Origin of the sequence: Candidatus Kaelpia imicola, assembly GCA_030765505.1 — a bacterium.
Taxonomy (GTDB): domain Bacteria; phylum Omnitrophota; class Gorgyraeia; order Kaelpiales; family Kaelpiaceae; genus Kaelpia; species Kaelpia imicola.
Map to the genome: position 1 here is coordinate 57,672 of JAVCCL010000020.1, position 47,700 is coordinate 105,371.

43 protein-coding genes and 3 tRNA genes are annotated in these 47,700 nt (G+C 36.9%); 43 read left to right on the plus strand and 3 right to left on the minus strand.

Annotated features, from left to right (window positions below; translation table 11 throughout):
• The first annotated feature begins 22 nt into the window (after positions 1–22).
• The 4 genes from P9L98_03580 (at position 23) to P9L98_03595 (ending at position 1,466) form a co-directional block, all read left to right on the plus strand.
• Positions 23–110, plus strand: a tRNA-Ser gene (locus tag P9L98_03580).
• A 59-nt stretch (positions 111–169) separates the two neighbouring features.
• Complete coding sequence (locus tag P9L98_03585) at positions 170–991, plus strand: sulfide-dependent adenosine diphosphate thiazole synthase (GenBank protein MDP8216384.1); 822 nt, start codon at positions 170–172, stop codon at positions 989–991.
• 197 nt (positions 992–1,188) lie between these two features.
• Positions 1,189–1,261, plus strand: a tRNA-Phe gene (locus tag P9L98_03590).
• 132 nt (positions 1,262–1,393) lie between these two features.
• Positions 1,394–1,466, plus strand: a tRNA-Thr gene (locus P9L98_03595).
• 21 nt (positions 1,467–1,487) lie between these two features.
• Here the strand turns inward: P9L98_03595 and P9L98_03600 are convergent.
• Positions 1,488–1,973 carry a hypothetical protein gene (locus P9L98_03600; protein MDP8216385.1) on the minus strand — a complete coding sequence of 162 codons (486 nt, stop codon included), beginning with the start codon at positions 1,971–1,973 and terminating at the stop codon, positions 1,488–1,490.
• A gap of 66 nt (positions 1,974–2,039) precedes the next feature.
• Between P9L98_03600 and hisH the strand changes: the two genes are divergently transcribed.
• Both hisH and hisF read left to right on the plus strand, forming a co-directional pair.
• On the plus strand, positions 2,040–2,687 hold the full coding sequence (gene hisH, locus P9L98_03605; protein MDP8216386.1) for an imidazole glycerol phosphate synthase subunit HisH: 648 nt from the start codon (positions 2,040–2,042) through the stop codon (positions 2,685–2,687).
• Position 2,688: 1 nt separating this feature from the next.
• Positions 2,689–3,450, plus strand: a complete 762-nt coding sequence (gene hisF, locus P9L98_03610; protein MDP8216387.1) for an imidazole glycerol phosphate synthase subunit HisF — start codon at positions 2,689–2,691, stop codon at positions 3,448–3,450.
• On the opposite strand, the gene lpxB is transcribed toward hisF, so the two are convergent.
• Positions 3,443–4,561 (minus strand): lipid-A-disaccharide synthase, encoded by a 1,119-nt coding sequence (gene lpxB, locus P9L98_03615; GenBank protein MDP8216388.1) that lies wholly within the window; start codon positions 4,559–4,561, stop codon positions 3,443–3,445. The genes hisF and lpxB overlap by 8 nt on opposite strands.
• A gap of 2 nt (positions 4,562–4,563) precedes the next feature.
• On the minus strand, positions 4,564–5,481 hold the full coding sequence (locus P9L98_03620; GenBank protein MDP8216389.1) for a Gfo/Idh/MocA family oxidoreductase: 918 nt from the start codon (positions 5,479–5,481) through the stop codon (positions 4,564–4,566).
• A 106-nt stretch (positions 5,482–5,587) separates the two neighbouring features.
• Here P9L98_03620 and P9L98_03625 point away from each other — a divergent pair, with 106 nt between their 5' ends.
• The 37 genes from P9L98_03625 (at position 5,588) to trpE (ending at position 47,686) form a co-directional block, all read left to right on the plus strand.
• Positions 5,588–6,352, plus strand: a complete 765-nt coding sequence (locus P9L98_03625) for a thermonuclease family protein (GenBank protein MDP8216390.1) — start codon at positions 5,588–5,590, stop codon at positions 6,350–6,352.
• Complete coding sequence (gene trxB, locus P9L98_03630) at positions 6,349–7,275, plus strand: thioredoxin-disulfide reductase (GenBank protein MDP8216391.1); 927 nt, start codon at positions 6,349–6,351, stop codon at positions 7,273–7,275. The genes P9L98_03625 and trxB overlap by 4 nt, the downstream gene beginning before the upstream one ends.
• Positions 7,276–7,296: 21 nt before the next feature.
• On the plus strand, positions 7,297–7,611 hold the full coding sequence (trxA, locus tag P9L98_03635) for a thioredoxin (protein MDP8216392.1): 315 nt from the start codon (positions 7,297–7,299) through the stop codon (positions 7,609–7,611).
• A 416-nt stretch (positions 7,612–8,027) separates the two neighbouring features.
• On the plus strand, positions 8,028–8,465 hold the full coding sequence (gene mraZ, locus P9L98_03640; protein MDP8216393.1) for a division/cell wall cluster transcriptional repressor MraZ: 438 nt from the start codon (positions 8,028–8,030) through the stop codon (positions 8,463–8,465).
• 23 nt (positions 8,466–8,488) lie between these two features.
• Positions 8,489–9,430 (plus strand): 16S rRNA (cytosine(1402)-N(4))-methyltransferase RsmH, encoded by a 942-nt coding sequence (gene rsmH, locus P9L98_03645; GenBank protein MDP8216394.1) that lies wholly within the window; start codon positions 8,489–8,491, stop codon positions 9,428–9,430.
• 56 nt (positions 9,431–9,486) lie between these two features.
• Positions 9,487–9,777, plus strand: a complete 291-nt coding sequence (locus P9L98_03650) for a hypothetical protein (protein MDP8216395.1) — start codon at positions 9,487–9,489, stop codon at positions 9,775–9,777.
• Between the two features lie 155 nt (positions 9,778–9,932).
• Positions 9,933–11,513, plus strand: a complete 1,581-nt coding sequence (locus P9L98_03655) for a penicillin-binding protein 2 (GenBank protein ID MDP8216396.1) — start codon at positions 9,933–9,935, stop codon at positions 11,511–11,513.
• Positions 11,482–12,972 carry a UDP-N-acetylmuramoyl-L-alanyl-D-glutamate--2,6-diaminopimelate ligase gene (locus P9L98_03660; protein ID MDP8216397.1) on the plus strand — a complete coding sequence of 497 codons (1,491 nt, stop codon included), beginning with the start codon at positions 11,482–11,484 and terminating at the stop codon, positions 12,970–12,972. Before P9L98_03655 ends, P9L98_03660 begins: the two co-directional genes overlap by 32 nt.
• Positions 12,965–14,365 carry a UDP-N-acetylmuramoyl-tripeptide--D-alanyl-D-alanine ligase gene (gene murF, locus P9L98_03665; protein MDP8216398.1) on the plus strand — a complete coding sequence of 467 codons (1,401 nt, stop codon included), beginning with the start codon at positions 12,965–12,967 and terminating at the stop codon, positions 14,363–14,365. Before P9L98_03660 ends, murF begins: the two co-directional genes overlap by 8 nt.
• 170 nt (positions 14,366–14,535) lie before the next feature.
• The gene (gene mraY / locus P9L98_03670) at positions 14,536–15,453 is read left to right on the plus strand and encodes a phospho-N-acetylmuramoyl-pentapeptide-transferase (protein MDP8216399.1); all 918 of its coding nucleotides are present in this window, start codon (positions 14,536–14,538) and stop codon (positions 15,451–15,453) included.
• Positions 15,450–16,712, plus strand: a complete 1,263-nt coding sequence (gene murD / locus P9L98_03675; GenBank protein ID MDP8216400.1) for a UDP-N-acetylmuramoyl-L-alanine--D-glutamate ligase — start codon at positions 15,450–15,452, stop codon at positions 16,710–16,712. The genes mraY and murD overlap by 4 nt, the downstream gene beginning before the upstream one ends.
• Positions 16,700–17,791 carry a putative lipid II flippase FtsW gene (gene ftsW, locus P9L98_03680; protein MDP8216401.1) on the plus strand — a complete coding sequence of 364 codons (1,092 nt, stop codon included), beginning with the start codon at positions 16,700–16,702 and terminating at the stop codon, positions 17,789–17,791. The genes murD and ftsW overlap by 13 nt, the downstream gene beginning before the upstream one ends.
• Positions 17,792–17,834: 43 nt before the next feature.
• Positions 17,835–18,875: a UDP-N-acetylglucosamine--N-acetylmuramyl-(pentapeptide) pyrophosphoryl-undecaprenol N-acetylglucosamine transferase gene (locus tag P9L98_03685; protein MDP8216402.1), complete on the plus strand. Its 1,041-nt coding sequence runs from the start codon at positions 17,835–17,837 to the stop codon at positions 18,873–18,875.
• Positions 18,872–20,230 carry a UDP-N-acetylmuramate--L-alanine ligase gene (gene murC, locus P9L98_03690; GenBank protein MDP8216403.1) on the plus strand — a complete coding sequence of 453 codons (1,359 nt, stop codon included), beginning with the start codon at positions 18,872–18,874 and terminating at the stop codon, positions 20,228–20,230. Before P9L98_03685 ends, murC begins: the two co-directional genes overlap by 4 nt.
• On the plus strand, positions 20,223–21,062 hold the full coding sequence (gene murB / locus P9L98_03695; GenBank protein ID MDP8216404.1) for a UDP-N-acetylmuramate dehydrogenase: 840 nt from the start codon (positions 20,223–20,225) through the stop codon (positions 21,060–21,062). Before murC ends, murB begins: the two co-directional genes overlap by 8 nt.
• On the plus strand, positions 21,056–22,018 hold the full coding sequence (locus P9L98_03700; GenBank protein ID MDP8216405.1) for a D-alanine--D-alanine ligase: 963 nt from the start codon (positions 21,056–21,058) through the stop codon (positions 22,016–22,018). The genes murB and P9L98_03700 overlap by 7 nt, the downstream gene beginning before the upstream one ends.
• The gene (locus tag P9L98_03705; protein ID MDP8216406.1) at positions 22,003–22,761 is read left to right on the plus strand and encodes a cell division protein FtsQ/DivIB; all 759 of its coding nucleotides are present in this window, start codon (positions 22,003–22,005) and stop codon (positions 22,759–22,761) included. Before P9L98_03700 ends, P9L98_03705 begins: the two co-directional genes overlap by 16 nt.
• A 28-nt stretch (positions 22,762–22,789) precedes the next feature.
• Positions 22,790–23,968, plus strand: a complete 1,179-nt coding sequence (locus P9L98_03710; protein ID MDP8216407.1) for a hypothetical protein — start codon at positions 22,790–22,792, stop codon at positions 23,966–23,968.
• A gap of 3 nt (positions 23,969–23,971) precedes the next feature.
• The gene (locus tag P9L98_03715) at positions 23,972–25,081 is read left to right on the plus strand and encodes a glycosyltransferase family 4 protein (protein ID MDP8216408.1); all 1,110 of its coding nucleotides are present in this window, start codon (positions 23,972–23,974) and stop codon (positions 25,079–25,081) included.
• On the plus strand, positions 25,078–26,034 hold the full coding sequence (locus P9L98_03720; GenBank protein MDP8216409.1) for an MraY family glycosyltransferase: 957 nt from the start codon (positions 25,078–25,080) through the stop codon (positions 26,032–26,034). The genes P9L98_03715 and P9L98_03720 overlap by 4 nt, the downstream gene beginning before the upstream one ends.
• Positions 26,031–27,356, plus strand: a complete 1,326-nt coding sequence (locus P9L98_03725) for an FAD-dependent oxidoreductase (GenBank protein ID MDP8216410.1) — start codon at positions 26,031–26,033, stop codon at positions 27,354–27,356. The genes P9L98_03720 and P9L98_03725 overlap by 4 nt, the downstream gene beginning before the upstream one ends.
• 21 nt (positions 27,357–27,377) lie before the next feature.
• Positions 27,378–28,436, plus strand: a complete 1,059-nt coding sequence (locus tag P9L98_03730) for a radical SAM protein (GenBank protein MDP8216411.1) — start codon at positions 27,378–27,380, stop codon at positions 28,434–28,436.
• Positions 28,437–28,449: 13 nt separating this feature from the next.
• On the plus strand, positions 28,450–28,986 hold the full coding sequence (locus tag P9L98_03735; GenBank protein MDP8216412.1) for a hypothetical protein: 537 nt from the start codon (positions 28,450–28,452) through the stop codon (positions 28,984–28,986).
• 51 nt (positions 28,987–29,037) lie between these two features.
• Entirely contained in the window at positions 29,038–29,982 is a 945-nt protein-coding gene (locus P9L98_03740; GenBank protein ID MDP8216413.1) for a MoxR family ATPase, read from the plus strand.
• Entirely contained in the window at positions 29,957–31,252 is a 1,296-nt protein-coding gene (locus tag P9L98_03745) for a DUF58 domain-containing protein (protein MDP8216414.1), read from the plus strand. Before P9L98_03740 ends, P9L98_03745 begins: the two co-directional genes overlap by 26 nt.
• A 1-nt stretch (position 31,253) precedes the next feature.
• On the plus strand, positions 31,254–35,192 hold the full coding sequence (locus tag P9L98_03750; protein ID MDP8216415.1) for a transglutaminaseTgpA domain-containing protein: 3,939 nt from the start codon (positions 31,254–31,256) through the stop codon (positions 35,190–35,192).
• Between the two features lie 92 nt (positions 35,193–35,284).
• Positions 35,285–36,568: a homoserine dehydrogenase gene (locus tag P9L98_03755; protein ID MDP8216416.1), complete on the plus strand. Its 1,284-nt coding sequence runs from the start codon at positions 35,285–35,287 to the stop codon at positions 36,566–36,568.
• Complete coding sequence (thrC, locus tag P9L98_03760; protein MDP8216417.1) at positions 36,565–37,626, plus strand: threonine synthase; 1,062 nt, start codon at positions 36,565–36,567, stop codon at positions 37,624–37,626. Before P9L98_03755 ends, thrC begins: the two co-directional genes overlap by 4 nt.
• Before the next feature lie 46 nt (positions 37,627–37,672).
• Complete coding sequence (gene recA, locus P9L98_03765; GenBank protein MDP8216418.1) at positions 37,673–38,695, plus strand: recombinase RecA; 1,023 nt, start codon at positions 37,673–37,675, stop codon at positions 38,693–38,695.
• A gap of 5 nt (positions 38,696–38,700) precedes the next feature.
• A complete protein-coding gene (locus P9L98_03770; GenBank protein ID MDP8216419.1) occupies positions 38,701–40,197 on the plus strand; it encodes a Do family serine endopeptidase in 1,497 nt (498 codons plus the stop codon).
• 1 nt (position 40,198) lies between these two features.
• Positions 40,199–40,651: a regulatory protein RecX gene (locus P9L98_03775; GenBank protein ID MDP8216420.1), complete on the plus strand. Its 453-nt coding sequence runs from the start codon at positions 40,199–40,201 to the stop codon at positions 40,649–40,651.
• A gap of 6 nt (positions 40,652–40,657) precedes the next feature.
• Positions 40,658–43,294 (plus strand): alanine--tRNA ligase, encoded by a 2,637-nt coding sequence (alaS, locus tag P9L98_03780; protein ID MDP8216421.1) that lies wholly within the window; start codon positions 40,658–40,660, stop codon positions 43,292–43,294.
• Complete coding sequence (hisD, locus tag P9L98_03785; GenBank protein ID MDP8216422.1) at positions 43,291–44,511, plus strand: histidinol dehydrogenase; 1,221 nt, start codon at positions 43,291–43,293, stop codon at positions 44,509–44,511. The genes alaS and hisD overlap by 4 nt, the downstream gene beginning before the upstream one ends.
• A complete protein-coding gene (hisB, locus tag P9L98_03790) occupies positions 44,508–45,119 on the plus strand; it encodes an imidazoleglycerol-phosphate dehydratase HisB (protein ID MDP8216423.1) in 612 nt (203 codons plus the stop codon). Before hisD ends, hisB begins: the two co-directional genes overlap by 4 nt.
• Positions 45,120–45,854 carry a 1-(5-phosphoribosyl)-5-[(5-phosphoribosylamino)methylideneamino]imidazole-4-carboxamide isomerase gene (hisA, locus tag P9L98_03795; protein MDP8216424.1) on the plus strand — a complete coding sequence of 245 codons (735 nt, stop codon included), beginning with the start codon at positions 45,120–45,122 and terminating at the stop codon, positions 45,852–45,854.
• Complete coding sequence (gene hisI / locus P9L98_03800) at positions 45,847–46,215, plus strand: phosphoribosyl-AMP cyclohydrolase (GenBank protein MDP8216425.1); 369 nt, start codon at positions 45,847–45,849, stop codon at positions 46,213–46,215. Before hisA ends, hisI begins: the two co-directional genes overlap by 8 nt.
• Positions 46,199–47,686 (plus strand): anthranilate synthase component I, encoded by a 1,488-nt coding sequence (trpE, locus tag P9L98_03805; GenBank protein ID MDP8216426.1) that lies wholly within the window; start codon positions 46,199–46,201, stop codon positions 47,684–47,686. Before hisI ends, trpE begins: the two co-directional genes overlap by 17 nt.
• The last annotated feature ends 14 nt before the right edge of the window (positions 47,687–47,700 follow it).

Here is a 47,700-nt window from a genome sequence, read left to right on the forward strand (position 1 = left end):
ATTTAACAATAGCTTTTAGTCCGGAGGCGTGGCAGAGCGGACTAATGCGGCGGTCTTGAAAACCGTTGTCCTTTACGGGACCAGGGGTTCAAATCCTCTCGCCTCCGCCATTTCTTGTATTGTGAATGTAATATATTACTGTTAGTGTATAACTTAGGAGGTTAAATCAATGGTTAAGTTTAGTAGCATATCTGAGGCAAAAATAAGTCGAGCTATAGTTAAGGAATTCAACGAATTTTTATCTAATTATATAGAGTCTGATGTCATTATAGTTGGCGGTGGTCCATCTGGATTAATGGCTGGCAAGAGGTTGGCTGAAAATGGTTTTAAAACTCTTTTAATAGAGGCTAACAATTATCTTGGAGGAGGATTCTGGATGGGTGGATTCTTCATGAATACTGTCACTTTCCGTGATCCTTCTCAGAGAATTTTAAAAGAGATTGGGGTTCCTTATAAAGAGGCAGAGGCTGGTCTATTTACTGTAGATGGGCCGCATGTTTGTTCACGCTTGATTGCCAGTGCTTGTGACGCTGGATTAAAAATATTAAATCTTGTCAGGTTTGATGATCTTGTATTAAAGAAGAATAACAAAGTTGGCGGTGTAGTTATAAACTGGGCCGCAGTAGAAAGTCTACCCAAGCAAGTACGTTGTATAGACCCTATTGCAATAGAGTCTAGGTTGGTAATAGATTCTACTGGTCATGATGCATGTGTAGCAAATCAATTGGCAAAACTTGGGTTATTAGAGATGAAAGGTGAAAAATCTATGTGGGTTGAGAAATCTGAGGATTTAATTGTTGAGCAGACCGGCGAAGTTCATCCGGGTTTGATTGTTACAGGTATGGCCGTAGCTTCAGTCTATGGTGTCCCCAGAATGGGGCCTACTTTTGGAGCTATGCTTTATTCTGGAATAAAAGGTGCTGATGAGGCTAAAAGAATTTTGAGTTCTTCTAGTCCTAATATATCGGATAGAGAAGAAATACTGAGCTAATATTCTAAATTTATTTTTATAAGTTTTGATATTTATGATTGAAAATGTTATTTCTATTTAAAAGTGAGAATTTTATTGCTCCAAGATGTCTATGCTTTATCTTAGCCGTTATCCGAAAAAATAGCCACCAGACTTATCTCTGGGCGAATTAAAATCCACTTGCCCAAATCCTCTTTTATGCTATAATTCAAATTTATGCCGAGATAGCTCAGTAGGTAGAGCGCAGGACTGAAAATCCTGGCGTCCCCAGTTCGATTCTGGGTCTCGGCATTTTTTATTTTTTACTCTTTTGTAAACCTCTCTTTATATAATTCAATAACCGTTTTCTTTCTAAAGCTATATAGTATTCAAATTCTTATTTTATAAGTGTTTTTATGTTATAATTCATAACTGTTAAATTATGCCGGGGTAGCTCAGTTGGTAGAGCAGGGCTTTCGTAAAGCTCAGGTCAAGGGTTCGAATCCCTTCTCCGGCTTTTTATTTAGGTTATTTTTGATTAATTTTTGCTTGGAGAGATAATCTCTGTTTTAGAAAGATAGTTCCAGCGCCAGGCTTCTTGGGCGATAGATTTAAGATGAGATATCGAGCCAGGTTGATATTCTATCTTCCAGTCTCTAATTGTCCCTTCTTCACTAAGTTCACCGATTGGAGTATATGGAGAGTTTAAAATATTGCGTAAGTTTTCGTCTTTGATATCAATTGTTAAATTACCTCTTTTTAATAAAGCAGAGCCAATATATTTACCCTGCTCTAGGCTGTCGGGTTCTAATTCCCAGAAATCTATCTTTATAATCCTATAATTATCAAATTTCTCTACTATTGAATGAAGATTTTTCTGTATCTCGATTTTATTTTCAGCTAAGCTTGCTAAAATATTAGCAACTTTGACCCGTTCAGCAGATATTAAGTCTATAAAATTAAGAAGAGCTATATATACTGCTAAAAGGAATGCTATCGACAATATGTTGAATTTTCGTACCATTTACTTTATATTAAATTCATTGTTTGTTCTTGTCAACTTAGATTTTATTTTATAATATCTTAAATCATGCAATATATTGTTGTAATTGACTATAATATGGGTAATCTACACAGCGTATCTAAGGCTTTAGAGAGAGTTGCTGAACCAGAAGGTTTTAGAGTTAAGGTAAGCAATGATAGGGGGGTTATATCTAGAGCTTCTGCGATTGTCTTTCCGGGTGTAGGTGCTTTTGGAAAAGGAATGGAGAATCTTAAAAGTTTTGGCTTAGCGGATGTTCTAAAAGAGAGAGTTAAAGAAAGAGTGCCTTTTCTTGGAATATGCTTAGGGCTTCAGCTTCTTTTTACAGAGAGCGAAGAGCACGGAAGCTTTAAAGGGCTTGATATTTTAGCTGGAGAGGTTATTGGATTCTCTAAAGGGGTTAAGGTTCCTCATATGGGATGGAATAGAGTGGAGCATATAGAGGAGGAGGAAATAAATAAAGGCTCGGGGTTGTTTAGAAATATTTTAGATAGAGATTATTTTTACTTTGTCCATTCCTATTTTGTCTTACCTGATGATAAAGATATTATTATTGCAAAAGTTGATTATGGAAACAGTATTGCTGCAGCTGTAAATAAAGATAATATCTATGGTGTTCAGTTTCATCCCGAGAAAAGCGGAGATTCCGGAATAGCTCTATTTTCAAACTTTGTTGAAATAGTTAAAGGAGGTTGAGATGCTTACGAAGAGAATAATACCCTGTCTTGATGTCAAAGACGGGCGGGTGGTTAAAGGTATCAACTTTGTTAATCTAAAAGACGCTGGAGACCCAGTAGAGCAGGCCAAAGTTTATAATAGTCAAGGTGCAGATGAATTAGTATTTCTTGATATTGCTGCCTCTTTTGAAAATAGAGGTCCTATGCTTGAGGTCATAACAAAAACAGCCGAACAGGTCTTTATCCCTTTGACGGTTGGAGGCGGAGTTAGAAGTATTGATGATATTAGAGAACTTCTTAGAGCCGGAGCCGATAAGGTCTCTATTAATACAGCAGCTGTTAAAGATCCAGGATTAGTTAAGGAGTCAGCCATTGAGTTTGGCAGCCAGTGTGTAGTTGTGGCTATAGATGCTAAAAAAGAGAAAGAGGGTAAATGGGAAGTCTATACCACCGGAGGAAGAACATCGTCTGGGCTGGATGCTATAGGATGGGCGAAGGAGATTGAAGAGTTGGGGGCAGGTGAAATTCTTTTAACCAGCATGGATAGAGACGGGACTAAAGACGGGTATGATTTAGAGTTGACTAAAAGAGTGGTGACTGCGGTTAATATTCCTGTTATTGCCTCAGGAGGTGCTGGTAGTCTTGAACATCTCTATCAGGCGTTTAATGATACAGATTGCGATGCCGTTCTTGCAGCTTCAATATTTCATTATGGTGAATATACAATCAAAGAGGCTAAAAAATATCTCGAAGAGAAGGGGATTTCAATAAGATCTAATTAGAGATACAATTCAATATTGAACTTACTGCCTTAACCACAGCTCCTTTATCTCCCAACTTGATCTTGAAGTCGTTAAGTTTTTCTTTTAAGCTAAAATAATAATCTTCGTTTAGTAATATCTTTTCAAGATGTTTTGTTAGATTTTTGGGTCTTAACTTGTATTGAATAAGTTCAGGCATTGCCTCTTCTTTTAATATTAAATTGACCATTCCAACATGCTTTACTCTAATCATTGGTTTAAGAATCAGATAGTTGATGAGCGATGTTTTGTATATTACAAGGAATGGATTACCTATAATCGCAGCTTCAAGAGTTGCGGTTCCTGAAGCTACTATCCCTAAATGGGAGTGGTATATTGCATTGTAGGTATCATCCGTGATTATTTTGAAAGAATTATTGATATCCTGGTCTAAATATTTTTTTAAGTGTTTTGAAATTAGCAGCAAAGTATCTAATTCGTATTTCTTTGAAATTTCAGCTATAGATTTTTTTATTACAGATATATGTTTTTTAAACTCATTCTCTCTTGAACCTGGCATAAGAAATATTCTTCTTCTATTTTTATCTAATTGATATTTTTCTAAAAATGCGTCTTCTGTTAATTTGGGTTTTATTATATCTAGAAAAGGATGGCCTATAAACTCAACTTCAACTCCGAATCTATTGTAGAATTTTTTCTCGAATTCAAAAAATACAAACATCTTGTCGACATATCTTTTTATAATTTCTACTCTCTTTTCTCCCCAGGCCCAGAGTTGAGGGCTGATGTAATATATTGTCTTTATATTGAGTTTCTTGACCTCCTTAACAAGTTTAAGATTGAACCCTGGGTAATCTATGAATATAACAGCCTCTGGTTGCTCCTCTTTGATTTTGGTTAATATCTCATGAAATAGTTTTTTAAAGAAAGAGATATGCTTAATAACATCAAAAAAACCGACTACCGCGCTGGATGCTAAGTCATAATATATATTTACTCCAGCAGAGCGCATCTTCTCTCCGCCTAATCCATAGAATTGAATCTCAGAGTCTCTATTCTTTATCTCATTAACTAAGAGGCTGCCGTGGAAATCCCCTGAGGGCTCACCTGCTACAATAAATATTTTCTTCATAATTAGCTGCGGGAGATTATTCGTTCTATTTTTAACGCTGTCTTTAAGGCTAGTCTTGCATCTTCTCCGGATACTTCTGGTTGATTTCTCTTTTTGACCGCATCCATAAAGCTCTTGATTTCAAGCTGTAAGGGTTGCTCTTTTTCTATCTCTATCTGTTTTTTTATGATCTCTCCATTAACCTTACGGTAGATGTTAACTTCTTGATGCCTGTAATCTAAAGATATGTAGCAGTTCTCTTTGAAAATTCTTATTTTGCGTAGACTATCATCGGATATGCGGGAGGATGTTATATTACAGACAGTCTTATTTTTAAAGGTTATCCTGGCGTTTGCTATATCAGGATGGTCGGTCACTACTTTTAGCCCTGTTGCTTCAATCTTCTTTATCTTAGAAGAAACAAACTGAAGAATTATATCAAGATCATGTATCATAAGATCAAGAACAACGCTAACATCCATCGATCTTTTACTGAAAGGACCTATCCTGTGGCATTCAATAAATTTAATCTCACCCGGAATATTCTCTATTGCAGTCAGCGCTTTATTAAATCTCTCTACATGACCAACCTGTAATATCCGTGATTTTTTTTTGGCGATTGCGATTAAGTTCTCTGCTTCTTTTAGTTTTATTGTAATAGGTTTTTCTACCAATACGTCTACTCCGTTACTCAGAAATTCTTTTGCTATTGAGTAGTGTGTCGAGGTGGGGGTGGCTATGCTTACTGCGTCTACTTTAAAGAGCCCATCTCTAAAATTGTCTGAATACTCAGCTTTCAATTCAGATGCTAGATTTTTTGCTCTTGCCTCTACAACATCAGAAAGGAATTTTACTTCTACGTCGGGAAGCTGGGAATATATCTTACTATGAAACGTCCCCAGATGTCCTATACCTATAATACCAACTCTTATTTTTTTCATCTAAAGAATTATAACCAACTTATGAAGAGCTGGTCAATCTGTTTATCTTTTCGGCAGCTTTTAATTCTCTTGTATTGGAATAGGTGGTTATTTTAAAATTATAAAGATGAAAAACATTTATCTTAAAAGCATTGTCATAATATCTACTCTCTTTGTTCTATTTCAATATTTTAATCAACGGATTAATTATCCTAGAGTAGCTCTTGTTGAAGAGGTTATAGATGGAGATACTATTTTGCTTGAGAGCGGGAGATTGCTCAGGCTTCTTGGCTTAAATACACCGGAGACCAAAATCAATATAGCCGGGGAATGGAAAGAGAAGAAGAGCATCTGGGGTGAGAGAGCCTATCTTTTCAGTGAGAACAGTCTCAAGAATAAGAATATCAGAATAGAGTATGACAGAGAGAAAAAGGATATATACGGAAGATTGCTAGGTTATGTTTTTTTAGAAGATAATTTTATAAATCAGGCTTTATTGAGCGAAGGGTTAGCTGTTATAGATATAAGGTACCCCAATTTTAAATACTTGGACCAGCTATCTTTGGTCTTTAAAGAGGCTAAAGAGCGCGGGAAGGGTCTTTGGTCCGATTTTAAAATAATAGGACCTAAAGATGTATCTGAATATGAAGGGGAGGTAATTGCTGTTGAAGGGAGAGTGATCGATGTTTATAATAGCGAGAAGCTTCTGTTCTTTCTTTTGCCTTCTGAGTTTAAATTTGTTATATTCAAAGAGGGTTCACCTTTTTTTAAAAATAAGGAATTAGTTGTTTTAAAAGGTGAGATCATAAGAGTATCCGGCATGGTTAAAAGATATAAGGGGTCTTATCAGATGGTAATACACCATCCTTACCAATTGGAGGTTTTAAGATGAGGGATGTTGCGGTTATTGGTTTAGGTCCTAGCGGTATGACAGCAGCTCTTTATCTCACTCGTTCTAAGTTGGATATTCTATGTTTTGAAAAGACATCTCCTGGCGGGCAGATTGTTATGACTGATAATATAGAGAACTATCCCGGTTTTCCTAAAGGTATATCCGGATATGAACTAGCTGAACTTTTCAAGAAACAACTTCAGATTTACCCCGTTGAAATAAAGAGCGAAGAGGTTATCGCTATTGAAAGAAAAGGTAATCTTATTATTAAAACTCTTTCTTCTGATTATGAGGTACTGAGTGTTATAGTTGCAGCAGGGGCCTATCCTAGAAGGTTAAGTATCAAGGGGGAGGATATCTTTACCGGTCGCGGTGTCTCATATTGTGCCACATGTGATGCTAATTTCTTTAAAGGTAAGAGAGTAGCTGTATTAGGCGGGGGTGACTCTGCTGTTGAGGAGGCTATATTTCTTTCCAAGTTTGTAGAGAAGTTATATCTCATACATCGCAGAGAGAGGTTGAGAGCTGTGGGCGTACTTCAGGATAAGATGGCAGCTCTTACTAATGTGGAGTTTGTTTTAGACAGTGTCATAGAAGAGATAGGCGGCGATTCTAAGGTAGGTTTTATTCAGATAAAGAATTTAAAGACCGCAAATAGTAAAAGAATAAATTTAGACGGTGTTTTTATCTTTGCAGGCTATACTCCAAATACCCAGTTTTTGAAAGAGTTTTTGCAATTAGATTCAGAAGGTTATATAATCGCTGTAGATAATTTCAAAACTTCGATAGAGGGAGTCTTTACTGCAGGCGATGTGAGGAGCGGTTCTCTTAAGCAGGTTATCTCTGCTTCCGGGGAAGGTGCTCATGCGGCGGTTAAAGTTTCAAAGTATTTAGATAAGATAAAAGGAGTCTCTTATGATTAAACATTTTAAAGGAGGATTAATATGCAAGAAGTAAATGCGGACAACTTTAAAAATGAAGTTTTAGAATCACCAGTTCCTGTTTTGGTCGATTTCTGGGCTCCCTGGTGTGGGCCCTGTAAAATGATCAGCCCTATACTTGATGAAGTGGCTGCTGATTTTGAAGGTAGGGTTAAATTTTCAAAACTCAATGTTGATGAGAATACTCAAGCAGCTGCTGATTATGGAATTATGAGTATACCGGCGTTAATTCTTTTTAAAGAGGGAAGACCGGCTGCCCAGATTGTAGGTGTTCAATCGAAAGAAGGAATAGCAAAATTCCTTAAAACCAATGCTTAAGGGATATCTCTTAAAAGTTTTTTCAAGATAGAACATGGTTCTACTATCTACATGACTTGCGCCTATATTCTCTTTATACAACCAACTGTTATATCTGGATTTCGGAGCTGTCATAGTTGCAGCTGCGATATCTTCTTTTCTTGCAACTCTCTTTGTGAGGTTCTTGCTAATCACTCGATAGCGATAGATCCTGCTATAGACAATATGTATTAATATAGGAATTTTCTGATAGATTGCACTTGGTGCCGATCTTATATTAGGATGTATCTTTCTTCTGCTCTCTCTTTTTCTATTTACGAGATTCTTTATCGATATAGTCCCTGATTTAAAAACCCCCTTCTTTAGTTTTCTCCTTGACAGGGTACCTTGTAGTTCATAGAATACACTTAGTGGCATAAAGTGGAGCAAAGTGGAATATGTTTTACGGAGAATATGAACACAATCTGGATGAAAAGGGTAGAGTGGTCTTGCCGGCCAAATTCAGGCAGTTAGCCAAGAAAAAAATAATTAAAAAGTTTTACCTTACGCGTGGTATGGAGAGGTGTCTCTTCCTTTTCTCCGAAAGTGAATGGAGGGGGCAGGAGGATAAGTTTAAAGCTCTCTCTATTATGAAAAAAGACGCCCGGAGTTTTAACAGAATATATTTCTCCGGAGCAACTGAGATAACACCTGATTCTCAGGGCAGGTTTTTAATACCGTCTTATCTTAAGAATTATTCTGGGATTAAGAGAGAACTTGTTGTTATAGGAGTCTCAAGCAGGATAGAGATATGGGCTAAGTCTAAGTGGGATGAATTCTGCAGAACAGAGCTTAAGAATTTTGAAGATATAGCCGAAGAGCTTATTGAGGAATGAATACTTTATTAAAAGAGGTAATTATGGATGAGAGAAACAGAACCGAGCATACCCCTGTCATGCTGAATGAGTCTATAGATTTCATGAATCTTAAAGCGGGTGATGTCGTAGTAGATTGTACGGTTGGTATGGGTGGACATTCAGAGAGAATACTGGAATCTATATTACCCGGAGGGAAGCTTATTGCAATAGATAGAGACTCTGAAAGCTTGAAGATGGCCCAGGAGAGGCTTTCTCGCTTTAAAGGCAGCTTCTATATTTTTAATGACAATTTTACAAATATAAAACAGATACTTCGTTCTTTAAATATAGAGAAGGTGGATGCTGTTTTGTTTGACCTGGGAATATCCTCTTACCAGCTTGAAGGCAATAGAGGGTTTAGTTTTAAAAGAGATGCATTTTTAGATATGCGCATGGATACCGGGAGTAAGTTGACCGCTTATGATATAGTCAACTACTATTCCGAAAGGGAGATTTCAAGGATTCTGAAAGTTTTTGGAGAAGAGAGGTATCATCAGCGTATTGCACATGGGATTATTTTAGCCAGAAAAGAGAAGGCGATAGAGACTACCAAAGAGCTTTCAGGGATAGTCTTAAAAGCAGTCCCGTATTCCTATGTAAATAGAAGGATTAACCCTGCTACACGGACTTTTCAAGCATTGCGTATAGCCGTTAATAGAGAACTGGAGAGCATTTTTACGGCAGTTAAAGATGCGATAGATCTTTTGCTTCCAGAGGGAAGGATAGTTGTAATAAGTTTCCATTCCCTAGAGGATAGAATCATAAAACGTACTTTCAGGGATTTTCAGAAAGATGGACATTTACAACCCCTTATCTCCAAACCGCTGATTCCTTCTCCTCTGGAGGTTGATATTAACCCCAGGTCAAGAAGTGCTAAATTGCGTGCAGGCAAAAAATGTAAAAATTCAGATCTAAATTTATTTTTGAAAATATTTATGTTATGAACAGAAGCGATATTTTTTATCTAAAAAATATTTTCGCAGTGTTTGTTCTGACTTTAATGAGTTTTTTTTATTTAGAACAGAGAATGTCTTTAATCAAAGAGAATTATTGGGAAGCAAGGTTTCAGAACATATTAAGAGAAGAGGTGGTAAAGAATGAAGAGCTTACATATAAGGTTGCGGGATTGGAGACCCCTTCTATGCTGGAGGAGAGACTTTTGGTTTTAAAGCCCGACTTTAGTTTTGCCAAGTCGGTAAGAGTGGTTAGAATTCCTTATCAGAGAATAGATGGAGATAAAGAGGAATACAATGTAAGCGGTAGAATATCTTTTGCCGGTGAAATTCCCTAAAAAATTTTAAGACTAAATTGCTTGATGTCAAAGTTTTAAAACTAAGATTTTTCCTCTTTTTACTTTTTGTTTTAATACTCGGAAAATTGGTTTACCTGCAGTTAATAAAAGGAGATCAGTTTTACCAGATAGCTCTGCAGCAACAGGAGAAATATTTGATAGTCAGAGGGGAGAGAGGTAAGATTTTCGATTCTTGCGGCAGAGTTTTTGCTATGGATAGAAACATTTATTCAATATTTGCTGATCCAAACAGGGTATCTGATAAAAAAGCGGCTGCTATTAAAATAGCAGCTGTGCTTGGTATGGATTTTGAGTTAGTTTCAGAAAGATTGAATAAGGACTGCATGTTTATATGGCTTAAGAGGGGTTTAGAACATGGTAAGGCTCAAGAGTATCTTAAGGAGATTGACTTAAGCGGCTTGGGAATTAAAGTTGAGAGAAAAAGAGTATATCCTCACAATACTCTTGCTTCCCAGGTGTTGGGTGCAGTTGATATTGATAATAGAGGTATATCCGGTCTGGAGTTTCATTATAATGATATCTTAGAAGGGGCTGAAGGGTATAGGCTTACTTTAGGTGACGGGAAAAATTTGATTCTAAGTGGGTTTACGACGACTTATATACCTCCTAAAAACGGTAATGCATTAGTACTTACAATAGATCAAGTCTTACAGCATTATGCCCAGGAAGAAGCCAGACAGATTTATGAGAAATATAAAGCCAAGAGGGTCTCTATTGTTATTATGGACCCTTACAAAGGAGATATACTCTCTCTTGTAAATATTCCAACTTTTAACCCTAATAAGATAACCGATGCTGATTTAAGCAATATGAGAAATTTTGCTATTTCAGATCTTTTTGAGCCTGGTTCGGTTTTTAAAGTTATTACAGCTGCTGCTCTTTTAGATCAAGGACTCCTAAGATTAGAGGATAGGGTTTATTGCGAGAATGGAAGTTATAAAATTGGTAGAAGAATATTACATGATTATCATGCCTACGGAGATTTAGATTTTAAATCTGTAATAGTTTACTCAAGTAATATTGGGGTGGCAAAATCGGTAATAAAGATGGATAGATATGAATTCTATAAATATCTGAAGATTTTTGGTATCGGTGAACCTACAGGTATAGATCTGCCTGGGGAGTCTGGGGGTATATTGAGAGAGCCTGGCAGTTGGTCTGATTATAGCCAAGTATCTATTGCAATGGGTCAAGAGGTAGCTGTTAATTGTTTGCATCTTGGTAAGATTATGAGCATAATAGCTAATGGAGGCTATTCCGTGGAACCTCACATAGTCAAAGAGGTGAGGGATGAGAATGGGTTTAAAGTAAGAAGCATAAATCCTTCCAAGGGTGAGAGAATATTAAGTCCGGAGGTTGCAAAGGAGATGCAGCTTCTATTGCAGGAAGCGGTTGAGAGTGGTACCGGCAGATATGCCAAAAGCAGCCTTTATAGTATAGCTGGTAAGACAGGCACAGCCCAAAAGGCTAACCTGAAAGACGGGGGATATTATAAGAATAGATATGTTGCTACATTCATGGGTTTTATTCCGGTTGAAGAGCCTAAGATTGTAATCGTGGTAACAGTGGATGAGCCTCAGCCTTTACATTTTGGAGGCGTAGTATCTGCTCCGGTGTTTAAAAATATAGCAGAGAAGGCAATGTTGTATTTAATGGTTTCTGAAAACAAGAGAGAGGTTTCTGATGCAGTTAAGCAGGGTTTTATCTGGAATTGATTTTCAATCCAGGAATTTTCAAGATTTAGATTTAAAAGGTATAAGTATTGATTCCAACAAAATTCAAAGAGATTTTATGTTTCTGGCTATTAAAGGTGAGGATAGAGATGGACATGATTTTATTTATCATGCTGTAGAGCGCGGGGCTTCGGTTATATTTGCAGAGGAAGGCAGGTTCAATGAGGTTGTTTTTTCCGGAAGAGTTATACTTGTCGAGGTAAAGGAGCCGAAGGCTGTTTTGGCAAAGGTAAGCTCTAATTTTTACCAGACTCCCGAAGGTTCGCTGTATATGGTAGGCATAACAGGGACAAACGGTAAAACCACTATAAGTTTTATCTTGGAACATATTTTTAAAAGAGCAGGATTAACTACTGGATTAATAGGTACTATCTGTTATAGGGTCGGCAATAGAGAGATTCCTGCTTTTAATACTACCCCCGATGCAATTACCGTTAGGAGGTATATCAGAGAGGTTGTGGATATATCGGGAGATGCGATATTTATGGAAACATCTTCTCATGGCCTTATTCAGGGTAGGCTTAAAGGGATAGGTTTTGATAGCGCTGTATTTACAAATTTAGATAAAGATCATCTTGATTACCATAGAGATATGGATAGTTATTACCAGGCTAAGAAGATTCTCTTTGAAGAACTTTTAAAAAAAGATGGTTTTGGAGTTATAAATTTGGACGACCCTTACGGTAGGCGGTTATATAAAGATATTTCTCAGGAAAAAGTGAGTTATGGATTTTCTGAAGATGCAGATATATCAGTTTTAGATTATAAGTTGGATATTAAAGGCAGCTCTCTTAGAATTAAAATCTTTGGAGAAATATTTAATTTCAGTACCTCTATGATTGGTATCCACAGCATATACAATATTCTAGCAGCTATTGGTATAGCCGTAAGGTATGGATTGGATAGAGATTCGGTTATCAATGCGATAGAATCTTTTAAAGGTGTCAGGGGAAGGATAGAAAGGGTGTTTGGGTCTTCCGAGGTCAAGGTCTTTATCGATTATGCCCATACTCCTAAAGCTTTAGAGGAGATGCTCAAGCTGTTTAAGGGTTTAAAGAAAAACAATCTCTGGGTTGTCTTTGGTTGCGGTGGAGATAGATATAAAGATAAAAGGTATCAGATGGGGCGTATTGCCTCTAGCCTAGCAGATAAGGTTATAGTTACAACTGATAATCCCAGAGGTGAGAACCCGTTTAATATTATAGAAGATATAAAAAAAGGATTAGGTCAATTGGGTTCTGATTGCTGCATAGTTCCCGACAGGAGAGAGGCTATAGAGAAAGCTATATATGGAGCGCAGAGAGACGACATAGTACTTATAGCTGGTAAGGGTCACGAGAAGTATCAGTTGGTAGATAATCTGGTTATTCCTTTTGACGATAAGGAGGTAGCTCGAAAAGCTTTAGCCAGAAGGACTATGGAAAGAACGGCAAATGTCTGAACTATCCTATCCGGAGATTAGAGAGTATTTAAGTACCTTTCTATCGGATGCGAATAGAGAGAGATTTCCTGCCGCCGGTTTTTCAATCGATAGCAGGACTATTCAGCCAGGTGAAATATTCATTACACTTAAGGGTGCAAGCTTTGATGGTCACGACTTTATAGAAGAGGCTGTTTTAAAAGGAGCTCGGGGGGTAGTATATCAAGACAATAGCGCTATCGGTGATCTAAGAAAAAATGATAGATTATCTTTTTTTAAGGTCAATGATTCTTATAATTTTATATATCAACTGGCAAGGTATAAAAGAATCAAGTTTAAGTTTCCTATAATTGCAGTTACAGGCAGTAATGGTAAAACAACAGTCAAAGAGCTTACAGCTGCGTTTTTAAATTCCAAATTTTCTACTTACAGAAATTATCTTAATCAGAATAATCTTTTAGGTCTCTCTCTGAATATTCTCAACTGTAATTTTGATTATGATTATGCGATTTTTGAAATAGGGATTTCAAAAAAGGGTGAGATGGATATACTCTTAGATATATTGAAACCTGATCATGGACTGATTACCAATATATCTTCAGCCCATCTTGAATTTTTACGAAATGAAGAGAATGTTTTTAACGAGAAGGTGAAGCTATTTGAATTTTTGAAAAAAGGCGGGTTTGCTTTTTATTCTAAAGATCAGGATTGTTTTAAAAGTTTAGATAATAGGATAGAGGCTGGTCTTAGGTTTAAGACATTTGGTTTAAAAGAAGATAACGATTGCTGGCTAAGAGTAGATAAGGTAAATATAGATGGTCTTAAGTTGAACTACAGAGATAGTTTTAGTTTAAATTCAAATTTGCTGGGATATAAAAACGGTTTCAATATATCTGCGGCAATCTCAGTTGCAACGGAGCTTGGTATAGATTTAGATTCTATTGCCGGAGTTCTGTCTGAATTCAAACCTTTAAACGGTAGAATGAACTATGAAAAGTTTTCCAATATCGACATCATAGATGATAGTTATAATTCTAACCCTCAGGCTTTGGCTGTAGCTTTAGAGTTTATTTCAAGCTTAGATTATAGCGGGTTAAAGATTGCAGTTTTATCTGATATGTCAGAGTTAGGTAGAGTCTCAGATAAAAAACATTTAGAGGCAGGAATTTTTGCGGCTAATTTAGATATTGATTATTACTTCTGTTGCGGTTCTAATATAAAACATTTTGTTCAGGGACTTAAGAGCAGAGGTTTTCCTGAGGAGCGGATTTTGTTTTTGGACCAACAAAGCTTAGTGAAAAATCTTGCGACGATTATTAAAAATTCTAAAGAAAGCTCTATGTTATTTTTTAAAGCTTCTCATGGTATGCATATTGATGATATTATTAAAAAAGTCAAAGAGAGGATTATTTAAAAATGTTCTATAGGATAATTTACCCTTTAAAAGATATTTTTTTTGGTTTTAACCTTTTTAAATACATTACTTTTCGTTCAATCGTTGCATCAGGATGTTCTTTTTTTATCTTCATCCTCTTCTATCCAAAGTTTGTACAGTATCTAATTAAAAGAGGTTTGATTGAAAATGTGAAAAGGGAGAAATGCGAGAAGCTCTATAAGTACCATGTTCACAAAGAAGGTGTTCCCACCTCAGGCGGTATCCTGATAATATTCTCAACTATTATTGCTACCCTGGTTTTTGGGGATGTTTTAAATCATTATGTACAGATTGCCTTGTTGGCTTTTCTCTCTCTGGGGGCTTTGGGTTACTGGGATGATATATCTAAAATTAAGAATCAGAAGAGAGGAATATCGAGAAGATCTAAGATATTAGTTCAATCTCTGGTAGGCGTTATTGTCGGAGGCTATCTCTATTTAAGACCGGATTACAGTCCGGCGTTAGAAGTTCCTTTTTTAAAAGATTTTATTTTTAACATCGGTATTCTCTATATCCTTTTTGTAGTACTTGTTATTGTAGCTACCTCTAACGCTGTAAACCTCACCGATGGTCTGGACGGTTTGGCTGTCGGTTCTGTCATAATAGCAGCAATTGCTTTTGCGGTAATGGCATATCTTGCCGGCCATTTTAAGCTGAGCCACTATCTTTTGATCTCTTATGTAGAAGGATCTGGGGAGCTCGCTGTATTTCTATCTGCATTGGTAGGAGCTTGCTTTGGTTTTCTTTGGTATAATGCCTATCCGGCTGATATTTTTATGGGTGATAGCGGCTCTATGGCCTTAGGAGGTGCTATAGCCACTGTTGCAGTGGTTATAAAAAAAGAGCTTCTTCTGTTGATAATAGGAGGTCTCTTTGTAATTGAAACCATCTCTGTTTTAATTCAGGTTTTAAGTTTTAAAACGCGGGGTAAGAGGGTTTTTTATTTTGCTCCAATACATCATCATTTTCAGATTAAAGGTTGGGCGGAGCCTAAAATAATAGTTCGCTTCTGGATTATAGCTATTCTTTTTGCTCTTTTGAGTTTACTTACTTTGAAGTTGAGATGAAATCGGAGAATATTTTCTGTGTAGTAGGTCTGGGCAGGAGCGGGTATGCTGCCGCTCAGCTATTAAAGAGGAAAGGTTTTCGTGTTAAGGTAACTGAATCTTCAAATAGCAGGGAGCTAAAAAAAAAGGCTTCCTCTCTCCTGGAGTTTGATATTGACGTAGAACTTGGGGCGCATAATGAGGATTTTTATAGAGATGCTGCGCTATATATACTCTCACCTTCTATCGACAATAGTAATCCGGTTTTAAAGTATGCCAAGAGTCATAATATTTCTGCGATATCAGAGATAGAGCTTGCTTGGATGTACTCTCCGGCCAAGGTTATTGCAATAACCGGAACAAACGGCAAAACATCAGTTTCGACCTACATTCACAGAGTTTTAAATAAAATGGGCTATTCAGCTGTTCTGGCAGGTAATGTAGGTATTCCATTCTCTTCTCTGGTATTAGATCTGAACAAAAATGATTTGGTTGTTTTGGAGCTCAGTTCTTTTCAGCTTGAATATACGGTTAACTTCCATCCTTATATAGCTGTTCTTTTAAATATTTCCCAGGACCATTTAGATAGACATAAGAGCATGGATGATTATTCAGGAGCAAAGTTTAAGATTTTTTCTAACCAGAGTCCGGGTGATATTGCAATAGTTGATCTGTCTCAGAGAATGATTAAGGAGAGAGAGGATTCTATTTTGGCAAAGCTTGTGGATATTTCAGTTTTTAAATCTCCTGAGATGAGTCAGAATCAAAAAGCAGTCTATCTTATAGCTAAAGCTCTTGGGTTAGAAGATAGACGGCTACTCTCTGAGATTAAGAAACTTAAAAATTTAAATCACAGGGAAGAGAGTCTTGGTTATATAGCCGGAGTAAGTTTTATAAACGATTCTAAGGCTACAAACCCTGATGCTACTAAGTGGGCTTTGAGCAATATTGATTCCGATGTGGTTCTTATTGCAGGTGGAAGAGATAAGGATATTGATTTTAGAATAATTAAAGATGAAATCTCAAGCAAGGTTAAAGCTCTAATATTAATAGGCGAGACAAAAGAGAAGATAGCCAATACAATAGGTGTTTTTGTCGAAGTCGTAAAATTTGCCGACAATTTAAAGGATGCTGTTAATATATCACTGGAGGAGGCTTCTTCCGGCGATACGGTTTTGCTCTCCCCAATGTGTTCGAGTTTTGACATGTTTAAGAGCTACATAGAGAGAGGCAATCTATTTAAAAGAATAGTAAGAGATTTACAGAGATGCAAAAATTAAAATGGAGAGTTATTCTTTTAAGTTTTATTTTAATATCTGCTGGGGTTATATTCCTTTATAGTTCTTCAGGTATATATTCTGAGATGGTCTTTGGGGATAGTTTCTATTACCTGAAACGTCAATTGCTGTTTATATTTCTAGGCCTAATAGCTGCTATAGTTGCTTACAAGGTAGATCTTAATAAAGTTGCAAGCCATAGCAGGGGACTTCTTTTTTTTGGATTAGCGATTCTTCTCTCTGTTCTTTTTTTTGGCATACGTGCTGGCGGTGCTAAGAGGTGGTTTAGGCTGGGTGGTTTTGGTGTTCAGCCTATAGAGTTTGTGAGGATAATATATATAGTCTATTTGGCAGCATTTTTAGAGAGGAGAAGGTATCTTTACAAAAATTTTAGCAGAGTATGCTTTCCGGTCTACTCTATTACCGCTATTTTAATGTTGCTTCTGATACTACAGCCGGATTTCGGTAATGCTATCTTCATAGCTTTGATCAGCATCTCTTTGCTTTATTTTACGGGAATTCCTTTTAAATTTTTGTTTTACACCCTCATAGGAATTATTCCTTTTATCTCTATAGCATTTTGGAAACTACCCTATTTAAAACTAAGGGTCTTGGGTTTTCTATCTCCCTGGCGTCATTCTGAGAGCATAGGTTTTCAGTTAATACAGTCTTTTATAGCTATAGGCTCAGGTAGATTATTTGGTCATGGACTGGGTCTATCGCGACAGAAACTATTCTATCTTCCTCAAGCACATAATGATTTTATATTTTCAATAGTCGCAGAAGAACTTGGTTTTTTAGGAGCATTCTCTTTGCTTTTGGTTTATATTTTTTTGATTTGGAACTTTATCTCTATTTTAAGTAGAATAGAAGGGTTATTTAAAAGATTGCTGCTTACAGGATTGATTATCTCTTTTAGTTATCAGATAGTTATTAATGTTGGGGTCTGTTTAGGGTTGTTGCCGACCAAAGGTTTGCCCCTTCCTTTTATAAGCTATGGCGGCTCTTCTATGATAGCGAATATGATTCTAATTGGATTGATTTTAAATATAGCTAAGAGAGGGGGCAGTCTTAGTGAATAATATTCTGTATTATTTGTTTTAAGCGGTAGATTGGAATTTATTTATGAACAGAGAGAGTATTTTTCTATTTGCGGGAGGTAGCGGCGGGCATGTCCACCCAGCTTTAGTCTTAAAAAAAGATTTAGAGTCCCGGGGTCATAAAGCGATTTTATTTATAAGCAACTTTTCTCATTTCGAGGCGGAATCGGGAATTAGAAGTTTTAAAATATCTAGACTGAAACTATTGGCTTTGATTCAATCTCTCTATATGTTTAATTATCTCTTGGTATTCTTTATTTTAAAGAATACCAGTGTTGCCGTAGGGTTTGGCGGATATTATTCATTGGCGGGAATAGTAGCCGCAAAGATTCTTGGGAAGAAGACTTTTATATATGAACCCAACATGGCGCTGGGGCGGTCCAATAGAATATTAGCTTATTTTGTAGATAGGATTTTAGTTTTATGGCCAGAGATATCTTTAAAATCTAAGTTAGGGTTCAAGATTAGAAGAATCAGGCCTTTAATAAGAAGAGAGAGCAGCTTAGTTGTAAAAGATAAGAGATGGCCATTCTCTATTCTGTTTGCAGGCGGGAGTTCTGGCTCAATGTTTTTAAACAATCTTTTTACAGAGATTATTCAAGGTGGCTTTTTAAGAGGCCAAGACTTAAGGCTTGTTCTCATAACGGGAGATAAGTTTTACCGCAAAGTCAAAGAGAGAATTGACGGTTTGAATATTAACAACAATCTTAATGTAGAGGTTTATAGTTTTCGCAATGATATGGAAATTTTTCTTGATGATTTTGATTTTCTTATTTCCCGTGCCGGAGCTCAGATTATAGTTGAATCAATCTTCTCTGAGCTTCCGACGCTCTATATTCCTTATCCTTACGCTAAAGAGCATCAGCTTGAGAATGCGAGAAATATGCTGAGTAAGAGAGGTTCTTTTCTTATCAGGCAGGAACTGGCAGATGTAGAAGTTGTTGCTGGTTTTACGAAATATATAGCAAGAGATAGAGAGGGTCTGAATCGGGTAAAAGTTAAATTGAGGCAGCTTAAGGGCAATTTCGAAAAAGCGGACAGGTCTATCGATATTATTTTAAAATGAACAGGAAGACCTCGTATTATTTAATTGGTATCTGTGGTATAGGTATGAGTTCGCTGGCTCAGCTTATTCAAAGCAGAGGTTTTAAAGTTAGAGGTTCGGATGCAAGTCCTGATGTTTTAATAGAAAGAAAACTGAGCTCTTTAGGTATTGAAGTATATTTTTCCCATGAAGCTGGAAGAATCAGAGAGAGCGATATAGTTGTCTATTCGACGGCTGTAGGGAAGAGTAATCCTGAATATATCGAAGCTAAAGGGAAGAACTGCGTTCTACTGCACAGGACATCTGCTCTGGTTGAAATGCTAAAGGACAGAAAATCCATTGCTGTTACGGGGACTCATGGTAAGACTACAATGACATATCTTCTTGCCTCTGTTCTAAGAAACTATGGTTTTGACTCGGGAATGATTTTAGGAGGCATATCAAAAGAGATAAACAATAATTTTATTCCCTCTAATTCAAATTATATTTTGGAATTGGATGAGAGTGACAGAAGTTTTCAGATTTTAGATTCTGATTTAAAGGTATTTACCAGTTTAGGTAATGACCATCTTGAATTTTACAATAATGATTTCTCTGAATTAAAGAGAGAGTTCAGGTGTTATATGCAAAAAGAAGGAGTTAATATTATATCCGCAGATGATAATTATCTGGTAGAGCTGGCAGAGGCAAGCTCTCTAAAGTATCTTAGTTTCGGATTTGGACCTAAAGCTGATTATAGGGGTGAATTAGTGGATAAAGGAGATTTTTTCTCAAAGATAAAGCTTTATAAGAACGGTAGTTTTATAACTGAATATACTTTGCCCCTTATAGGCTATAAGAATGCATCTAATAGTTTAGCAGTATTTGCTCTTGCTGATATCTTAAAATTAGACCTTTTAAAGATTGCAGAATCTTTTTCGGGTCTCTCTGGTATTGAGAGAAGGTATGATCTGAAGTTTTGTTCTAAAGCTGTAACTCTTATGGAAGATTATGCCCATCACCCCAGAGAGATAGAGGAAGCGATAAGGACAGTTAAGGAATATTTAAAACCGCCAAGGATTTTGGTCGTTTTTCAGCCTCATAGGTATACAAGAACAGAGATGCTCTGGGATGATTATAAAACCTGTTTTAAGGGCGGAGATAAGATCTATATTAGCGATATCTATTCAGCTTTTGAAGAGGTTATCCCCAGCATAAATTCCGAGATGCTGGTTGAGAATATAGGGTCTTCTAATGTTAAGTATGCTAAGATAGATGAGATTGCAGACTTACTGTTAAATGAAGTTAGGGAGGGTGATATGATCCTTCTCTTAGGCGCCGGCGATATAAACAAGATTTCAAAGAGATTAAGCGAAGGGTTATCAAGCATTGAATAGCACTATCTTTGATGGCTACGGGTATTCGTTAAATCCTCTCTTTTTGCTTGAGATTTCAACGTTAGAGGAACTAAGGGGTACCGTTATTGATTTAAATAGCAAGTATCTAAGATATATGGTCTTTGGGAGATTAAAGAATATACTCTTCGCTAATCAGCGGAGCGATATTGTTGTTTTGAAGTTAAACGGCAGCATTTTTAAAAAGATTAAAAGAGAGGGAGATATTTTAGATGTTGGGGCAGGGGTAGAGGTTTCTGAATTGATGAGATTCTCTATAGATAATTCAATTGAAGGATTAGAGTATATGGTCGGCATCCCTTCTACTATAGCTGGGGCAGCCGTTGGAAATTCGGGGGCTTTTGGAAAAGAGATTTCCGAGAATATAGTTGAGGTTGAATGTCTAAATACTAAAGGAGAGCTGTTGATTTTAAATCGGGAAAAAATAGATTTTAAATATCGAGATTCCAATCTGGGAAATTTTATTCTGACCAAGGTGTTTTTGAAAATTGCTCTGGGGTCCAGGGCAGAGATAAAGAAAAATATGAAAGCTTATATAGAGAGGCGGTTCTATACTCAAGATCTAAGAGAGTCTTCCTGCGGTTGTTTTTTTAAAAACCATCTAGAACATAGAGCGGCTATTTTGATAGACTCTCTGGGTCTTAAGGGTTACAAAAGGGGCGGAGCCGTTGTTTCTGATAAGCACGCCAATTTTTTAATCAGTCTGGATAATAGTTCTTCTGAAGATATTCTGTCATTAAAAGATGTCTTGCAGAGGAGAGTTTGGAAAGATAAGAAGTTTTGGCTAGAGCCTGAAGTTAAACTAATATGGTAGCAGATTTAAAAAAATATAGGATTGGAGTTTTAAGAGGAGGACCCTCTTCGGAGCGGGAGATATCTTTGCTTTCAGGAGAGTCAGTTTTAGAGATTTTGGAAAAGAGAGGTTTTGAAGTTAGAGATATTATAGTTCCGGAGAGAAAAGATAGGAAATATTTAAAAAGCTGGATTTTAAAAGTTTTAAAAGAAGAGAAGATAGACCTCTGCTTTATAGCGTTGCATGGATGGTTTGGTGAAGATGGAAATATTCAGAAAATATTGGACGAATCCAATTATCTTTATACAGGCTCTAATAAGCATGCCTGCAAAATATCTATGGATAAGATAGCCTCGAAAGATGTTTTTGAAAAGAATCTTATACCAACACCCCGCTATTTTATAGTTGATGCTGAGAGTAAAGTAAATTGGTCATTGCTTAAATTCCCGGCTATCCTGAAACCTTCTTCTCAGGGTTCAAGTATAGGGATTTATAAGATCAAAGATAGCATCGAAGCAGAATATCTTATACCTGAGGTTCTCAATTACGATGGAAGAGTTTTGGTCGAGGATTTTATAGAAGGAATAGAACTTACCGTTGGAATAGTGGAAGATAAGCCTCTTGCTGTAATCAAAATATCTTCCTCCAGTGATATTTATAATTATGAAGTTAAATATACTGATGGCTTAAGCAGCTACTCAATTCCGGCTGATATAGATAAAAGATTGACTGAGAGAGTTCAAGGATTAGCTCTTAAGGCTCACCGGGCGATAGGATGCAATATGTTTTCTAGAGTAGATATACTATATTCAACGGTTAGAGATGAGGTTTTTGTTTTGGAGGTCAATACTATTCCCGGACTTACGAAAATTAGCCTTTTACCCAAAGCTGCCAAAGTTTGCGGGATTGAATTTGACGAACTAGTATTAAAAATGTTAGAATCTGCCTTCAAGGGAGAGAGATGTTTAAGAAGATAGATTACGAAAAAATAAAAATCGCGTTCTTTTTTCTAAACTGGGCTGTTTTAATTCTACTTTTGGTTTGGTTCTTCAATATTATGCAAAATTATAAGGTCTCTTCGTCTAGTTTTAGCATAAAAGAGGCCAAGGTTATTTTTAGCGATGGTTCAGGATTAGATAAGAGTAATGCGTTTAGATATTTAAATATCAAAAAAGGCGACTCTATTTTTAAGATAGACCCAATTGTAAAAATTAAAGAGATTTTCAAAAAGCATCCCGAGATACTTAAGCTCAGTCTTTATAAGCAGATGCCTAATAAGATTATGGCTATTGTTACAAATAGAATTCCCGTGGCTCAGATTCATTTAGGGCGCTATTATCCGCTGGATGCAGAAGGCTTTGTGTTGCCATTCCCCAGCAATTTCCGCATTGAGTCTCTACCTCTCGTTAAAGGGGTCAATCCGGGGGAAGTTGCGGTGGCTAGCGATGCTGACAATGCTAAGATAGACTCAGCTTTAGAGCTGTTGAATTTGATAGAGTCTGTTTTGGGTGAAAGAGGCATCAATTTTGATATTGATGTTAATAGTGTCGAAGATATCAATCTTATACTTACTAATGATATTAAGGTCAAGTTGGGTAGAGGCGGCTTCAAGGATAAGCTGATACGTTTAAAGGTAGTCTTAATCGATATGGAAGCCAAGAAGTTAAATCCGGCTATCATAGATTTAAGATTCGATAAGGTTGTTTTAATACCACGTTGAAATTAAAAGCCAGGAGAAGTTTTTAGGTATGCTCAAGTATGCTCTAGATATTGGCTCTACAAAATTGAGATTTGCTGCTGCAGGTTCGACAGATAGTGAATTGAAAATTTTGGGATATTTAACATCCAAAGTAGAGGGTTATTCAGGAGGAGTAATAACTGACTATAAGAAGTTGTTTTTTTCTATTTTAAAAATTATAAAAGAGTTCGAAAAACAATATAATAGTAAACCTAAAAAGATTTTGCTTAACTGTTCTCATCCGGATAGTAAGTTTTATCATTTGCGAGAGGTTTTCCAAAGAGATATTTCTGAGCGGCCGATTTCGAATAAAGAGTTAAGGCGTTTAAGGAGCCAAGTCTTGCAGGATAAGATCGGCCTTGAAGAGGAAAAGATATTAATTCAGATCGAAGAGTATATTATAGACGGGCAGAGAGGAGTTATAAGCCCAGAGAGGATGGTTGCCAGAAGCATAGAGGTTCTACTCAATGTGATCACTGTCCCAGTTAATTTTTTTAATAATATTCTTTCTATTTTTTCAGAGATAGGGATAGAGTTGGAAGCTATTATTCCAGAGGCTATAGCCAAGGCTAGTCTCTATTTGGATCCAGAAGATAAGAAGGCAGGCGTAATGCTTTTGGATATTGGATGGTCTAAAGCTAAGATGGTTCTCTTTGAAGGCAGCGTATTAAAAAATAGCATTGTTTTTGAAAGTGGTTTTAATGATATTTTCAAAAGATTAAAAGGGATATATCATTTAGATGATCTAGAAGCAGACAAGGTTTTAAATGAAGCTTTGGTTACAGAGAAAGAGAGTATAATGCTTCAAAGCGAAGAAGGCATAAAAGAGGTCTCTGTTGAAAATGTATGCCAGATTATAGAGAGGGGTTTTAGGAAGAACCTCTATTTTATTAAAAAGGCTATGGACTCAAAAGATATCTCTCATCTTCTTGCAGGAGGAATATTTATAACAGGAGGTTCTATTTTAAAATATCCAAACTTAAAGGAGATTGCGGCGGAAATTTTAAAACAACCAGTTATTGTCAAACAGAATAAAATATTTTCTCTGTCACCAGATTATGCAACTGTGATTGGAATGTTGAGTTATTCATTTCAAGAGGAGAAAAAGTTTAATGAAAGAGATAAGTGTTGTAGTCTCGTAAAAAAAGGTTTAGGTAAGATTTATCAAATCTTCGATAAGTATTTTTAGTCTGTGAAAATACTTCAAATAATTACTCACCTGGAGATAGGCGGTGCTCAAAAAGCAACTCTTCTTTTATCTCAAGAACTTATAAATAGAGGCCACGAGGTTGTTGTTTTATCTTCTGCCCAAGGCGGATTATTAAAAGAGTTTAAAGAAAAATTAGGTCCAAATTTTAGAAGTTTATGTTTTTTAAAAAGAGGTATAAATCCTATTTTTGACCTTTTAGCTTTTTTCTCAGTTTTCATCTATGTAAAAGAACTCAGTTTTGATCTGATCCATACGCACTCTTCTAAAGCCGGCATTTTAGGGCGCTGGGCTGCTCTCTTCTCATCTGTCAATTCTGTCCATACTGTCCATGGTTTTGCTTTTCATGATTATCAAAATTTTATTTTGAGATACTGTTTTATTTTGATTGAAAGAGTTACAGCTTTTATATCGGGTAAGATCATATTTGTATCCGAAGAGGTTAAAAAAAAGGCGTTTAAGAATTTTATAGTAACTACCGAAGAGAAAACAGAGGTTATCTATGAGCTTGTCAAGATTGATCCGCCTGAGCATAGAATAAAAAATAAAGATTTTTTTACAATAGGTATGGTTGCCCCGTTGAAAGAGCAGAAGAGGCCCGAGGATTTTCTGAAATTTGCGGTATCTTTAAGCAGAATACGCAAAGATGTAAGGTTTGTTTTAGTGGGGGATGGTAAATTGAGGCCAAAGCTGGAGATAGACGCGAAGAGATCTGGCATTCTATGTAAAGTTGAATTTAAGGGTTGGAGAGATGATGCTTATACCATAATGCAATCTTTTGATATCTTTGTGCTTACCAGCATCTTCGAGGGTCAACCGCACGTAATAATAGAAGCAATGTCGTTATCAATTCCGGTAATTGCTACTGCGGTTGATGGAGTAAGGGATTTGGTTTCTCAAGGTGAGAATGGATTTTTAGTCGAGCCTTGTAAGCCCCATGATATAGTATGCTTGGCTAATAGGCTATTAGATGATAAAGTATTGAGAGAGTCTATTGGATCTAAAGGACGTAGCTATTTTGAGACTGAGAAAAGGTTTAACTACATTGAAAACATTAGTAAAATCGAAAAGCTGTATGAGTCTACAATGAAATGAACAGAGTAGAAGTTTTCAACATAATGCTCATCTGTTTCGCGTTCTCTTTTTTCCTTTCTAAGTTTTTCTATAAAAAGAAAATCAAAGTAGGCAAAAAAGAGCAATCTACGCACGGTGGAGTTATAATTTTAGCGACAGTTTTTTTGGGAATATTAATATCTCCTTTAAGAGATACGTATTATGTCTGGAAGCTGTTCCTGCCTTTCTTTTTAATGTTTCTTTTAGGTTTTATCGATGATTATAAGCATCTCTCTCCTTATCCAAAGCTGATTGCCGAAATATTTATAATACTTCTCGCGCTCTTTATGGGTTTTAAGACTGAAATCATGTACTTTCCTAGTTATCTTAATTATCTCGTCTCTTTGGTTTGGATTTTGATTTTAAGCAATGAATTTAATTTTTTAGATATAATGGATGGCCTCTCTTTGGGCAGCATCATAGCCGTGGCTTTGACGTTTACAATAATCGGTTTGATAAACTTTCAACCTTTCAATCTTCTTTTTGCGGCAGTTGTTCTGGCCTCCTGCCTGGGTTTCTTTCCTTACAATTACCGTAAAGCATCTGCTTATCTTGGAGATAGCGGCAGTCTATCGCTGGGCTTGCTTATGGCTATTTTAGCTATATCGTTTAGTTATACGAGAGAAAATAGACCTATGGTCCTATTGACCCCTGTTATTATATTCGGGCTTCCTATTTTTGATTTTTTATATCTTACGATAAGAAGGGTCTGGCAACGGAAGTCTATTTTGAGAAAAAGTCCTGACCATCTTGCAATACTTATGCATATTAATGGAGCCTCTAGGAAAAGAGTAATATATAAGTTCTGGCTTATATCAGCAGGTTTTGCTTCTACAGCACTATTGCTTCAGTTCGGTTCGAGACTTTTAGGTGTTGTTGCATTGATTATCTCTATATTCCTTTTCTTTGAAGTTGCTTTACGATGCTATAAATGAAAAAGAGTGTAAATAATTTAATCCTTGGTTCAGGTATAACAGGGTTGAGCTGCGGCCTACATTTAGGAAATTTAAGTAATAAAAAAGGTGGATTTTCATCAGACTATTTAATCCTTGAAAAAGAGAAGGGTGTTGGAGGTTTAGCCCGATCTATCAAAAAGAAAGGTTTTGTATTTGACTATAGTGCTCATCTCCTGCATTGCAGGGATCCCTATTTTTCAAAATGGGTGGAGAATAATCTTAAAAAAAGTCTCAAGTTTCATAAAAGAAATGCCTGGGTCTACTCGCATGGGGTATTTACCAAATATCCTTTTCAGGCAAATCTCTATGGTTTGCCTAGAGATGTAATAAAGGATTGTCTTTTGGGCCTTTTGAGTTTGAATGGTTTTAGTGATAGTAAGCCCAATAATTTTGAAGAGTGGTGTTATAACAAATTCGGCAGCGGAATTTCTAAACACTTTATGCTTCCCTACAATGAAAAGTTTTGGAATATAGCAGCTAAAAAAATTACGCTAGAATGGATAGATGGTTTTATACCTCAGCCGCAGCTTAGGGATATGGTTAAAGGGGGATTTGAATATTCCCATAAAGAGTTTGGCTACCATAGCAAATTTTACTATCCTATTAATGAAGGGATAGAGCTTATAGTTAAGAAAATCAGTTCAAAATGCAGCAATATAGTACTCAAAGAAAAAGCAGAAAAGATAAACTTAAAAGAGAGATGGGTTTTAACCTCTAGAGGCAGAAAGATTTATTACAATAATTTAGTCTCTACTCTTCCTATGGTGGATTTAAACGACATGATTATCGGAATCGATAGCAATATCAGTAATCTTTTTCGCAAGTTAAAGTATATCTCTGTTATTAATGTAAATATGGGCATAAAACGGCCGAATATATCCGATAAAGACTGGGTCTATTTTCCGGAAGACAACTTCTCTTTTTATCGTATTGGGTTTCCGATGAACTTTGCTCCTTCTTCTACACCTAGCGGTTTTAGCTCAATATATATAGATATCTCTTATTCAGGTTCTTTGGCTATCAACAAGAGAAAAGAGAGTATTATTGAACGGGTAAAAGCTGATTTGATCAAACTGGGTATTATTGGTGAAGAAGAGAGCATCCCGGTCGTGGACTATAATGATATTAAGTATGCTTATATACTCTATGATAAAAATTGGTCTCATGCTCGAGGTGGAATTATTGATTATCTTTTAAAAAATTCCGTATATTCTGCTGGGAGATTTGGTTCCTGGAGCTATCTCTCTATGGAGGGGTGTTTTTTAGAGGGCAGGAGAATAGCCAATATATTAAAGAGATGAAACATTTGACAGCTTTTTATTATGATCTTTGACGACCTATGTCTCTACCTAAGGCTCTATCCTGAAATTTTAAATCTTAGATTTGCGAGAGAGATGATATACTATCTCTTAAAAGGTGTTAGCAGGCATCCAATATCAATTAATTTTCTAATAACTTCTAAATGTAATTTTAAGTGCAAGATCTGTAGTTATTACGGTAATTCAGGGACTCATTTTTCAGAGCTGAGCTTTCAGGAATTTGTAGATTTCTTAGATCAGGTTCAAGCTTTTAAACCCTTGATTTTTTTAGGCGGCGGAGAGCCTTTTATAAGAGAAGATATATATTCCATGTTGGAGGAGATAGAGAAGAGAGAGCTTAAAGTGATAGTGTCGACAAATGGTTATTTGTTAGATTTAGATAGAATATCTTCTTTAAACTTAGATTCGCTCATCCTCTCTCTATATGGACCTGAGTCGATTCATGATAGTATTACTGGAGTTCCTGGTTCTTATTCTGTAGTTGTTAAAAAAATAAAAAAGATAACAGCTGATAATATGGTTAAAAATTTAGTTGTATCTACAATCCTATTGCCTTCAAATTTCAAACATCTCTCTGAGTTCAGTGATTCTGTTTTTGCTTTAGGAGTTGATTCAATTAAAATTGAAAACCTTAATTATCTAACAGAAGAAGAGTTTGGGAGTTCTACTGAAGAGATGGCCGACCTTATTTTAAAACCCCATACTCTTGTTTTAGACAAGCATTGCTTCAGCAGAACCGATTTAGAGTATGCTTGGAACAGCATCAATGTTTTAAGAAGAAGATATAAAGGTAGATTATTTTTGAAGCCAGCTCTAAACAAGAGAGATTTTTTAAAATGGTATTGCGAGGGCAAAACTTTTAAGGGTTGTCATTTTATAAGACATTCTATCTTTGTCTCATCTTCCGGAGATATTATACCTTGTCAGTTTTTAAGTAAAACTAAGCTTGGAAAAATAGACAAAAATGTTGTAAAATACATATGGAACTCGAAGAGATATAATGATTTTAGAGAGTTTGTGCAAAGGACTGGCTTAGAAGTTTGTAAACGTTGTTGTAAATAAAAGGTTTTAAGTTATGGATTTTGAACAAAAATGGAAGAGGGCTGTAAAGAATACTGAAATAGAGAAAGGCTGGGTGGGCTATCTAAATACCAATTCGAGCACAACGCTCTCTTATATAATGCTCTCTGAATCGATGCTTGATAATTCAGATACTGTTATCAGAAAAGGCAAGGTCGAAGTAACGCGACCCTTAATATACTTACCGGATAACAACCCTGTATTTGAAGGTTTTGAATTATCGAGTCAGAATCTATTTAATAGTTCTGTTTTGACTTTTCTTCTGTTGAGAGGAGTAAGTTTTCCTTCTTTAAAATACCAGAATAGTGTTTACTCTCTGGATATTGACAATCTCTCTTTGACTGAGGCGGTTAAAAAGCATAAAAGAGAGCTTCAAAGATTGGAGGATGTTAAGACCGGTCTCATAGTAGGGTCTGATGACTGCTGGCATTACTCTCTTGCTATCTATGTTGCAGCTCTGACCTCTAAATCTGCCTCTAATGACATAGAGAGGTATCTTAAAGATTTAAAGAGTAGGTTTGAAGATAGGTAGCCTTTATCAAAAACGAGAGATGGATATTTAACTATATAAAAGGAGGTTAAGATGGAAGAGAGAGAAGTTTTTGCAAAAGTTAACAGTTTAATAGAGAACATCGAAAAAGTTATACTGGGAAAGCACGATGCCGTTCAACTGGCAGTAGCTGTATTTCTATCCGAGGGTCATCTATTGATGGAGGATGTTCCCGGAGTAGGTAAAACTGTACTTGCTAAGTCTATGGCTAAATCATTTTCGGCAAGCTTTAGGAGAATACAATTTACACCCGACCTTCTTCCTTCAGATGTTACGGGCAGCTATATATTTAACCAGAAAAATTCCGAATTTGAATTTAGGTCCGGTCCGGTCTTTGCTAATATAGTTATAGCTGATGAGATTAACCGCGGTACTCCTAGGACGCAGAGCGCTCTTCTGGAGCCTATGGAGGAGTATCAGGTTACTGCGGATGGTAATACTTTTCAACTTGATAGGCCATTTTTCTTGATAGCTACTCAGAATCCCGTTGAGAGGGAAGGCACCTATTTTCTTCCTATCTCACAGCTGGACAGATTTCTGGTCAAGATGGGTATGGGGTATCCCGAAAAAGCTGAAGAGATTCAGATTCTTTTAGACAGAGAGAGAGAGGATCCTCTAAATAAAATTGAGGCTGTAATTACCAAAGAAGAAATTCTTGAGATTCAAAAATTTGTAAAAGCTATTAAGGTGGATGCTAAGATATACGAATATGTTATCAGCATAACACAGACGACTCGTGAGACTGATAAACTTATTCTGGGAGCGAGCCCCAGGGCATCTCTTGATCTATTTAGGTTATCTCAGGCTCTGGCACTAATGGAGGAGAGAACATATTGTATTCCTGACGATGTTAAGAAAGCTGCTCCACTGGTTCTTGCTCATAGGGTTATACCGTCTTCACCTGCAAAGACAGAGATTGGTAATACTCAGGAGATAATTAAAAAACTAGTAAATGAAATCTCCGTTCCTATCCAATAATAAGGGTTGCTGTGTTTTAACAGAGTTTGGCTTATATGCTCTGATTGTAGCGGTATTTTTAACTTCTCTTGGTTTTATACTGCAGTCCAATCTTATCTATCTTGTAGCATCAGGACTCTGGGGGCTTGTTTTGACTGACTTTTTATTTTCTTTTCTCTCCTTGAGAGGAATAAGGGTTACAAGATTTGCTCCGACTCATGCAGTTAGAGGTGAGGATTTTAAAATAAGAATAAGATTAGAGAATAGAGGGTTCTCTAAGTACTTAATAAGATTGACTGATAGTAGTTTTACTGAAAATATATCCGGGGTAGAGCTTCCTATTGTACGTAGTTTAAAAAACAGTGAGATTTTAGAGCTGGATTATATTATGAAAATTAAAGCAAGGGGTGTTCATAATCTTGAGTCTGTTCAGGCAGAGAGCAGTTTTCCTCTTGGTCTTTGGAGGAGGGTTATAAATTTTCCCTCCAGATCCAAAATTACCATATACCCTGAATTTTACGAGGTGCCTCAATTTGCGGTATCTTATAGGGGTATGAGATCGGAGTTTGCAAATACATCTTCTAATAGGCCTGGTATGGGCGGTAACTTTTTGCAGATACGAGAGTATCAATACGGGGATAGTTTAAAGAATATTCATTGGAGAGCAACGGCTAGAACAGGAAAGCTTATGGTCAAAGAGCTAGAGAAATTTACTCTTTCAAACCTTTCTATAGTATTAGATAGTTCCTCTAATATGGTTTTAGGATTGCTTGAAGAGTCCAATTTTGAATATGCAGTTAAAACAGCTGCAACTATAGCCAACAAAGCTTTGAGTACTCGCTATCATGTAAAGCTTATATACTACAATCAGATTAAAAAGAAGATCGAGTTTAAGAAGGCTTACGGCCGAATGACTCCAATATTAGACAGCCTTTCTAAGATAGGTACGACGGAGAGGATAAATGTCAAAGATCTCGTAGATGCTTCTATACCTGAGATTGAGAAGGAGTCTGTTGCGGTTTTTGTCTTACTCTCCCTTAACTCTGATGTTACTCAAAAAATCATACAACTTGCAAATCAGGGTATTGATTCTGTGCTTGTCGTATTTGATCCCAGGTCTTTTGCCGCTGTTCTGGATAAGAAGATTGGGAATTTTTATAATGTCTTCTCCCAACTTATGAGCGGAGAAGCGTTCTATTTAACTGGTGAAGGTATAAGGGTGTATATGGTAAAACATGGCGATCGTATACCTGATGCGTTAAGTAGACCGCATATGTTTTTATCTTCTTAAAATGTTTTATATTATTTCATTTTTACTGGTAAGCATTGGCATAACAGCTCTTCCGCTTATTGAAGGAGTGGGCTCCAGCCTGATTCTTGCAGGTTCTATTTTTACTTTTGGTTTCGTGTTGACGCAGCTGATTAAAAAATTCCACTTTTCAAAAAATGTTGCCAGAGCGTTACTCTTTATTGCCTTAATTATTGGGGTTGGAGCATTCTTTACTTCAGGTAATTCCGGAGAGTGGGCAATTGTATGGCTGATATGGTATCTTATCCTCTCTTTTCAGGTTATAAGCATCTTTAGCTCTAAAGATGTTAAGGGTTGGTTTAGCTCTTATCTTTTGAGTTTTATTCAGCTTTCTCTGGGCGGCATTTTTACAGAGAAGCTACTTTTCTTGGTCATCTTCTCTCTTTACCTGGCTTTATCAGTATTCGGTTTCATTTTTTTGCTTCCTAAAATAGAGATACGGGACAAAATTTTAAAATTGATAAAACCCCGCTTAGATTTAGCAAAATGGGGTGCCTTAACAACCGTCAATGTCTTTTTTATAACAGGGTTAGTTTTTCTCATCTTGCCGAGGACTCAAAGCCCACTCTTTGCAGTTAAAAAAGAGATACATCTTGTTGAGAAGTTAAAAAAAGAAGTTGATTTTACAGAGGAGATGACAGAAGAAGAAGCTGTGAGCCTACCTGAGGAGATTGAGCTGGGAACTATATCCGAATTAAAAAATGAAAATAAGATGTTGATGTTGATAGAGACGGAGAGACCGTTTCTTTTTAGAGCCCAGGCTTTCAATTATTACGATGGCAGCAGTTGGATTAAATACGGCAGTAAGTCCGTAACCATCAAAGTAAAAGATAATAAGATTAATTTTAAACCGCTCTATCTGAGAAAAGAACTCTTTGTTAAAACGACACCTGACAAGTTTTACCATCAAAAGTTTTATATTAAGAACTATTCTCAAAATCTTATTCTAAGCTCTTACCCTATTATAGGTCTATCTGGTTCAGATGTAGAAAAGATTAAGATAGACCATTTTGAAAATATTTATTTACAGAGAAAACTTAAGTTTGGAGATGAATATGAGGTAATCTCTGTTGATAAGAGCTATCCTTCTAATTATCTGAGGTCGCTGCCGAGGAAGTACCCCAGAGAGATTATGGATCTATACCTTCAGCTTCCGCCCAATATAGATAAAAGATTGATGGATTTGACTTCTAAGATTTTAAAATATACACCCACCAATATTTACGATGAATTGATAACTCTTAGGAAATATTTGAAAGAGCATTGTATCTATAGTCGGTTAAATACCGGCAAAAGCCCGACGCTGTATGAATTCCTCTTTGATAAAAAGCCTGGTGATTGCGAGTATTTTGCAACAGCTTTGGCTTTAATGCTGCGTTATCGTAATATTCCTACGCGTTTTGTCATAGGGTTCTCAGGGGGGGAGTTTGATTCTCAGAAGAGAACCTCTATTATTTATGCAAAGAATGCTCATGCTTGGATAGAGGTTTTCTTCCCTACTATAGGATGGTTGCCCTGCGATGCAACCCCTAAGGCTCTTCTTCAAGAGCAGTGGGAAGAAGCCCCTAAGATGTTAGCCTTAAAACCTCAAGATTATCCAGAGGATAGAGGATTTGCTGGCGAAAGCGGCAGCGGTGAGACGGCTGATTCAAAGCAGAGCTTAGAGAGGCAGGAGATTGCCGGGGAGGGTATTCCCGAGGAAGAGCTCTTGCCGCAGGATTATTATTTCAAAGATAGGTTATCTCAACATGGTTTTACTAAAGAGGAGATTGTTTTTTCAGAAGAATTTTTTGAAGAGGCGGCTACTCCTGCTGAATTAGCTGCCGAAGAAGAGGATCTATCCGGTCAAGGTTATACTGGAGATAAAGAGATAGCTACATTTGAAGAAGAGAGAGCCGAAGGCCTTTTAAGAGAGGATGAAGTAACCGAGGAGATTTTTACAGAAGAGGAGGCAGAGGAGTGGTTCTATAGAGAAGAAGGAGCGTTTAAAGAAGAGGAAGTAGAAGCAGAGACTGAATCAATAAGTGAGGATGATGTTTTTGAAGAAGTCGCTTTTTCAGAAGAAAGGGTAGAGACTGCTGTTAAAATAGAAAAGGAGCCGGCTGAAGGTGAGACTCTTGAAGAAGATTTAGCATCTTTTTATCAAGATAGTGAGGATTTAGGATTTACCGAAATAGCATCCGGGCTTGAACAGGAAGAAAAAGTTGTTGAAGAAGAAGTTTTGGAAGAAAAAAAATTAGCATCTCTGCCTAAAGAGCTTGAAGAAGGTTCAGTAAGAGTCGATTTAGAAGATGAATTTAAAAAAGAAGATTTTGGCAAAGAGGAGGATCCTGCTGACTCTTCTTCTATTACGGAAGCTTCTTTAGAAGAAGGGATATCTGAACAAGAGTATCTTTCTGAAGAACTGTTATCTTCTGGTGATGTTGAGGTAGCGGAAAAAGACGTGCTCTCTGATGAAGGATTGACAATGGAAGACAGTGTTCCTTTGGAGCAAGAAGTGCTTCTGGATCAAGAGATTCAAGACCAAGAGATTGCTTCAGATCTATATCTGGATTCTTCTGTGTCGCCTGGAATTCCTATAACGGCTATGGACGAGGAAGAAGAGGGAGAGATTACAGAATTAATAGATGAAGAAGATGATATTATCCCTGATTTAGATATTGTCGAAGAGGAGGTTGCTTTAGAAGAGGATGTAATATTAGAAGAACTGCCCGCTGAAGATCTGGTATCAGAAGAAGAATCATTAGAAGAGAGTGAAGAAGTTGCTTTTGAAGAAGATACAACATTGGAAGAGGAGATGGTTCAAGAGGATGATGTTTTTGAAGAAGTTTTAGAAGAGAGTGCGGAGACTATTATTAAAGAGGATGTGGTTGAGGGAGAGGTATCTGAAGAAGAGGATGTTTTGGGTGAAGTTGAGGTTGATAGCGAGAAAGAAGATTTAAAAATTGTTGAAGATATTGTACTAGAAGAGATAGGGGAGGCGGAAGAGTTTTTAATTGAGGATATAGATGTTGCCCAAGAATTTACTCAAGCCGAAGAAATAATAGAAAATGATCTTCCTGAAAGAGAGATAGCTGCTTTAGATATCGGTACTGAAGTTAAAGAAGAAAAGCTCTTTGATGATATTCCCGAGATAGTTGAAGAGGAGTCTGTTCCAGAGGTATTATTGCCTGAAGATATTGAAGATAAGTTAGAAGATTCTCTGGGTAAGAATATTCTTTTTAAAGATGATTTTGAATTGATTGTTGAAGAAGATCTATCAAGGATTGAGGATGTTGCAGGAGAAGAGTTTGAGGCTGAAGATGTTTCAGTTGAAGATATGATCCCAGAAGAGGATTCAATTTCAGGTGAATTAGGCTTCTTGTTTAACATTTTAAAAGATAAGCTCAAAGAGTGGATTTTTGGATTCTCTTACTATACTCAAGCTCTAATAGTAGATTTTATTAAAGGTATATTTGTAGGTATTAAGAGTTTCATTTACGGAATAGGTGCTATCATTTATAGTCATCTTAAAAATAATAAGACACCGTATTCTTTATCTATTGTTACATTCTTTGTGGCGTTTTTACTCTGGGCGCTGTTTAAAGAATTAATCAGAAAGAAGAAAGAGAAGCAGCAGATATACAGGTTGTTCCCTCGGAGAAAGCTTACGAACGAAGAAAAGAAGGTCAGAAATTTCTATCTTCAGATATTGGATCTTTTAGCTAAAGCAGGATATAAGAGATTGCCAAATTTTACACCGCGTGAATTTGCTTATCAACTTATCGGCAAAGGTTTTAGTATTTCAAAAGATTTTTACCATCTTACAGATATGTTCTACAGGATAAGCTTTGGTCAAATTAAGCTTAAGGTGCAGGAGCTAAAGAGAGTCGATATTATCGCAGCTTCAATTAGAGAGTGGACCAAAGAGGTAAGGCGATAGTATTTATTAAAGTGTATAGCAGTATTTTTTTATATATGAGTAAGATTCTTTTTGCTATAATTATCAGCTGATATTACTTATTGGGTTTTGATATGAAAATTATAAAAGTGGGTCTCATAGGTTTTGGTACGATAGGAGAGGGGGTAGCGGAATATTTGAGAGAGAGATCTGCTTATTTGAGAAGAAAGAGCGGGGTTAAATTTGAACTCTCAAAAATTGCAGAGAGAGATATTAAAAAAGTTCCTTCAAAGTATAAGGAAATCTTAACTTCCAATGCAGAAGATCTAATAAGAGATAAGAGTATAGATGTTGTTATTGAACTTATCGGAGGTATTAAAGACGCCAGAAAATATATATTAGGTGCTTTTAAAAACAAGAAGCATGTCATAACTGCAAATAAGGCTCTTCTGGCTGAAGATGGAGAACATCTTCTTGCTAAAGCCAAAGAGAGCGGGGTGGCTTTTAAGTTTGAAGCTTCTGTTTGCGGTGGAATTCCGATCGTAGATAGTATTTCTAACTCCTTAGTGGCTAATGATATTCATTCTGTTTTAGGTATAATCAATGGAACTTCTAACTATATTCTTACTGTAATGGAAGAGCAGGATGCTTCAATGAGAGAGGCTTTGAAGATTGCTCAAGCTAAAGGTTATACAGAGAGCAATCCTATCTTAGATTTAAAAGGAATAGACTCTTCTCATAAACTTGCTGTTATTGTTAGATTGGCATTTGGTTTTAACCCGGATTTTTCTAAAATCTATAGAGAAGGAATAACATCTATCTCAAATTTAGATGTTAAATATGCTAAAGAACTGGGTTATAGGATAAAACTTTTAGTAATTGCAAAGAGATCTTCCAAAAGTCTTCTGGAGGTAAGAGTGCACCCCGCTTTACTCCCCCTTGATCATATGCTCTCTTCTGTAAAGGGTGTCTATAATGCGCTTTATATCAAAGGTAATTTGATTGGAGAGATGCTTTTCTATGGTAAAGGTGCAGGCAGCAAACCTACAACTTCAGCTGTGATATCAGATCTGGTAAGTCTATCTGTTATCTTAGAAGGGAAGGGTTTTCCAAGCTACAATTATATTGATACGGAGATTGAAAGATTAAAGGATATCAATAATATAGATTTTAGGTACTACATTAGATTTATGGCACTTGATAATCCCGGTGTTTTAGCTAAAATTTCCGGTGTTTTATCCAATTACGGTATAAGTATTGCAAATGTGACTCAAAAAGATAGAGCTAAAGCTTCTTCTGTGCCGATAGTTATGATGACTCATAAGGCAAATGAAAAGAATATGAGAAAGGCATTATCTAAGATAGAGAGATTGGATGTTATAATCAAGAGGCCGGTATCTATCAGGGTAGAGAGATGAAGTGGCAGGGAGTTATAAATCGGTATAGAGAGTTTCTACCTGTAGGAGATAAAACTCCTATTGTTACTCTTCAGGAAGGTAATACACCTCTTCTCTATTCATGTTTTTTATCCGAGGAGCTGGGAAATAACTCTCAGGTCTACTTGAAGTTTGAAGGAGCGAATCCTACGGGTTCTTTTAAAGATAGAGGTATGACGCTTGCTGTTTCAAAAGCGCTGGAAGAAGGCAGCAAGGCTGTTATATGTGCTTCAACAGGTAATACATCTGCTTCGGCGGCTGCTTATTCAGCAAAATCTGGATTAAAATGTGCGGTGCTCATTCCAAGCGGTGCTATAGCTAAAGGTAAATTGACACAGGCTCTTGCTCATGGTGCTCAGGTTTTGGCTGTAGATGGCAACTTTGATGACTGTCTAAGAATAGTAAAAGAGATAACAGATAAATATCCTATCACACTTGTGAATTCGCTTAACCCTTACAGGATAGAGGGGCAGAAGACAGGCTCTTTTGAGGTATCCGATTTTTTAGGTGATAGTCCAGACTTTCATTTTATACCGGTTGGCAATGCCGGAAATATTGCTGCTTATTGGAAGGGCTACAAGGAATATAAAAGTAAAGGTAAGATAACTAAACTGCCTAAGATGATGGGTTTTCAGGCATCTGGATCTGCTCCTATTGTCCATGGCCATCCAATAGATAATCCTGAAACAATTGCAACGGCTATTAGAATAGGTAATCCTGCCTCTTGGGAAAAAGCCGAAGAGGCTCGGGATGAATCCGGCGGTGTTATACGGGATGTAACAGATAAGGAGATACTGAATAGCTATAAGCTGTTAGCGTCTCGAGATGGTATATTCGTTGAACCTGCTTCCGCGGCTTCCGTTGCAGGGCTGCTAAAACTGATTGAAGAAAAATATTTTAAAGATTATAACAATATAAAAGTTGTAGCTATTCTTACAGGACATGGATTGAAGGATCCCGATATTGCAATGAAGGAGTCTCAAGAGCCAATTGAAGTTGAATCTGATATAGAGAAGATTATAGAGATTATAGGCATTTAAATTATCTATTAAATCACAATGTTATCTTTATAAGAGGAGGTATGTTATGGTAAAGACAGATAGCGAAGAGAAAAAAACTCAACAGGATTCAGGTAAATTAAAAGCATTAGATTTAGCTTTAGGTCAGATCGAAAAAGAGTTTGGTAAAGGTTCTATAATGAGGTTGGGTTCAGAGGTCAAGATGGATATCCCTTTCACATCTACAGGTTCAATAAGTTTGGATTTAGCTCTCGGAATAGGTGGTGTTCCGAGAGGTAGGGTTATTGAAATATATGGCCCGGAATCAAGCGGAAAGACTACTCTTGCACTCAGTATAGTAGCTAAGGCTCAGGAAGCGGGAGGCATTGCGGCTTTTATTGACGTGGAGCATGCGCTTGATCCTGGTTATTCAAATAAGATAGGTGTTAATATGGATGATCTTTTGATATCGCAGCCTGATACCGGAGAGCAGGCTTTAGAGATAACGGAATATCTTGTTCGCTCCAACGCTGTTGACATAATAATCGTGGACTCTGTTGCCGCTTTGGTTCCCAAAGCTGAGATAGAGGGTGATATGGGAGATAGCTTTATAGGTTTACAGGCACGGTTAATGTCTCAGGCTATGAGAAAGCTTACTGCTGCAATAAGTAAATCCAAAACCTGTGTTATTTTTATTAATCAGATAAGAGAGAAGATAGGTGTTATGTTTGGTAATCCTGAGACTACACCTGGAGGCCGTGCTCTTAAGTTTTATTCATCTGTTAGGATTGATGTCAGAAGAGCGGGTATTATAACATTAGGTGATAAGCCAATTGGTAATACGGTTCGCGCAAAGATAGTTAAAAATAAAGTTGCTCCTCCTTTTAAAAAAGCTGAGTTTGATATTATTTATGATGAAGGCATCTCTTATGAAGGTGGGTTAGTAGATATGGGTATTGATTTAGGCATTATAGTTAAATCCGGCAGCTGGATATCTTATGGCGATGAGAAGTTAGGTCAGGGTAAAGATAATTCCAGAGTCTATTTGAAAGAGAACAAGAAGTTGGCAAAAGAGATAGAGAATAAAATAAGAGCGGAGATCTCTGGGTGAAACAGATGAAGTTATTTAAGTTTCTGGGGTTCTTAACACTTTTTGTTGCAGGGCTCTTCCTAGGAGCTGCTCTTATTGTCAGGACAGACCTTGGTAGTCCTGTAAGAGCAGAGAGTGGCGATAGAGAAGCTGCTATACTTTTTGAAGATCAGCCCAATCTTGAGGTTCTATCTTTAGAGAGTGCTTTTATCAGAGTTGCAGAGGAGGTTGGTCCTGCCGTGGTTAGTATACAGAGCGAGAGAACAGGATCTATTTCAGGAGAAAGGTTGCATTCTCCTTTTGGGGGTGATGATCTCTTCAGCTATTTCTTTAAAGACTTTTTTGGAGAGATGCCGAAGAGAGAGTTCCGTTCTATAGGTCTTGGTTCAGGGATAGTCATAAACTCAGAAGGGTATATTTTGACTAACCAGCATGTAGTAGATAATGCAGATAGTATAACCGTAACTCTATCCGATGGAAGAGAGTTTAATGCCAAATTAGTGGGGCAGGATTACCGTTCTGATTTGGCTGTTTTAAAGATAGAGGCTGAAGACTTACCCTATGTTAAACTGGCTGGCAGAGGTACGGTGAGAATAGGTCAATGGGCAATCGCAATAGGAAATCCATTCGGTTTTGCTGTTAATTCTCCCGAACCTACGGTTACAGTAGGGGTTGTCAGCGCTTTACATAGACATCTGCCTGCGACAGAGCACAGGGACAGGATATATACCGACTTGATACAGACAGATGCTGCCATTAACCCCGGCAATAGTGGAGGACCACTCTTAAACTTAAAAGGTGAGGTTATAGGTATAAATGTTGCGATATATACTACCACAGGTGGTTATCAGGGCGTTGGTTTTGCCATACCGGTTGAACAGGCAAGATATGTGTTGGATAGACTTATTAAAGGCGAAGAGATAGAGTACGGTTGGCTTGGTATTCAGATACAGGATTTAACTCAGGAGCTTGCAGATTATCTTGGGCTCCCTGACAAAAAAGGTACGCTTATAGCCAAAGTCATAGAGCCTGGCCCTGCTTATAGCGGAGGATTAAAAGAGGGTGATGTTGTAAGGGAGTTAGATGGCGAGGTCGTTGAGGGCAAAAATGATCTTTTAAATAAGGTTGTGCATAAGGATGTAGGCAGTAGAATAAAGATAAAAATAATAAGAGATAAGAAGCCTATTGCTATAACCATTACTCTTGGTAAGAGGCCTGATAATTTTTCGATTTCATCTGGAGAAGTAGAAAAGTATAACTTTAGAGGAATCGGTGTCAGCGTTCTTAGCGATGAATTAAGGTCTAGATATGGAATAACGGAGCGAGGCGGTGTTGTTGTAATGAAAGTTGAACCGGGTTCTATTGCTGCTAAGAAAGGAGTAAAGCCTGGAGATGTTATACTTGAGATTAATAAAAAGGTGATAGATAGCGTGAAAAGTTTTAAAGAGGCAACCTTAGAATTAAAAGGTCAGGCTTTAATCAGAACTCAGAGAGGTTATCTTTTATTGAATCCGGAGGGGTAGAGTGGATTCGTTTAGATACGCTCAGATACTTTTAAAATATCGGCCGCGTTCTGAAGAAGAGATTAAAGAGAGACTCTCTCTGCGGGGTTATGATAGTGAGAATATTAAAGAAGTTGTAAGAAGATTAAAGCAGTGCGGTTTGATAAACGATTTGAAATTTGCAAAGTATTGGATGGAATATCGCCTTTTGTATAGTTCCAGAAGTAAGTTTTATACGGTATTTGAGCTTAAGAGAAAAGGGGTCTCTGGAGATATAATTGAGAGCATATTAAGGGATTTTGAAGCTGTAGATGAAAAAGATATTGTATTTAGACTCGCTGAAAAGAAGGTAAAAAGTATGAGTAAGATTAAAGATCGTTTAACAAAAAGACGTAGACTATACGCTTATCTAGGAAGAAGAGGATTTGGATCTTCAATTTCAAGAGAGGCAATTAACAGTGTGTTAAGTGATTAGAGTATTATGAAGACAGACGATATCCGTTCTAAATTTTTGGAGTTTTTTAAAGCTAAAGGGCACAGAGTATTTTCTTCTGATACTCTTGTTCCTTCGGGAGATAAGACGGTTCTATTTACTTCTGCAGGGATGAACCAATTTAAGCCCTATTTTTTAGGAATAAAAAAGGGTGTTAAGAGAGCAGCTAGCTCTCAGAAGTGTCTCAGGACTGATGATCTTGAAAAAGTAGGTAAGAGTCCGTCTCACCATACTTTTTTTGAGATGCTTGGCAGCTTTTCTTTTGGGGACTACTTCAAGGAAGATGCTATAGGTTGGGCCTGGGAATTTATAGTTAAGATAATTAAAATTCCGAAAGATAAGTTGTGGGTCTCTGTCTATGAGAAAGATGATGAATCGCTCAATATTTGGATTAATAAGATCAATTTTCCCCAGAAGCGGATTGTAAAACTGGCTGCTGATAAGAATTTCTGGCCCGCAAATGCAATAAAAGAAGGACCCAATGGTCTCTGTGGTCCCTGTTCTGAGATTTTTTATGATTTAGGAAAAAAATATGGTTGTTCTAAAGATAGTTGCAATCCGGAGTGTGATTGCGGAAGGTTTGTTGAAATATGGAACCTTGTCTTTACTCAATTTAACAGAAAAGAGAAGGACGGAGAGGGTTTCTTAGATCCTCTCCCTGCCAAGAATATTGATACTGGGATGGGTCTTGAGAGAGTGGCCTCCGTGCTTCAGGGTGTTGATACAAATTTTAAGACAGATATATTTGCACCTATAGTTAAAGAGATAGATTCCCAAATTAAAAATTCTAAGAACAGATCTGACTTAGATGTTTATGCTATTGCAGACCATATAAGAGCTGTTACATTTGCTATTGCAGAAGGAGTCTTACCTTCCAATGAAGAGAGAGGGTATGTAGTAAGAAAGATCATCAGAAAGGCAGTCTGGCATGGCTACAAGATGGGATTGAAAGAACTATTCCTCTATAAACTTATAGAGGTTGTCTATTCTGTTATGAAAACGGCCTACCCTGAGCTGGAGGAGAGACGTGAATATATATCTTCGGTTGTGAAATCAGAGGAAGAGAGATTTCAGAATACTGTTGATTCAGGGCTTATGAGATTAAATGATTTAATGGAAAAATTAAAGAAGGACAAAAAAAATAAAATAGCCGGAGAAGATGTTTTTAAGCTCTATGATACATTTGGTTTTCCTTATGAATTGACCAGAAAAGTTGCTCAGGAGAATGGATTTGAAATAGATTTAGATGGTTTCGATCAAGCTTTAGATGAACAGAGAGAGAGGTCTAAATCTTTTAGTCAAATGAAAAATGAGATATTTTCAAAAGATAAGGAATTATTAAGAGAGGTGACTCTTACAGATTTTATTGGCTATAAAGATAGTGTTTGTGAATCTCAGGTAATAGCAATACTTAATACAAGCTTGAATGAATCTTTTACTGAAGTAGATAGCGGTGAGGCGGTGATATTGGCCGCTAAGACGCCATTTTACGGCAAAGGAGGAGGTCAGGTTGCAGATAAGGGAGAGTTGAGCTCTAAAGATTTTATGGCAGAGGTATTTGATGTCAAGAATGTAGATGATAGAGTGCTGCATTTCGTAAAAATAGTTAAGGGAAAGATTAAAAACAAAAGCAAAGTCTCTCTTAAGATAGATAAAAAGCAGAGATTGGCTATAGCACGTAACCATACTGCAACTCACCTTCTTCAGGCGGTGCTAAGAGAGGTGCTTGGAGTTCATGTTCAGCAGGCAGGTTCTTATGTTGGGCCTCGTAAGCTAAGGTTCGATTTCAATCATTTTAAACCATTGTCTGATGAAGAGATTGAAGAGGTTGAAGATAGAGTTAATGAATATATATTAGCTAATTTAAAAGTTAATACAAAATGTGTTTCTTCTGAGCAGGCAAAAAAAGAGGGTGCAATAGCTTTATTCAACGAGAAGTACGGTGACGAGGTTAGGATTATAGATATATCAGGAATGAGTAAGGAGCTTTGCGGGGGGACACATGTTGATTATACCGGAGATATTGGACTCTTTAAAATAATTTCAGAGTCTTCTTCTTCAAGCGGCATTAGAAGGGTGGAAGCAATAACAGCTAGAGAAGCTCTGGTTTATTTTAAAACAAAAGAATCGACATTGAAGCAAATACTGAGCCTATTAACAGCGGCTGAATCTGAAGTCGTTAAAGAGGTGGAGGGTTTAATAAAAGAAGCCTGTCTATCACAAGAGCATAGTAAGAATTTAAAAAAGAGAAATATCAATAAAGAGGCTGAGGAATTAATAGCTCAGGCTGAGAAGATAAAAGATATATTATTTATAGCCAGAGAGGTAGGCGGGGAGATTGATTACATCTCTCAGCTATCGGATAAAATTAAAACCAAGTCTAAGAATGATATGATTATTATGTTATACTCTTTTATTGATGGAGAGGTTAAACTTGTTTTAAGTTTGACTAAGGGTTTAACTCATAAAGGTTTTGATGCCAGAGTGATGTTTGGTAAAATTTCTGTTTTGATAGGTGGCGGCGGCGGCGGTAGAGCAGAATTTGTTAAAGCCGGAGGAAAAAATACCTCCAGAATAAAAGAAGCAATAGACTCAATAAGAAAGGAAATTGGAGATAATTTATGAGATCTATTGGTTTATCAAGTAAGGAATTTGAAAGACTCTGCAATAGAAGCTTTAATAAAAATCAGAGGTTAAAGAATACGGTAGAGAGTATTATCTTTGAAATTAGTAACCATGGAGATAGAGCACTGCTGCAGTATACAAGAAAGTTTGATAAGGTTATTATAAAGCAGAGAAGCATTAAGGTTGCAGAGTCTGAGATAAGTGCAGCTTTTCAGAATATAAGCCCTTCTTTTGTCACCCATATCAAGCAGTCCATAAACAACATTACAAAGTTCCATCAACAGCAGAGCCTAAAGTCTTTCAGAATTAAAACAGAAGAGGGAGCTATCTTAGGAGAAGAAGTTCAGCCCCTTGAGAAGGTAGGTGTATATGTTCCTGGAGGTACTGCTCCTTTGGTCTCAACTATTCTAATGACTGTTCTCCCGGCTAGAGTTGCTCAAGTTAAAGATATATATCTTGCTTCTCCTCCGCAGCGGGATGGCTATATAAATCCATATATACTTGTGGTTGCGAGCCTGCTTAAAGTTAAAAATATTTTTAAGATGGGCGGAGCCCAGGCTATAGCTGCTTTTGCCTTTGGAACAAAGACGGTAGCAAAGGTAGATAAGATAGTTGGCCCTGGTAATAAATATGTAACGGAGGCTAAGAGGCAGCTCTATGGCTATGTTGATATCGATACTCTTGCTGGACCGAGTGAAGTTGTTGTTATAGCATCTAAGTTTACTAAGGGTGATTATGTCGTTCAGGATTTGAAAGCTCAAGCAGAGCACAAAGACGGTGTTGCTATATTGATAACCCCTAGCAAGGCTTTGGCAAATTACGTAAAGGATAAAGTCTCAAAGGGGTACTTGATAAAAGTTAAGAATTTAGATCAGGCTATAGATATTGCAAATAAGATTGCACCAGAACATCTTGAGCTTCTTGTTCAGAGGCCTCATAGGTTGGTCAAAAAGATAAAAAATGCAGGGGCTGTATTTTTAGGCCCTTATAGCCCTACAGCTGTAGGTGATTATATTGCCGGACCCTCGCACGTATTACCGACTTACGGAACAGCCAGGTTTTTTTCGGGACTTTCGGTGAGAGATTTTTTGAAAACGCAATCCATTATAAATTATTCTAAAAAGGCATTGGAGAAATATTATCCGACTTTAGAGCTTTTATCTGAGATAGAAGGCCTTAAAGAGCATTTAAATTCTGTAAAAGTGAGGTTATCATGAGGTTTATCTTTAGAAATAAGAAAAAGAAACGGTTATCCAGAATTGAGAGAAAGACAAAAGAGACTAATATAAAGATAACTTTAAGTTTAGATGGCAGCGGCAGGTACCATATTGACACCGGGATAGGTTTTTTAAACCATATGTTAGAACTCTTTGCTTTCCATAGTAAGTTTGATTTGGATTTAAAAGCAAAAGGAGATTTAGACGTAGATATTCATCACACAAATGAAGATATCGGTCTAACTCTTGGCGGGGCTTTCAGTGAGGCACTTGGAGATAAGAGCCGGATAAAGAGGTTCGGATTTTACGCTCCTATGGATGAAGCGCTAGTGAGAGTTGTTCTGGATATCTCAAGTAGACCTTCCCTGAATATCAAGACTGACGTTGAATTAAAAGGTGTAGATGGATATACATATTTTGATTTTAAACATTTTTTAGAAGGTTTTGCTCAAAAATCCGGACTCAATCTACATGTTGATGTTTTTAAAGGAGAGAGTATGCACCATATATTTGAAGCCGTCTTCAAAGCTTTGGCGAAAGCATTAAAAGAAGCTGTTAAGATTGATTCTGATTCCAGCGGTATACCTTCCACAAAAGGGAAGCTATAAGTGCTATTAATACCTGCTATAGATATAAGAGATTCTAAAGTTGTGCGATTAAGGAAGGGCGATTTCACCCAGAGCAGGATATATTCTGACAACCCTTTAAATGTTGCCTGGAATTACAAAAAGGCTTTTATACCCAGAGTGCATATTGTTGATCTGGATGCAGCTTTGGAAGGGAACTCATTTAATAAAGAGATAATAAAGAGGATTGTATCTGAAGTCGGTTTAGAAGTAGAGCTTGGAGGTGGGATAAGAGATGAAGATACGATAGTTGATTATCTTAATACAGGGATAAAACATCTTATAGTAGGAACAGAAGCCTACAGAGATACTAGTTGGTTTAAAAAGATGCTATCTAAATATTCTCAGTACCTTATTTTGGGGCTGGATCTTTTTGAGCAAAAGATAAAGATAACCGGCTGGACTGAGACTGCAGAATCTGATACAAAGAGCTTAGTTTCAGATTTTATAGATTCCGGACTTAAGAGTTTAATCTATACGGATATATCAAGAGATGGAACTTTGGAAGGAATAGATATAGAGTCTTTGAGAGAGTTTCTGGATAGCATTAAAGGTTTAAACTTGAATATAATTGTTTCCGGCGGCGTTAGCGGCATGGAAGATATAATTAATTTATCGACTGTGGAAGATTCAAGGGTAGAGGGCCTGATAGTAGGCAAAGCTTTGTATGAAGGAAGAATAAGTTTAGAAGATTTAAAAGGAGGATTTTATGAGTAGGAGGTCTATATTCAATGACTTAAAGTTGAATAAACAAGAGTTGATACCGGCCATAGTTCAGGATTATAAAAGCGGCGATGTTTTAATGGTGGCTTATATGAATGGTGAGTCTATTAAAAGGACGCTGGAAGATGGAAAAGCTTGTTTTTACAGCCGTTCTCGTCAGAAACTCTGGTTAAAAGGCGAGACATCCGGAAATTTTCAAGTTATTCGCGAGATCTACCTTGATTGCGATAACGATACTATACTACTTAAAGTTGACCAGATTGGAAAAGGGGCATGTCATACCGGAAGATGGAGCTGTTTTTATAAAGAGGTTGATTTAAAAAGCGGTGATTTTGAGGATGAAGATAACACCTGATTATCCGGGTTTTAAAAAGCTGATCAAAAAAGGGAATCTTATTCCTGTGTATAGCGAGGTTCTCTCTGATGGGGATACTCCTTTCTCTCTCCTTGAGAGGTTTAAAAAAGAGAATCACTCTGTTTTGCTAGAATCTATAACTGGTGGAGAACATATAGCCCGCTACTCTTTTGTGGGGGTCTCGCCTGTCAAAGTCATAAAGTCTAAGGGTGATATGATGGAGATATTATCTGGAGGCAAAAAGAAGACCATTAAGATAAAGACGGATGTTTTAGACGAAATTAAGAATGAACTTTCACGTTATAAATATGTTTTTTTAAAGGAATTACCTCGTTTCTCAGGCGGTTTCGTAGGTTATTTCTCTTATAATTTGGTGAAGTATTTTGAAAATATTCCTCAAAACAATCCGGATAGGCTATCTCTCTATGATGTTTTTCTTATGGAGATTAGAGATCTCTATATCTTTGATCACATAAAACAGAGGTTAATACTCTTAACCCATGCATATATTGAAGAAGGTGATTTAAAAAGTTCCTATAAAAAGGCTCTCTTTAGATTAGAAAAGATGCATAAGGTGCTCCTTAAGAATACTAAAACGTCAGGGCCTCAAGTATTAAAAAGTAATATCAAAGAAGGAAAATTCAGGTCTAATTTCAAAAAAGAGGATTTTTTAGGTAGCATTAGTGAGATTAAGAAGTATATAAAAAAAGGTGATATTATTCAGGCTGTCTTATCTCAAAGGTTTAACCGTAAGAGCAAGGTCGAAGATAGTCAGATATATAGGTGGCTGCGTTTTATCAATCCGTCGCCTTATATGTTCTATCTCCGTTGCGGGAATCATTCGCTTATAGGCTCATCCCCTGAGGTTTTTGTTCGTTGTGAAGATAATATTGCAGAGCTCCGTCCTATTGCTGGCACAAGGAAGAGAGGTAGGGATGAGAGTGAAGATCTATCTCTTCAGAAAGAGTTGCTTTCTGACGAGAAAGAGAGGGCCGAGCATATTATGCTTCTTGATTTAGGCCGCAATGACTTAGGTAGAGTCTGTAAGTATGGGACTATTGAGGTAAAAGAAAAGATGGTTATTGAAAAATATTCCCATGTCATGCATATTGTTTCTGATGTTACGGGTAGGCTAAGGAGAGATAAGGATATGTTTGATTTAATTCGGGCTGCTTTTCCTGCCGGTACTGTTTCCGGAGCTCCTAAGATAAGGGCTATGGAGATAATAGATGAACTTGAGTCTGAGAGTCGCGGTCCTTATGCCGGGGCTGTAGGTTATTTTTCCTATTCTGGTAATATGGATACCTGTATTACAATAAGAACTATCATTAAAAAGGGAGATTCTGTGTATATTCAGGCTGGAGCAGGTATCGTTGCAGATTCAGTTCCGGAGTGTGAATATCAGGAGACTATAAATAAGGCCAGGGCTTTAAATAAAGCGGTTGATTTAGCAGAAGCTGCAGGAAGTTAGAGTCAAAGATAGTA

Bases quoted from the DNA above. Each gene is read 5' to 3' on its own strand.
- hisB (MDP8216423.1), top strand. From the start codon at position 44,508: ATGAGGTTTATCTTTAGAAATAAGAAAAAGAAACGGTTATCCAGAATT.
- hisI (MDP8216425.1), top strand. From the start codon at position 45,847: ATGAGTAGGAGGTCTATATTCAATGACTTAAAGTTGAATAAACAAGAG.
- murF (MDP8216398.1), top strand. From the start codon at position 12,965: ATGTCTGAACTATCCTATCCGGAGATTAGAGAGTATTTAAGTACCTTT.
- P9L98_03620 (MDP8216389.1), bottom strand. From the start codon at position 5,481: ATGAAAAAAATAAGAGTTGGTATTATAGGTATAGGACATCTGGGGACG.
- trxA (MDP8216392.1), top strand. From the start codon at position 7,297: ATGCAAGAAGTAAATGCGGACAACTTTAAAAATGAAGTTTTAGAATCA.
- P9L98_03660 (MDP8216397.1), top strand. From the start codon at position 11,482: ATGCAGTTAAGCAGGGTTTTATCTGGAATTGATTTTCAATCCAGGAAT.
- P9L98_03735 (MDP8216412.1), top strand. From the start codon at position 28,450: ATGGATTTTGAACAAAAATGGAAGAGGGCTGTAAAGAATACTGAAATA.
- ftsW (MDP8216401.1), top strand. From the start codon at position 16,700: ATGCAAAAATTAAAATGGAGAGTTATTCTTTTAAGTTTTATTTTAATA.
- P9L98_03745 (MDP8216414.1), top strand. From the start codon at position 29,957: ATGAAATCTCCGTTCCTATCCAATAATAAGGGTTGCTGTGTTTTAACA.
- P9L98_03720 (MDP8216409.1), top strand. From the start codon at position 25,078: ATGAACAGAGTAGAAGTTTTCAACATAATGCTCATCTGTTTCGCGTTC.
- P9L98_03685 (MDP8216402.1), top strand. From the start codon at position 17,835: ATGAACAGAGAGAGTATTTTTCTATTTGCGGGAGGTAGCGGCGGGCAT.
- P9L98_03585 (MDP8216384.1), top strand. From the start codon at position 170: ATGGTTAAGTTTAGTAGCATATCTGAGGCAAAAATAAGTCGAGCTATA.
- trxB (MDP8216391.1), top strand. From the start codon at position 6,349: ATGAGGGATGTTGCGGTTATTGGTTTAGGTCCTAGCGGTATGACAGCA.
- P9L98_03700 (MDP8216405.1), top strand. From the start codon at position 21,056: ATGGTAGCAGATTTAAAAAAATATAGGATTGGAGTTTTAAGAGGAGGA.
- P9L98_03740 (MDP8216413.1), top strand. From the start codon at position 29,038: ATGGAAGAGAGAGAAGTTTTTGCAAAAGTTAACAGTTTAATAGAGAAC.
- P9L98_03710 (MDP8216407.1), top strand. From the start codon at position 22,790: ATGCTCAAGTATGCTCTAGATATTGGCTCTACAAAATTGAGATTTGCT.
- P9L98_03755 (MDP8216416.1), top strand. From the start codon at position 35,285: ATGAAAATTATAAAAGTGGGTCTCATAGGTTTTGGTACGATAGGAGAG.
- P9L98_03705 (MDP8216406.1), top strand. From the start codon at position 22,003: ATGTTTAAGAAGATAGATTACGAAAAAATAAAAATCGCGTTCTTTTTT.
- hisH (MDP8216386.1), top strand. From the start codon at position 2,040: ATGCAATATATTGTTGTAATTGACTATAATATGGGTAATCTACACAGC.
- lpxB (MDP8216388.1), bottom strand. From the start codon at position 4,561: ATGAAGAAAATATTTATTGTAGCAGGTGAGCCCTCAGGGGATTTCCAC.
- P9L98_03625 (MDP8216390.1), top strand. From the start codon at position 5,588: ATGAAAAACATTTATCTTAAAAGCATTGTCATAATATCTACTCTCTTT.
- hisD (MDP8216422.1), top strand. From the start codon at position 43,291: ATGAGATCTATTGGTTTATCAAGTAAGGAATTTGAAAGACTCTGCAAT.
- P9L98_03600 (MDP8216385.1), bottom strand. From the start codon at position 1,973: ATGGTACGAAAATTCAACATATTGTCGATAGCATTCCTTTTAGCAGTA.
- recA (MDP8216418.1), top strand. From the start codon at position 37,673: ATGGTAAAGACAGATAGCGAAGAGAAAAAAACTCAACAGGATTCAGGT.
- murD (MDP8216400.1), top strand. From the start codon at position 15,450: ATGAAATCGGAGAATATTTTCTGTGTAGTAGGTCTGGGCAGGAGCGGG.
- murC (MDP8216403.1), top strand. From the start codon at position 18,872: ATGAACAGGAAGACCTCGTATTATTTAATTGGTATCTGTGGTATAGGT.
- hisF (MDP8216387.1), top strand. From the start codon at position 2,689: ATGCTTACGAAGAGAATAATACCCTGTCTTGATGTCAAAGACGGGCGG.
- P9L98_03770 (MDP8216419.1), top strand. From the start codon at position 38,701: ATGAAGTTATTTAAGTTTCTGGGGTTCTTAACACTTTTTGTTGCAGGG.
- P9L98_03725 (MDP8216410.1), top strand. From the start codon at position 26,031: ATGAAAAAGAGTGTAAATAATTTAATCCTTGGTTCAGGTATAACAGGG.
- P9L98_03650 (MDP8216395.1), top strand. From the start codon at position 9,487: ATGAGTTTTTTTTATTTAGAACAGAGAATGTCTTTAATCAAAGAGAAT.
- trpE (MDP8216426.1), top strand. From the start codon at position 46,199: ATGAAGATAACACCTGATTATCCGGGTTTTAAAAAGCTGATCAAAAAA.
- rsmH (MDP8216394.1), top strand. From the start codon at position 8,489: ATGGATGAGAGAAACAGAACCGAGCATACCCCTGTCATGCTGAATGAG.
- alaS (MDP8216421.1), top strand. From the start codon at position 40,658: ATGAAGACAGACGATATCCGTTCTAAATTTTTGGAGTTTTTTAAAGCT.
- mraZ (MDP8216393.1), top strand. From the start codon at position 8,028: ATGTTTTACGGAGAATATGAACACAATCTGGATGAAAAGGGTAGAGTG.
- thrC (MDP8216417.1), top strand. From the start codon at position 36,565: ATGAAGTGGCAGGGAGTTATAAATCGGTATAGAGAGTTTCTACCTGTA.
- P9L98_03750 (MDP8216415.1), top strand. From the start codon at position 31,254: ATGTTTTATATTATTTCATTTTTACTGGTAAGCATTGGCATAACAGCT.
- P9L98_03730 (MDP8216411.1), top strand. From the start codon at position 27,378: ATGATCTTTGACGACCTATGTCTCTACCTAAGGCTCTATCCTGAAATT.